At 58.2% G+C, this 57,043-nt stretch carries 49 protein-coding genes and 3 pseudogenes (1 of these 52 cut by a window edge); 27 read left to right on the top strand and 25 right to left on the bottom strand.

Annotated elements, in window-relative coordinates; genetic code table 11:
- Both G9Q84_RS16370 and G9Q84_RS16365 read left to right on the top strand, forming a co-directional pair.
- Positions 1–82 carry the final stretch of a hypothetical protein gene (locus tag G9Q84_RS16370; protein ID WP_145162344.1) on the top strand. 824 nt of this gene lie to the left of the window's left edge, so the window shows 82 of its 906 coding nt (coding positions 825–906); its start codon lies beyond the left edge, outside the window; it ends in the stop codon at positions 80–82.
- A gap of 613 nt (positions 83–695) precedes the next feature.
- Positions 696–1,493: an HNH endonuclease gene (locus G9Q84_RS16365; RefSeq protein WP_145162342.1), complete on the top strand. Its 798-nt coding sequence runs from the start codon at positions 696–698 to the stop codon at positions 1,491–1,493.
- Positions 1,494–1,787: 294 nt separating this feature from the next.
- Here the strand turns inward: G9Q84_RS16365 and G9Q84_RS16360 are convergent, their stop codons facing one another.
- From G9Q84_RS16360 to G9Q84_RS16315, 10 genes are all read right to left on the bottom strand, one after another.
- Positions 1,788–3,122, bottom strand: coding sequence for a hypothetical protein (locus G9Q84_RS16360; protein WP_178119697.1), 1,335 nt, complete (start codon positions 3,120–3,122; stop codon positions 1,788–1,790).
- A 446-nt stretch (positions 3,123–3,568) separates the two neighbouring features.
- Positions 3,569–5,032: a YecA family protein gene (locus G9Q84_RS16355; RefSeq protein WP_145162338.1), complete on the bottom strand. Its 1,464-nt coding sequence runs from the start codon at positions 5,030–5,032 to the stop codon at positions 3,569–3,571.
- Positions 5,033–5,072: 40 nt separating this feature from the next.
- Positions 5,073–5,282: a hypothetical protein gene (locus G9Q84_RS16350; protein WP_181643722.1), complete on the bottom strand. Its 210-nt coding sequence runs from the start codon at positions 5,280–5,282 to the stop codon at positions 5,073–5,075.
- 781 nt (positions 5,283–6,063) lie between these two features.
- Positions 6,064–6,870: a DUF4238 domain-containing protein gene (locus G9Q84_RS16345; RefSeq protein ID WP_181643721.1), complete on the bottom strand. Its 807-nt coding sequence runs from the start codon at positions 6,868–6,870 to the stop codon at positions 6,064–6,066.
- A gap of 59 nt (positions 6,871–6,929) precedes the next feature.
- Positions 6,930–8,327, bottom strand: a complete 1,398-nt coding sequence (locus tag G9Q84_RS16340; protein ID WP_145162335.1) for a hypothetical protein — start codon at positions 8,325–8,327, stop codon at positions 6,930–6,932.
- A gap of 19 nt (positions 8,328–8,346) precedes the next feature.
- On the bottom strand, positions 8,347–8,616 hold the full coding sequence (locus tag G9Q84_RS16335; protein WP_145162332.1) for a hypothetical protein: 270 nt from the start codon (positions 8,614–8,616) through the stop codon (positions 8,347–8,349).
- Between the two features lie 364 nt (positions 8,617–8,980).
- Complete coding sequence (locus tag G9Q84_RS29350) at positions 8,981–10,396, bottom strand: tyrosine-type recombinase/integrase (RefSeq protein ID WP_242461446.1); 1,416 nt, start codon at positions 10,394–10,396, stop codon at positions 8,981–8,983.
- A complete protein-coding gene (locus G9Q84_RS16325) occupies positions 10,393–10,998 on the bottom strand; it encodes a hypothetical protein (protein ID WP_145162328.1) in 606 nt (201 codons plus the stop codon). Before G9Q84_RS16325 ends, G9Q84_RS29350 begins: the two co-directional genes overlap by 4 nt.
- Positions 10,995–13,070, bottom strand: a complete 2,076-nt coding sequence (locus tag G9Q84_RS16320; protein WP_181643720.1) for a site-specific integrase — start codon at positions 13,068–13,070, stop codon at positions 10,995–10,997. The genes G9Q84_RS16325 and G9Q84_RS16320 overlap by 4 nt, the downstream gene beginning before the upstream one ends.
- Entirely contained in the window at positions 13,054–15,342 is a 2,289-nt protein-coding gene (locus tag G9Q84_RS16315) for a protein kinase family protein (protein WP_181643719.1), read from the bottom strand. Before G9Q84_RS16315 ends, G9Q84_RS16320 begins: the two co-directional genes overlap by 17 nt.
- 89 nt (positions 15,343–15,431) lie before the next feature.
- Between G9Q84_RS16315 and hrpB the strand changes: the two are divergent.
- A pseudogene (gene hrpB / locus G9Q84_RS16310) lies at positions 15,432–17,558 on the top strand (ATP-dependent helicase HrpB); the annotation flags it as partial.
- 124 nt (positions 17,559–17,682) lie between these two features.
- Here the strand turns inward: hrpB and G9Q84_RS16305 are convergent.
- Complete coding sequence (locus G9Q84_RS16305) at positions 17,683–18,771, bottom strand: endonuclease/exonuclease/phosphatase family protein (protein ID WP_032884623.1); 1,089 nt, start codon at positions 18,769–18,771, stop codon at positions 17,683–17,685.
- A gap of 40 nt (positions 18,772–18,811) precedes the next feature.
- Complete coding sequence (locus G9Q84_RS16300) at positions 18,812–19,471, bottom strand: YciC family protein (RefSeq protein WP_032884770.1); 660 nt, start codon at positions 19,469–19,471, stop codon at positions 18,812–18,814.
- 180 nt (positions 19,472–19,651) lie between these two features.
- Between G9Q84_RS16300 and G9Q84_RS16295 the strand changes: the two genes are divergently transcribed.
- The 3 genes from G9Q84_RS16295 (at position 19,652) to G9Q84_RS16285 (ending at position 21,649) form a co-directional block, all read left to right on the top strand.
- A complete protein-coding gene (locus tag G9Q84_RS16295) occupies positions 19,652–20,401 on the top strand; it encodes a DUF2076 domain-containing protein (protein WP_122681744.1) in 750 nt (249 codons plus the stop codon).
- Positions 20,402–20,518: 117 nt separating this feature from the next.
- A complete protein-coding gene (locus G9Q84_RS16290) occupies positions 20,519–20,995 on the top strand; it encodes a LabA-like NYN domain-containing protein (protein WP_032884625.1) in 477 nt (158 codons plus the stop codon).
- A 42-nt stretch (positions 20,996–21,037) separates the two neighbouring features.
- Positions 21,038–21,649: a 3'-5' exonuclease gene (locus G9Q84_RS16285; protein ID WP_032884626.1), complete on the top strand. Its 612-nt coding sequence runs from the start codon at positions 21,038–21,040 to the stop codon at positions 21,647–21,649.
- A gap of 154 nt (positions 21,650–21,803) precedes the next feature.
- On the opposite strand, the pseudogene G9Q84_RS29345 reads toward G9Q84_RS16285, so the two are convergent.
- Positions 21,804–22,045: pseudogene (locus tag G9Q84_RS29345) on the bottom strand (DUF3077 domain-containing protein).
- Positions 22,046–22,147: 102 nt separating this feature from the next.
- Here G9Q84_RS29345 and G9Q84_RS16280 point away from each other — a divergent pair.
- Together G9Q84_RS16280 and G9Q84_RS16275 are read left to right on the top strand one after the other, a co-directional pair.
- Entirely contained in the window at positions 22,148–22,714 is a 567-nt protein-coding gene (locus G9Q84_RS16280; protein WP_181643718.1) for a hypothetical protein, read from the top strand.
- Positions 22,692–22,976 (top strand): acyl carrier protein, encoded by a 285-nt coding sequence (locus tag G9Q84_RS16275; RefSeq protein WP_181643717.1) that lies wholly within the window; start codon positions 22,692–22,694, stop codon positions 22,974–22,976. Before G9Q84_RS16280 ends, G9Q84_RS16275 begins: the two co-directional genes overlap by 23 nt.
- An 86-nt stretch (positions 22,977–23,062) precedes the next feature.
- On the opposite strand, the gene G9Q84_RS16270 is transcribed toward G9Q84_RS16275, so the two are convergent.
- On the bottom strand, positions 23,063–23,524 hold the full coding sequence (locus tag G9Q84_RS16270; RefSeq protein WP_095186224.1) for an Lrp/AsnC family transcriptional regulator: 462 nt from the start codon (positions 23,522–23,524) through the stop codon (positions 23,063–23,065).
- 161 nt (positions 23,525–23,685) lie between these two features.
- Between G9Q84_RS16270 and yedA the strand changes: the two genes are divergently transcribed.
- Both yedA and G9Q84_RS16260 read left to right on the top strand, forming a co-directional pair.
- Positions 23,686–24,582, top strand: a complete 897-nt coding sequence (yedA, locus tag G9Q84_RS16265) for a drug/metabolite exporter YedA (protein ID WP_032884630.1) — start codon at positions 23,686–23,688, stop codon at positions 24,580–24,582.
- A 48-nt stretch (positions 24,583–24,630) separates the two neighbouring features.
- Positions 24,631–25,968 (top strand): RNA helicase RhlE1, encoded by a 1,338-nt coding sequence (locus G9Q84_RS16260; RefSeq protein WP_032884631.1) that lies wholly within the window; start codon positions 24,631–24,633, stop codon positions 25,966–25,968.
- A 119-nt stretch (positions 25,969–26,087) separates the two neighbouring features.
- Here the strand turns inward: G9Q84_RS16260 and G9Q84_RS16255 are convergent, their stop codons facing one another.
- A complete protein-coding gene (locus tag G9Q84_RS16255) occupies positions 26,088–27,314 on the bottom strand; it encodes a TIGR03862 family flavoprotein (protein WP_181643716.1) in 1,227 nt (408 codons plus the stop codon).
- 170 nt (positions 27,315–27,484) lie between these two features.
- Entirely contained in the window at positions 27,485–28,405 is a 921-nt protein-coding gene (locus tag G9Q84_RS16250) for a histone deacetylase family protein (protein WP_032884633.1), read from the bottom strand.
- A 76-nt stretch (positions 28,406–28,481) separates the two neighbouring features.
- Here G9Q84_RS16250 and G9Q84_RS16245 point away from each other — a divergent pair, with 76 nt between their 5' ends.
- Genes G9Q84_RS16245 through G9Q84_RS16235 form a run of 3 tightly spaced genes read left to right on the top strand, consistent with a single transcriptional unit; the run spans position 28,482 to position 30,542 of the window.
- Complete coding sequence (locus G9Q84_RS16245; RefSeq protein ID WP_032884634.1) at positions 28,482–29,051, top strand: GNAT family N-acetyltransferase; 570 nt, start codon at positions 28,482–28,484, stop codon at positions 29,049–29,051.
- A 37-nt stretch (positions 29,052–29,088) separates the two neighbouring features.
- On the top strand, positions 29,089–29,958 hold the full coding sequence (gene tesB / locus G9Q84_RS16240; protein ID WP_032884635.1) for an acyl-CoA thioesterase II: 870 nt from the start codon (positions 29,089–29,091) through the stop codon (positions 29,956–29,958).
- Positions 29,955–30,542 (top strand): HAD family hydrolase, encoded by a 588-nt coding sequence (locus G9Q84_RS16235; protein WP_099603258.1) that lies wholly within the window; start codon positions 29,955–29,957, stop codon positions 30,540–30,542. The genes tesB and G9Q84_RS16235 overlap by 4 nt, the downstream gene beginning before the upstream one ends.
- Before the next feature lie 132 nt (positions 30,543–30,674).
- On the opposite strand, the gene G9Q84_RS16230 is transcribed toward G9Q84_RS16235, so the two are convergent.
- The 3 genes from G9Q84_RS16230 to G9Q84_RS16220 are packed head-to-tail and all read right to left on the bottom strand — an operon-like array spanning position 30,675 to position 33,008.
- Positions 30,675–31,649: an alpha/beta hydrolase gene (locus G9Q84_RS16230; protein ID WP_122755991.1), complete on the bottom strand. Its 975-nt coding sequence runs from the start codon at positions 31,647–31,649 to the stop codon at positions 30,675–30,677.
- Positions 31,650–32,537: a KPN_02809 family neutral zinc metallopeptidase gene (gene ypfJ / locus G9Q84_RS16225; protein WP_032884638.1), complete on the bottom strand. Its 888-nt coding sequence runs from the start codon at positions 32,535–32,537 to the stop codon at positions 31,650–31,652.
- Between the two features lie 57 nt (positions 32,538–32,594).
- Complete coding sequence (locus tag G9Q84_RS16220) at positions 32,595–33,008, bottom strand: membrane lipoprotein lipid attachment site-containing protein (RefSeq protein WP_095186226.1); 414 nt, start codon at positions 33,006–33,008, stop codon at positions 32,595–32,597.
- 198 nt (positions 33,009–33,206) lie between these two features.
- Here G9Q84_RS16220 and G9Q84_RS16215 point away from each other — a divergent pair, with 198 nt between their 5' ends.
- Positions 33,207–34,085 carry a DMT family transporter gene (locus tag G9Q84_RS16215; RefSeq protein ID WP_032884640.1) on the top strand — a complete coding sequence of 293 codons (879 nt, stop codon included), beginning with the start codon at positions 33,207–33,209 and terminating at the stop codon, positions 34,083–34,085.
- Position 34,086: 1 nt separating this feature from the next.
- On the opposite strand, the gene G9Q84_RS16210 is transcribed toward G9Q84_RS16215, so the two are convergent.
- Entirely contained in the window at positions 34,087–35,421 is a 1,335-nt protein-coding gene (locus G9Q84_RS16210) for an MFS transporter (protein WP_032884641.1), read from the bottom strand.
- Between the two features lie 232 nt (positions 35,422–35,653).
- On the opposite strand from G9Q84_RS16210, the gene quiC reads away from it, so the two are divergent.
- Complete coding sequence (gene quiC / locus G9Q84_RS16205; protein WP_099603255.1) at positions 35,654–37,555, top strand: 3-dehydroshikimate dehydratase QuiC; 1,902 nt, start codon at positions 35,654–35,656, stop codon at positions 37,553–37,555.
- A gap of 80 nt (positions 37,556–37,635) precedes the next feature.
- Positions 37,636–38,301 (top strand): TetR/AcrR family transcriptional regulator, encoded by a 666-nt coding sequence (locus G9Q84_RS16200; RefSeq protein WP_032884643.1) that lies wholly within the window; start codon positions 37,636–37,638, stop codon positions 38,299–38,301.
- 47 nt (positions 38,302–38,348) lie between these two features.
- On the opposite strand, the gene G9Q84_RS16195 is transcribed toward G9Q84_RS16200, so the two are convergent.
- Positions 38,349–39,197 carry a shikimate dehydrogenase gene (locus tag G9Q84_RS16195; RefSeq protein ID WP_181643715.1) on the bottom strand — a complete coding sequence of 283 codons (849 nt, stop codon included), beginning with the start codon at positions 39,195–39,197 and terminating at the stop codon, positions 38,349–38,351.
- Complete coding sequence (gene aroQ, locus G9Q84_RS16190; RefSeq protein WP_095186229.1) at positions 39,194–39,643, bottom strand: type II 3-dehydroquinate dehydratase; 450 nt, start codon at positions 39,641–39,643, stop codon at positions 39,194–39,196. Before aroQ ends, G9Q84_RS16195 begins: the two co-directional genes overlap by 4 nt.
- A gap of 207 nt (positions 39,644–39,850) precedes the next feature.
- Here aroQ and G9Q84_RS16185 point away from each other — a divergent pair, with 207 nt between their 5' ends.
- The 7 genes from G9Q84_RS16185 to G9Q84_RS16155 all read left to right on the top strand — a co-directional run bounded on the left by G9Q84_RS16185 (position 39,851) and on the right by G9Q84_RS16155 (position 49,612).
- Entirely contained in the window at positions 39,851–40,372 is a 522-nt protein-coding gene (locus tag G9Q84_RS16185; RefSeq protein ID WP_095186230.1) for an RNA polymerase sigma factor, read from the top strand.
- A gap of 64 nt (positions 40,373–40,436) precedes the next feature.
- Entirely contained in the window at positions 40,437–41,435 is a 999-nt protein-coding gene (locus G9Q84_RS16180; protein ID WP_122755988.1) for a FecR domain-containing protein, read from the top strand.
- Between the two features lie 151 nt (positions 41,436–41,586).
- Positions 41,587–44,337 (top strand): TonB-dependent receptor, encoded by a 2,751-nt coding sequence (locus G9Q84_RS16175; RefSeq protein WP_181643714.1) that lies wholly within the window; start codon positions 41,587–41,589, stop codon positions 44,335–44,337.
- A gap of 103 nt (positions 44,338–44,440) precedes the next feature.
- The gene (locus G9Q84_RS16170) at positions 44,441–45,064 is read left to right on the top strand and encodes a heme acquisition protein HasA (RefSeq protein ID WP_122755986.1); all 624 of its coding nucleotides are present in this window, start codon (positions 44,441–44,443) and stop codon (positions 45,062–45,064) included.
- Positions 45,065–45,240: 176 nt separating this feature from the next.
- On the top strand, positions 45,241–46,977 hold the full coding sequence (locus tag G9Q84_RS16165) for a type I secretion system permease/ATPase (protein WP_122755985.1): 1,737 nt from the start codon (positions 45,241–45,243) through the stop codon (positions 46,975–46,977).
- Positions 46,974–48,299: an HlyD family type I secretion periplasmic adaptor subunit gene (locus G9Q84_RS16160; protein WP_420875421.1), complete on the top strand. Its 1,326-nt coding sequence runs from the start codon at positions 46,974–46,976 to the stop codon at positions 48,297–48,299. Before G9Q84_RS16165 ends, G9Q84_RS16160 begins: the two co-directional genes overlap by 4 nt.
- Positions 48,296–49,612 carry a TolC family outer membrane protein gene (locus G9Q84_RS16155; RefSeq protein ID WP_032884652.1) on the top strand — a complete coding sequence of 439 codons (1,317 nt, stop codon included), beginning with the start codon at positions 48,296–48,298 and terminating at the stop codon, positions 49,610–49,612. Before G9Q84_RS16160 ends, G9Q84_RS16155 begins: the two co-directional genes overlap by 4 nt.
- Positions 49,613–49,755: 143 nt before the next feature.
- Here the strand turns inward: G9Q84_RS16155 and trmA are convergent, their stop codons facing one another.
- Together trmA and G9Q84_RS16145 are read right to left on the bottom strand one after the other, a co-directional pair.
- The gene (gene trmA, locus G9Q84_RS16150; RefSeq protein WP_181643713.1) at positions 49,756–50,835 is read right to left on the bottom strand and encodes a tRNA (uridine(54)-C5)-methyltransferase TrmA; all 1,080 of its coding nucleotides are present in this window, start codon (positions 50,833–50,835) and stop codon (positions 49,756–49,758) included.
- The gene (locus tag G9Q84_RS16145) at positions 50,832–52,127 is read right to left on the bottom strand and encodes an NCS2 family permease (protein WP_032884654.1); all 1,296 of its coding nucleotides are present in this window, start codon (positions 52,125–52,127) and stop codon (positions 50,832–50,834) included. The genes trmA and G9Q84_RS16145 overlap by 4 nt, the downstream gene beginning before the upstream one ends.
- A 188-nt stretch (positions 52,128–52,315) precedes the next feature.
- Between G9Q84_RS16145 and G9Q84_RS16140 the strand changes: the two genes are divergently transcribed.
- The 4 genes from G9Q84_RS16140 to G9Q84_RS16125 all read left to right on the top strand — a co-directional run bounded on the left by G9Q84_RS16140 (position 52,316) and on the right by G9Q84_RS16125 (position 56,531).
- Positions 52,316–52,762 (top strand): DUF4879 domain-containing protein, encoded by a 447-nt coding sequence (locus G9Q84_RS16140; protein ID WP_181643758.1) that lies wholly within the window; start codon positions 52,316–52,318, stop codon positions 52,760–52,762.
- 96 nt (positions 52,763–52,858) lie between these two features.
- A complete protein-coding gene (locus G9Q84_RS16135) occupies positions 52,859–53,365 on the top strand; it encodes a (2Fe-2S)-binding protein (protein ID WP_095186235.1) in 507 nt (168 codons plus the stop codon).
- Positions 53,362–54,351, top strand: coding sequence for an FAD binding domain-containing protein (locus G9Q84_RS16130; protein ID WP_032884656.1), 990 nt, complete (start codon positions 53,362–53,364; stop codon positions 54,349–54,351). Before G9Q84_RS16135 ends, G9Q84_RS16130 begins: the two co-directional genes overlap by 4 nt.
- Positions 54,348–56,531, top strand: coding sequence for a xanthine dehydrogenase family protein molybdopterin-binding subunit (locus G9Q84_RS16125; protein WP_095186236.1), 2,184 nt, complete (start codon positions 54,348–54,350; stop codon positions 56,529–56,531). Before G9Q84_RS16130 ends, G9Q84_RS16125 begins: the two co-directional genes overlap by 4 nt.
- Positions 56,532–56,672: 141 nt before the next feature.
- Here G9Q84_RS16125 and G9Q84_RS16120 read toward each other — a convergent pair.
- Positions 56,673–56,861 (bottom strand): annotated as a pseudogene (locus G9Q84_RS16120) (MFS transporter); the annotation flags it as partial.
- Positions 56,862–57,043: the final 182 nt, after the last annotated feature.

Below are 57,043 nucleotides of genomic sequence, written 5' to 3'. Positions count from 1 at the left end.
AGCCGTATCAGCGGTATTCGCCCAATACGATCCTTACTATGAAGAGGATTATTTCGACGACTACTCGCACAACAACGACTAACTCAGCCATTGCCAGCTAGGAATCAATCTATATGTCAACGTATCACTATCAGTGCCAACATTGTTATTGCACCACCAGCATGTGGGAGGTGGAAGATGGCGAAGACGATTTCTATGGCGGTGCCGTTGAAGACTGTGGATGTACCTCGCACCATGGTAGTCAGGATGACGATGATGACTAACGCTTGACGCCTATAGGTCATGACCGCAAGCGGAGCGCGCCGGCCCTTTGGGCCAAAGGCCTGAGGATGGTAACCGTCCGGGGAACACACCTTCCTGAGGTCATCGCTTAAGGCGATGGTGTCCGTCTAAATTTGATTGGACGCCATTTCTAGCCTTTTTAAGCGGACGCCCATGCCACAAGAACGCCGTCCCTATAAAAAACCCACGTCATCGCCGAGTGCGCGCAGGCTGGCACCTCGATTGCCAATGTCGCCTTGACCCAAAACCTCAAATGCAAACCTTGTCCATAAATATATTCGCGGGCACAGGTTGCCTAGCAGCAAGCCTCGTTCCCGAAAAATATGTCAGCCCCAGACAGTGCTGAGTTGAATCTGTTAACACATTTCTGCGAAGATCCGCTACGAAGGACACCAATATGGAAGGAACCAGGCATGATCTGCGCATACTGTAAAAAAGACGCTCCAGCAACTCGTGAGCATGTAATTCCAGCGTTTATATATCGCTTTCAGAAAGAGCTGCAAGCTAAAGTGATTGGCTGGAATGAAGTCGCTAACAAAATGGTTGGCGGAGAGCACCAAGTGAAAGATGTCTGTGAAAAATGCAACGGCGGAGTGCTATCCAGCCTTGACGCTTACGGAAAAGAATTTCTTATCGCCAATGGGTTCTTGACCCAGAATTACATCCAGCGCCGCGCCGAGCTTTCATATGATTATGACAGGTTAGTACGCTGGCTTTTGAAGATATCCTTCAATTCAACTCGCACTGACCAAGGCCACGTCCATTTATTTGAAAAATTCATACCTTATATTTTGAATGGTTCTCCATCACCTCAAAAGATAGATTTTGCAGTGCTGGCAACTCTAGCAGCTCCAGTAACCACTGAAGAACTAAATGGCCAATACAAAGTGTTTGATGATCTTGCAAACGGATCCGGCGTGGTGAATCCATTTTTAATGAGAATCTCCTATGGGCCTAATCAGTACGAAACATTTACATTAAGGGTGATAATGTTCGGCCCATTGACATTTTTCATGCTTATGTATGTACCAGGCGTGTCGGCTGGCGAAGCGTCCATCGAAACCAAGCGGCTATTCAAAGAGTTTTCCAACCTCACTCAGCTGAAGCCTGGAACCACGAAAGCTTTTTTGACTGCTGGCTCCACAACTTGGCTTGATTACTACGCCCCGCAGGTCGACAGAGTCAACGCTCTCGGCACTTACGCGCCTTAATGGACATCGCTGCGGCGCCTTCTACCTAGCGCCCTAGTGTCTAAATTCGAGCTTGCATATTGATTCCAGCGTGCGTTCCCGGGTGGTAACAAAACGGTTTGCAATGAGTGCGCCCTTAGGAGGCGTGTAAGTTAACGACGTGACAAAGAATCGCCCTTGAGCCAGCTGGTGCTACTTGCTGGCAGCGATCAACCAGTGAAGCAAACCTGCAACGCCCCCCGCTGAAGCCATTCGCGCCCAATATCCCTTGCACGTGCAGTTGGCAACCGGGGGTAGCGACACAGCTCAGTTTCCCTAGTGGGCAATCTTGCGCAGCACAGAGTGCCTGACAGTGCAGTTGATACCGCTGGCTTTTATGGAGGCTCGAACCTCCTCTAATTCTACATCTGTAGCGCTAGGGTGCAGGCGCACTTCATGAATGATTTTTTCGAGTGGATAGGCAAGAACATAGCCCTTACCCTTGCGACGAATCACGTCGTGGCTACGAGCTAGTGACTCTGGGGACATGCACGAGGTAATCTCGTCGCTCTCGTGAGACAAAACTCCGCCAACACGTACTTCGTTACGAGCCTCAAACCCCGTCAAAACCGAATACTTTAAGAGATTGAATTCCAGTCTGTACTCATTCTCATGTTTATAGCTCTCATTTTTTACACGGAACGGCTGTTGGCTCGCTTGCGGCTTGAGCTGGTCGTCATAAGTGAGCGTATAGAATTCGGCGGCTTGATTCAGTGGGCGTGGCAAGGAAAGCTCTAGAGCATAGTCGCTGCTAAAGATCGCAACACCTCCTTCGCCATAGTTCTCCCACATTTCGAAAGACTCTTCCCCAGAGTTGTACCAGCAACTCAAATAGGTGCTTTTGCGTCCTACCTCTTTGCTTCCAAGCATCATCTCATCAACTTTCGACATCAGCTCTTGATCTTGGCTAGCTTGGCTTTTCAGGTGTTTGGTAAGAAACGTGTGATCATAATCACCCTCTAGTAAGTCCAATTGATCGCACGCAGCACTTACGTAGATGCCTTTGTCTTCTAGGAGATATTTGAACTTACCTAATGTCAGGTAGCGCATGATCGCTTTTGGTCTTGCCATGTCGTAATCCTCTAAGCGGTATGGGGAAAAGGAAATTGAGCTTCTGGGCACGCCATCCTCAGCAAGCAACCACTTACCTTCGCGACGAAGCAATTTGACCGTGGCAGTAAGGAAGCGCGCCGCACTTTGATACACTCGCTCTTGATCCTGCTGGCCCTTGTAGGGAAGCGTAACTCCTAGGATGAGCATTCCGGTTGAATCGGCGTATTCAGTGGTGTCGACCGTCAAAGCGTCTATCGTGAATTTGCTTGCGTTTGTCTCCGCAATCGCACCGGACAGCTGATTTCTCAGCTTTTGATCCAGCTCGGAGAACACTTCGTCCTCGTGGATCGCGTCCTTGAAGTCACGCACGCCGAAGGCGGCGAGCATCAAGCGCGGATCCGTGGGGCTTCGCTGGGCGACGACAATGAGCTCGTGGTACTCCTCGAACCCTGCCTGACGCGCAAGCGCTTCTTGGGCAGCGGAAAGCTTCATGCCATATTTGCGGGCATGCTGCTTGGCTAGCGATTTGAAAATGCTGAGAAGGGAAAAATCAGACATGGCTGTGCCACCAAAACTATCGACGCTTTGGTTACCGATTGCCTGTTCACCGGGCAGCGTCTAGTTAGGGACATGCCGATGTAAAACGAGGGATATATCTACGATGGGCTATTGCTTCGCGAAACAGGCGCCAGGCGACCATCACCGCCTGGCCGGATCATAGGTCAGTCAAATTCACTCTGCAATAGCCTACGGGAGGGGCGCATCAGGTTGGCTTCGCGAGGAGTGTCTTGGAGAGTTGCTCGGGTATCAGGCACAACCGCAAGCGGAGCGCGCCGGCCCACGATGGGCCAAAGGCGAGAAGATGGAAGCCCGATAGGGCCGTAACCTGGTGCAGCCAGGTTGCGGTTCACGACAGCTGCCCCCTAGCAGGGGGCGAGCCCATAACTCTCCGTTGTGCGATGGTTTCCGCCTACTGGAGGAACTCTCACCCATCCACAAAAAAGTTATGGCTCTGGGTTGAAGCAGCATTTCTTATACTTCTTATTAGAGCCACACGGGCACGGAGCATTTCGGCTAACTTTCTTGGCCGCCCCGTTCCCTGGTATTGCTCTCTGAGAAATGTTGTCTAGTATGTTGTAGGTTTTCATGATTTGTTGAGCAGTCGTTCGCTCATCGCCAGTAAGCGGAACAGATGCATCTATAGCAAAAATTGTCTCAGAGCCCCCTTGATGGCCTTTGGTGTCGGCTCCAAGAACTACGATTTCTTTTGCTTTCTGGAACTTGTACCGCGCTACACATGCGTATAGCTGCATGTAGGCAGTTCGCTCCTGTCTATATTCATCATAGGAGTTGAATCTATGACTCCACGGGAAAAATACGAAGACGTACACTCGGCCTGGATTACAGAGAGAGTAAGTCGTTCGTGCTGAGCGTGTTCCGCTGGGGACTGTATGGAATTTGTCAAATAGGGTAGTTGCAAGGAGGCTACTCGACAGAAGGTTTTCCGACGCCAACACCTGCACAGCATTTGCATGCGTTATGAACGGTAAGTCACTTGCTTCACCTACCTGTGCATCCACAATCCCGTCCGCGAAGCGGGAAATGATTTCATTCCATAGCTTTGCTTCTTTTCTTTGTTGATACCTCAAGGCATATATTACCGTTTTCCTGTAATGATTCCATTCTCCTTCGGGTATCATTAGGAAATTGCCATTGTTTTGAGGTGGGTTGGTAATTTTTCCGAACCCGTTGCCACCATTCTCTTGAAGATAGCATGCAAGTGTTTCCTCTTCTCCAGCGCTGATCAGGAGGTCTTTGTTGCGGATTGCATCCTCTTTAACCTCGAGGTATCGGATGAAGTCTGCAGGTGTGCAAAGCTCTTCTAGGAGAAGTTTTATACCCCCTTCATCTAGCACGTGAACGAAGGTTTTGCTTATGTCTACATCGCCGACGAAGAACGGTTTATCGAGCAACTGTTCTTCATTCGCTCCATAAAGGTAGCCGAGCGAACCACGGCTGCCGGGCCTTATGGCGTCGAAATGCTGCTTGGCATGTTTACCTATTCCTCGGGTTACCGCTATCAGGTGTATTTTGAGATCAGTCCTACTCAAGTCAAAAGGGAATGGCTCATCAAGTTTACTATTGAGGAAGATCTTGTCCGGGTGATTCCTAATGCAACTTTCTGCTCCATGCAGTTGTTTTGCAGATTCCTTGACTGCGGCTCTGTACCATCGGCTCCAAGCAAGTTTTGGGTCATTCTGCTCTTGGAACTTAACGTGCCCCTTGTCGGAAAATAGTATAACCGTGTTATTGAAGTACACGGTGAGGTCGGTAAGCTCTTTTCCTTTTCCTAACGACCGATACAGGCTGGGGTAGCACCACAGGCTAAAAAATGTATTTGAAGCAATCGTGGCAAGAATCTTCTCGCTTTCATTTACACTTGCTTCCTTGTTGATTGGCTTTAACAATCTGCATATCCTTTCTGCCAATATTAGCGGTTGTGAGTTGCTAGCTTTTATGGATATTCATAATTATCTTGGCCTTCGTCTCTGTTGCATATTCGAGGTAGTAGGCTGCATTGTTTTGCTGCTCTAAAAGTTGGCTATGCTTTTCCTGGTCACCTGCGTGTCTGGATTCTTGGATTTTAATTTGCAGGTATTTTATTTCTGCCTGGAGCATGGATATGTTTTTATTCATAAGTTCTAGCTGTACGTTCATTTCGACCCCTTTGTTTTGCCAAGTCACCTACGTCTCGATCTCGAGTGACCGCTGACGTGCTGCGATCTCACGCTTACCGGCCAATTTCGGGTGTAGCGTAGGTGACAGCTTCGAATGTGGCCGCTGACGTGCTGAAGCGTCAACCACTCGGCGATGAACGACATCGCCTGGGTATGGCGCCGATAAACCTTGGCATGTGCTGCTGCAGATAAACGGCAAGGGAGTCTTCTGCCACCTCGAAGTTGTAGACGCGCCAGTAGGCCTCGATGAGATCCTTGTTCCGGCGAAGGTAGTAGCGCCATAGCCAGCCAGGGTACGGCGTCTCGCACTGGAACTTGGCTAAGGCCGGGGCCTCATCCAGCGAAGCTTTAAACCCTTCTGTCTAGGCCAGGAGCAGTAGCAGGGCCACCCCAACGATGATCATGAATATCTTGTCGTAGATGAGCGAGTAGATCGCTGCCGGCGAGGCCCAGTCCCACATGATCCAGCCGAACAGAAAGGCAGGAAGAAGAGCGGAATCAGGAACAGGCCGATTGCCAAATTAATCCGGGCGCCAATAATCTCTGGCAACTTCGACCAAACGCTCGGCAGGAGTATCCTCCCAGGAGCCTGGCTGATCAGGTGTATCTCGATGGGAGTTCAGCGGCTCATGCTCAGGGAATGAACGTCGCATGGAGGTCTTCAGGAGGAATACGGAAGGCCAGAAGTAGGCCGGAGATGGAGCGAGTAGGCAGAGCGCATCTGTTCTGGCTGCGGGCAAAGCGCGGAGCGCCTGCAGGATTCACTTGGGGGAAACGTAGTAGCGAACCGATGACTCCAAGAAGCGCTTGTTGAGATACTCCGGCGTGAGCCTGCCGGCCTTTTGGAGTTTGGCAAGGAGCTTCTCGTCAAGAAGCACGAGTTCCGGGCTCACTGGCAGTGCTGGGAAACCTTGCTCGTAAAGTGCAACGTTTGAGTCGGGAAGAATGAATTTCTCCCCCATCGTCGTAAAAGGCACCCATGCAGTGTCCTTCAAGAGCTCGCGCCCCCTGATGAAAAACTGTGTGAGCGCCATACCTACAATCATGCGAGCTGTAGCATGTGGATCACCAGTTCCGTTGAAGATTCGGACGGTGTCATTCACCTGCTCAACCTCATCTTTTTCAAGCTGTGCTTGCGAGGGTATGCATGGCGGCGGCTCCATGATCGAGTCGTAGAGCGGCCTTTCTTTGGCTACGCAGTAAGCCCGTGCTGCCAACATGACGAAATACTCGGTGACGATGGGGGATCTCTCGATGCTCCCGTTCTTTCGGAAGCCATCTATCTGCTTTAGGTAATTGTCTTCAGTCGACTTGATCATCCCCTGTTCAGCCTGCTGATCCCATAGCCTGGCTACAACAAAGGCACTCTTGGGCGAGCGCTCTATGGGGGCGCCACCCTGCTTTCTGTGTATGGTGAGGAGATTGTCGTCCTTTAGCCATTCTTTCAGGTGTGCCTGGGGGATCACGTGCTGATTGACTGTGATCCTGTTCGGATTTTTGACGCGATTGCCGTTTTCATCAAGAGTTTCGCTGGGAGCTTCGTGAGGAGAGTGGTCTTTTTGGTACATGCTATGGGCCCATTATTTTTTCGGAGCCGGCGTGCAGCTATCCGCCCGCCGCATTGTGATTAAAGCGCGCCATGCTTCTGCAGCAGGGCATCGAGTACGTTCCATGCGTTGTTGGTAAGGCTTTTCCACTGCGCCAGGGAAAGGTTGTGTAGATTCGAGCGGATGAACTGCATTTGTTGACGTCGACCATCCCTGTTGCACTTGGTGTACGTCTCCAGCTTTTGTGGGTTGAGCTCGACGTGTTGGTAGCTCAAGAGCATCGTATTTAGCTGACGCTGTTGGTACATGATGCGAGTCAAAGGCACCTGCTCATCGGTCTCGATCTCGCGTCCATTCACAAGGTCGAGATCTTTGACGTCTGGAACTCTGAGGTCATGCTTTTCGCAGGTGCAGTAGCTCCAAGCAAAGTGCAGCGCGCACATGTTGAGAAGGGCATCCTCCTTCACGCTGTGCTCCACGCCGTTCAATTTTTCCCAATCGAGTACCCAGGTGGCTTGAAAGTAGAAGCGCTCCAGATGCTGTCGTTTCAAGGTGCGCCAGGCTTCTTCGCCGGGGAACCTGTTCTGGGAGAGCTGCATTAACAGCCAGTCTTTGAAGGCTGCTTTTTCAAGGTAAGCAGGAATGTGATGGTTCCCTTTCTGCTTAAGGCCACGGGTTAGCCTAGAAAGGCTCTGGGTGGCTATCTGCTCCAAACGTTCGTATTCGAGAAGCTCCCAGTGAGAGCGATTCACCATGCTGGCAAGCAGCAGCTCTGCAGAGAGCGAATCTTTTCTCGGGGTTGCTGCAGCCTCAAGCAGAGGCCGTAGGGCGCCGCTAGAAAGCTCGGTAATACGTTTATGTGCCTTGGTGGCGGCAGCTTCGATCCAGTTATCAGGAACGCCGTCCAGAGGCTTGATCAGAAGTTGTGATAGGAATTTCCACGCCAGAATGAGCCTTTGGTGTGTCTCATAAAGCTTGAGGTCTGGCATCGAGCAGAGCAGGGGATCACAGGCTTCCAGCAAGTCGCCATAGCTCTCCCTCTCGTCGTCACGCAAGTGTCCATATAGCTCGGTGAGGAACCGGCGTTTGGCGTCAGCCAGCCTCTCAATCTGGGCCGCTGCGTCACGAAGATGCTGCGGAAACGCTATGGCATTGCTCTTCTCCAGGGCGTTCAGCAGGACGGCGCCCATCGGAGCGATCAGGCTCGACTGGTAGCTACTTTCCGACTCCACGCCCTCTGGCGCGGCAAGCAGCAGTTGGCTCGACCACTGCAGGTATTCACCGGACATGATCGTGCATGTCTCGATGTACGCTTTGAGCTCAGTTTCGTAGGTCGCTCGCTCAGCTTCATTCAGGCTGTCGAGGTGCGCCTGGTAGGCGCCCTCATCAAGGCCAAGGATTTCTTTGAGGCTCTGGATAGCGCGGCTCTTTCGAGCCAGCTCTCCATCAGCGAGCTTCTGGGTTCCCTTGTCGTGCATTTGTCTTCACCATTTTTGGTTACAAGGCCGGAATCGCTTCAGGCTGCGCTTCGAGGATTTCCCGAGTACGCCTGCCCAGCTCCTGGCCGCCGAGTACGCCGACAGTGTAATCGTCGACGGTGATGGCTTGACGCATAGCGTCACGGAAACAAGTGCCCGGCTTCACGTCCTGGATCGCCTGGGCAAGCGCGTTCAGGTAGTCGGGCTCAGAGTGTTTCAGGCGAGCCTGCTGCAAGTGGTAGGAGTCTTTGCCTGCTTGCCAAGCGATGGATGTGGCTTTCTTTAACATGGAGTGCCTCTGCGTTTCGGTTGATTGGAGTTGCGAGGCCAGTGTCTTCGAACCGCCATTCACCTTCGAGCAAGGAATCCGATTTGATTTTTAGGGCCGGTGTCGAGCGCCGCATCAGCGCCTGTCCCCCCGGCCTTTACGGGGCCCCCTTTGCACTTCGAACCGCATGCTTCTCATTCGGTATCTTCAGAAGCGTCACTTAATATTTGTGGGCAAATGAGCAAGCGGAGCGCGCCGGCCCACGATGGGCCAGAGGCTTGAGGATGAAAGCCCGTAGGGCCAAAGCCTGGCGCAGCCCGGCTTTGGTTTACGACAGCCGTCCCCGAAGGGGCAAGCCCCGCAAGTCCGACAATCAGGGAGATATTTAGTTGGAGCTTACCCGCCTGCCAGCAATATCGAAGTCTTCATCTCTTAGCCGCTGAAGTTCTAACACCTCGGCTTCATATTCTTCAACGGCGAGACCGGCCTTGAGACGATTGAGTAATTCGCGCTGTTTACGGTCGAACAGCAGCATGGCTGATGCTAAGTGCACTGACGATACTGTCGCAGCGTAATTAGCGACCTTCTTGAATGCCAGGTGAATGTAGCGCTCAACAGCCTCTGCAGACTTGTGTCCCGTCCACATCATTACTTCGGTAATGAAGGTTTGGCTGCTCAGCAAGGACTGCCTGAATTGATCAGGATTTTCTAGCTCATGCTGTTTAATCAGCTGGACAAATTTATTCGTAATGAAGGCATGCCGGAACATATGCGGAGATATTTTTTCTTTAATACCTGCAGCCTTTTTCAGAAGAGAAATTTCCGAGGTGATTGTGTCCGGAGATATCCCCTTTGCAAAAGTTTGTGATATGAACAGGAAGCCATCGTCTACTTTTCCCTTGACGATCTTTCTGCGCATGAATTCGATGTGTTTTTTGATATCGCTGAGAACCATTTTGTGAACAGGAATGAACCGCTGGCTAGATACCCCTTGCTTCCAAGTCTCTAGCCTAAGCATTGGCTCATCCATCTCCAGTGCATTAAGGATGTCTTTAACCAATATTCTCGAGATTTCCCCCCTGCGTGCACCTGTGTGCTCCAACAGGAGAAGCATGATCTTTCTTCTGGAGTCAATAAATCGTGATTTGGAATCCCTGTCCACCGCGTCCACCAGGCGCTTTATGTTTTCGTCTGAAATCGGGAATATCGACCGAACCCGTCCGCCTAGGCTTAGCGAGTGATGATGTACAAACTCTTTTTTCAGCGTGCGGCCATTCCGATATTTAATCGTAAAGGCGTGCATAGTTATTCTGATTGTCCCGCCGACAGCGACAAAACTTGGATTCTCGTGAAGCCTACCAACAAACTCCAGAAAGGCTAGGCAAACTCTACCTATACCCAGGATTGTAGGCTCAGTCCGTTTATTCGCGGTTGGGTAAATTCGAGACTTTTCGTCTCTAAGGGAATCGATAAACTCTGTAAAACTGGAGTCAGTCAGGTGAATGAAGTCGATGTTGGCATGATAGCAATAACGAACCAAGTGGCTTATCTTGGAGGCGTACTCGCCGAAGGTTCCGCCTTTGGATCCGCGTGTAGATAGGTTGCGGTTGCCGTTGCGACCAGGCCGTTCCATCATCGACAGAATGTACTGATTCACCGGCACACAGGGCGCACCGTTCGGCCAGGTTACAAATGGGACATTGTTGAATGTCCTTGTCTCAATCGTTCCCAGCGCCATGTGGGAAAATAGTGTCGTCTCTTCCAAGACCGAGAACAGCTGGTTTTGGCTTTTCTTCGTCATCTTCTGTATTCATCAAGGTTTACAACAGAAGGGCCATTGGGCGCAGGAATCTTGTCGTAAGGTGGGGCGTTCAGCGATGCCATCGCGGTCAGCGCCTTTATGGCCTCCTGGGCCCGTAATGATCTGACACCTGCGTTCGGCGCATCCCTGACACTTTTGATGTGATCGCGAGCATTGCCGAGAGCGTGAAGCAATGTAAGGTTCGTTTTTTGGTGCAAGGCCAGTTTCTGCTCCAACTCTGCGACTCGCAGCGATAAACCTACCTTGGTTCGTTTGTTGGATCGCTCTTCGCGTCGTTCTGAGGCCTCCAGCGCTTCAAGGGCCGCCATTCGGAGATTGTTTAGCCCGTTGAAACCTGTAGGCAAGTTACTTTCTGCATAAGTCTTCAGAGTGTTCAGGCTGACCGGGGTTGTTGCCTTCGTGTCTCCGCCTACGGTGAAGCTGAGGCTCAGAGCTGCAGTTGAACCCTGGCTTTTCAGGGCCGCCACCAATTCTTTGTTGCCCCTAAAACTGTCGGGAGACCGATGGATTTGTTGCAGGCACTCAACCAGGGTGCAAAGCGCCAACGTGTTGCGTTCTACGCGAGCATCAGTCTTCTTCATGCTGCTGCCTTCATGACCCGAGCTACTACCTTGAAGCGTTTGCCTTCATCGTCCTGGATGAATTCCGGTTCAATTTCCACGGAGCCTTCTTCCATGAGATCCGAAAGGTAATCTTCGAGCTCCTCGGTATCGACAATGGTGAAATCTTCTGTGCCATAGCGGGTTTTCAACAGGGCCGCTAGGCTTTCAAAGCTGGCTTCATCGCCACTGTGGAGTGCTTCGGCCACAAATTGTGCTTTAGCCCCTCGGAGGGTGGCACCATCCACAGATTCGGTGATGTAGTGCCAGACGTGCTGTACATCTGTATGCCCAAGCATCCATTGCAAAGTCTCAAGTCCGCCAAAGCTGCTGGAGTAGAAGAACAGCATTGCGAAGAAGCGGCGAAGCTGATGCTGACGAATGTAGTACCGTTGGCCTTCGTCGTTGGTATCAGTTTCAAAGTAATCACAAAAGAAGTCGAGGTTTTGGTTAAAACCGTAAACAGCAACTTGAGAGAAATCAGCATTACCCTTTCCGGATGGGCTGGCAAACAGTCCCTTAAGTTCGCTTAAGAACCCGATACGCTTAAGGATTTTCTGCATCCTGATGAGGCTTTTAATCATCTTCACGGCAATTGGTTCAATTGGCCGTGCTTCAATCTGACGCGTGCCGAATAGCCGATAGGTACTTTTGCGATTAACAAAAACCAGCCATTGTTCCGTCACGTCCAAACAGTCTGTGACGTGCAGATCCAATAGCTCACCAATGCGCCTTCCCATCAGAGCACCAACAACGACTTGAGAACATCCAATAAGCACTTTTACCAGTTCAATCAGCCCTTGATTAGAGCGAAGCTTGGTAAAGTATTCGGATCTCATACCCTTAGTGGTACTGGCGTATTGTGTTCCTGCGCTACGCCGTGACAACCCAAGGCTTTCCACGCCTATTGAAGTTAGGCGATGACCAACCACCTTCTGGAGCTGTTGATCGGTTAAATCGTTTAGGGACATCTGCTGCTTTTTACAGAACAGTGCCGCTCGGCAATAGCCATCTACGATATCTGAACCATGTTTTAAGTAAAACTCAATAGAGTTTCGCACTGCGCTAAACACAACTTGAGATGGAAGCGTCCTGAATCTTCCTGCGGCCTCCGTTTCAATCGTGAAGTTTTTGGCGCTGATCAAGTCCTCCGTTGAAGGTGCGGGCAAACCAAGGTCGTGCAAATTTCCTAGGCTATAGAGAGTCCTTCTGTACTCGCTGAAATTCGAATCTCCCATCTTTTCCCGACTACCTGTCGCCACAGGAATTGGAAGCAATTCTCGTACAAAATCATCCCCGCTTTGTACGGACAGGATTCCGATAATGGGTTTGTCATCGAACCTACCTTTGAGCGTGTTTCGGTAGACTTCGTTTGATACCGTTACAGAGTTGGGGTTGTATCCCTTGTCACGAGATACTCGATACAACCCCTTCAGATACAGAGCTGCTCTGATTTTTGGTATCAAATTCATTGGGACTTCCAGCACGTTCTCGTCTATTTGCTGTGGAGTAATGATCGCGAGATCAGGCCAGTCTTTAAACGCAAGATCAATCTCAACCTGGCTGGTTTCAAGAACGAGCTTCAAGCAGTAAAGGGACATCCGCTTTGACCAGGCATAAACAGATTCTGCTGTGTCACTGCTAGAACCGATTTCTGAAAGGATCAACTTCAAATTGTCTCTGCCAAGACCGGCTAGGCCATGTTGGGCAAGTTTGAATTGCTCGCAATTAAGCAGCAAGAAGTCGACGATATGCAGTGCGCGTGCAAGCTCACTTGATCGCACACCGCTCGAATTTGAAGCTGAATTAGCCTGGGTTGAGCCTGTCAGAAAATATTTCAAGCCATCCAGAAGCTCTTTATTTTTTTTGTCGATCAAGCGACTGCCGTCGCTGAGCTCTACATCCCATTCGATCCTTTTCGGAGTCTTGAAGCCAAAGCTGTACATCCATACGTTTTCGTCGAAGTCGCTAAGGAGCCAGTCTGTAGACCTCAAAGATTGATAGGAGTCAACGAAGTACGGCTCAAGAAAATCTAATTCAGGCGGCAGCGACATAAATAATGTTCTCCATGCGAGACGGGTTGCAATGAGCTCTGGCTACGTTGAGGTGTTCTTTAAGCAGGGAATCGTTGCCTCGTACGATTTCGTCGCTGACGGCTTTAGATACATCTGCCCAATACTTAGCTTTGCCACATACCTCATGGGCTTTTTCAGAGCTAGCGACGGCGGCCTCCAAGGAAAGCAGGGCGGTCATGATTCCTACATCAATGGAAATGTAAACCTGGCTACTGCGAGACTCGATTTGCTCAGCGCTAGGCTTGTTTTCCGGGTTCCTTAGGTGACTCGGGATATCTTTCAACGCATGGTTTTTCAGGAATCCGTGAAGTTCATCCATGCTCGAAAAATCCGTTGCTTCGAGCAAATAAGGGCTGTCTTTCATCGCTTCGCAGATGAAGCTGCGCTGGAATATTCGGATCCAACGTGTTTGGAAGAAAGACAGGATTGCCTCTGGGAGATACCGGCGAAGCAGTACCGCATCGTAACGAACGTGACCCAGGGCTTTGGCCATTTCAGTAACGCTTTTTGTTCGTAGATAGACCATCACGCCACAGGATGACCGAATCGAAGTAAGCGTTACCCGTTCCAGAAACTGGCGCAGGTCACATTGCAGCATGTGCTGATAGGGGGCGAACTGGTTGAGAAGCACGTCGAGCGATTTGGGCATCGAATTGAATTTGGAGCGATTCCATGCGGGTTGAGTGACGCTACTCGGCGTCGAAAAACCGTATCCACAAGTGATAAACAGTTCCTTGAACGCAGGCTTTCCCGCTAGCCGCAGCGCTTCTCTCAACGGCTCGGTAATCTCGAGAATTTCTTCGATCCACTGCTGGGATTGAGCCGTCAACTGAATAACCTGCTCGCTTAGTTTCTTGCCCCTACGATCCTTAAACCCAATGAGTTTGGCCCCGCTGTCATCCTTGATGTAGCCAATCGAATCCCCGTTGTCATCAAGGAGCATGAGCTTATCAAGAAAGCCGTGGGTAATTTCCGGGTGCTCGGTTACCAGCAGGCATTGATATGGATAGAGCTTGTCGGCAGTCGGCAAGCCGAGTAAACCAGAAACCCTCACTAGGTTGCCGTTGCCAAAATGAGAGTTCAGATAGTTTCTCTCGGCTCGAAAACCATCAGCTTCAAAGGTCGCACAGATGTTTTCTATACCGAGCTGCTCAATCGATTTCAAGGAACCACCCCTGACGATAGGCCGGCCCATTTTGGCCATTGCCTTGCGCTCCCTAACCTTCGAGAGAAGCTGCCGACATTGCTCTGTCGCCCAAAGTTTAATAACCGAAACATCTGTCTCGATGTTATGGAAGATGATCTCAATCGCCTCTTCATCTGTAACGTGAAGTGGTACAGGCGTGATCAGCTTTTCATGCACAACCACACCGTCCTCACGAGTTTTTTTCCTTGTGCCCAAGCCTAGATCTGGCCTCTCCAGCGGCTTAGGAAGTCCACCTTGGTACGGCAAGGCCCAAACGCCGGTTTCGACGAAAATTTCCTCACAGTTGGCGATAAACCGCCTCCAGCTTTTGATCTGGCCATTAATGTTCTTTTTTTCTTCATGAGCCTTGAGGAAAAAATCCTTCATGAAAGCTAGGAAGAACGCCTTGATCATTTGAGGGTGCTGGAAGGTTACAGCGGGCCAATCCTCGCGATGCTCCGCAAGGAATTTCGCCATTTTGTTCACCTCTGTGTACGCAGGGCGGGCCTGCTTCTTAAAAAAAAGTACCCAATGGTTGTAGAAGTCCTCAGTGAAGTCTTTGCCGTGGCTCAACCACAGGCAGGGGAGGCTGAGAAAGTATTCTCGACCCTTCGGAGATGTGACTCCCCAGCCATTCCAATACCGGAGGCTTTCTTCATTCAGTTCCGAGCGGCATTCGTCCCACAGGGATACGTTATCCCGCATGCTTGCCGGATCAGCCCGCAGCTCTTCCATAGCCGGAACTTCTGCCCGCATGACGTTATGCATACCCGCGAACAAGCGAACAAACGATTGACGTGAAGTCGGATCGTTGTCGAGAAAGGAGGTGCTCCTCAGCGCCCCCAGGAAGCCTCTAGCCAGCTTAAAGTACGACGGGCTAGAAAGCGTGAGATACGAGACCTTTGCGCCCATGAGATCGCAATAGCACTCGAATAGCTTGATCGGAATCACTGACGGGATGCTTGGAAAATCCTTCGCCGCTCGCTCCATCAGCGCCACTACCTCGGGCGACAGCACTCTGAAAGGATAGTTGGCTAGAGGTGCGGTTTTTCTGATGATTGTCAAAATGATTTTCTCGGCTTGGTGTGCCTTAAGTGTCTGTTTTTAAGGCGTTTTGTAGATTTTGACAGGTATGTGCAATCGGTCAAGTGCCCCAACGCAGCCTCGACGCCGACCTGGCGCTGGCCTTGAGCCTCAACGGCCGCGAGTTGTTTCGCGACGAGCAACCGCTGAAAATCCTGCTGATGTCTGCGACCCTTGAAGGCGAGCGCCTGGCCAGCCTGCTGGATGACGCGCCGATTCTGCGCAGTGAAGGGCGCATGTTCCCGGTGCAGATGCGCTGGGGCCGGCCGTACCAGGCCGGTGAATTTATCGAGCCGCGTGTGGTGCAGACTATCCTCGAAGCCGTGCATGACGAGACCGGCAGCGTGTTGGTGTTTCTGCCGGGGCAAGCCGAGATTCGGCGGGTCCACCAGCAACTGGTCGACGCGCTGGGTGATCGCCCTGATGTGCTGTTGTGCCCCCTGCATGGCGAGCTGGACCTGAATGCCCAACGCGCCGCCATCGACCCGGCACCCGCTGGTAAACGCAAAGTCGTACTGGCTACCAACATCGCCGAGACCAGCCTGACCATCAACGGCGTACGCGTGGTGATCGACGCCGGGTTGGCGCGCGTGCCGCGTTTCGACCCCGGCAGCGGCATGACCCGCCTCGACACCCAGCGTATCTCCCGCGCCAGCGCCACCCAGCGCGCCGGTCGGGCAGGGCGCTTGGAACCGGGGGTGTGTTATCGGTTGTGGTCCGAAGACCAGCATGAAGGGCTGGCCGCGTATGGCAGTGCGGAAATCCTTGCGGCCGACCTCGCCGGCCTCGCCTTGCAGCTGGCGCGCTGGGGCGTCACTCCCACGCAACTGGTGTGGCTGGATCTGCCGCCGACCGCCGCGTATGCCCAGGCCCAGGATTTGTTGCAACGCCTCGGTGCATTGAACGAAGACACACTCACCGCCCACGGCCAGAAAATGGCCGAGCTGCCGGCCCATCCGCGCATTGCCCACTTGCTGTTGCGCGGGCAGGACTTGGGGTTGGCGGCCACCGCCTGTGATGTCGCCGCCTTGCTGGGTGAGCGCGATATCTTGCGCGGTGGCGGCGCGGATTTGCACAGTCGTCTGGCCCTGCTGTCCGGCGAAGAGCGGGCGCGCGGAACCCAAGGCGGTGTGCAGCGGGCCAAGCAATTGGCGCGGCAATATCGCAGCTATTTAAGAGGCCAGGCGACCCAACCGGTGCCCGACCCCGATCACCCGCGCTGGCTCGGTGCGTTGCTGGCGCTGGCCTACCCGGACCGTGTCGCCCAGCAACGTCGCCCCGGCGGTGCCGAATACCGCCTGGCCAACGGCCGCGCGGCGCTGTTCGCCGAAGCCGACAGCCTGATGAAACAACCCTGGCTGGTCATCGCCGACCTTGGCAGCCGCCAGGGCCAGCGCGAAGAACGCATCTACTTGGCGGCGGATTTTGATCCGGCACTGTTCGACTCGGTACTCGCCGAGCAAGTGCGCAACGTCGACCAGCTGGATTGGGACGAACGCGAAGGCGTGCTGCGTGCCGAGCGCCAGCGCAAAGTCGGCGAACTGGTGCTCAGCCGCGAACCTCTCACCGGTCTCGACGAAAACGCACGCAGCCAGGCGCTGGTCAATCTGGTGCGGCGCAAAGGCCTGGAGTTGTTGCCGTGGACGCCTGAGCTGCGCCAATGGCAGTCCCGCGTCATGCTGCTGCGCCAACTGGACGTCGGCAAAATCAGCCACTGGCCCGACATCAGCGACAGCGCCTTGCTCGCCGACCTGGAGCACTGGCTGATGCCCTACTTGGGCAAGGTCTCGCGCCTGAGCCATTTCGCCAACCTGGATATCTCCAGCTACCTGCACAACCTCTTACCCTGGCCGCTGCCCCAGCGCCTGGACGAGCTGGCGCCGCAGCATGTGAAGGTGCCATCGGGGTCATCGGTGCGGTTGGATTACAGCGAACAACCGCCGATCCTGGCGGTGCGCTTGCAGGAATTGTTCGGGCTGGCGGATACGCCAAGGATTGCGGGCGGGCGTCAGGTGGTGAAGTTGCACCTATTGTCCCCGGCGCGGCGGCCGGTGCAGGTGACGCAGGATCTGGCGAACTTCTGGCGCAGTACGTACGCCGAGGTGAAGAAGGATTTGAAAGGCAGGTATCCCAAGCACTATTGGCCAGATGATCCGTTGATCGCAGAGCCGACCGCGCGGATCAAACCCCGAAAGTAAGCGTGATAGAGATCCAAATGTGGGAGGGTGCTTGCCCTCGATGACTGTGGGCCAGTTACCGATAAGTTGACTGACACGCCGCTATCGGGGGCAAGCCCCCTCCCACATTAGTTTTGTGTGTCTGTTATTGCGCAGCGGGCAGCAGGAAGCGCGCAATCACCGGCAAATGGTTGGAAATACGCAACGTATCCTCCTGCCGCACCTTGGCCTCCACTCGCTTGATCCTTGGGCTGTAGAACAGGTAATCCAGGGTGCGATCCGGGCCATCGATGCTCGGGTCATTGGGAAAGTGCGTCAGCCATTTCTCACGATCAATCCCGCTGGATTGGCTGTTGCTCGGGATCATCGGGTACTTATCCCACAACAGATGCAGCTCACTGTCCGGCGAATACTGCCCGCGCTTACCCGCATCCAAACGCAGGAATTGCCCCAGTGGCAGCAGGTTGAAATCACCGCCGATCAGCCAGGGCGTGCCACGGCCTTCAAATTTATCCAGTAACTTTACCGTGGCTTGCACTTGCTCCTGTACGGCACTGCGCCCCGGCGCGTCGCCGTCCAGGCGGGTGTTGAGGACGGCCAGTTGGCCGCCGTCGCTCAGTGGCAGGTAGGTCAACAGCAACGCTGGCTTGGGCTGGAATTGGCGACTGATGAAGTTGGCGTCCGGCACCGGCAATTGCAGGCGCTCGGCGTGTTCGATCTGGTAGCGGCTGAGGGTCGCGAGTTTTCGACCGACGCTGCCGAAGATATGCAGGTCGGGCACAAAGTCGGCCTTCCAGTCGAAGGCCTGGGCGCTGCATGGATAGAGGTCGACCAGGCGCTCCTGCAACAAGGCAAGTTGGTCCTGGTAATGGGAGGGCTTGGCGTTTTCGTCGAGTTCCTGCAACAGCAGGATGTCGGGCTGTTCGTCGCGAATCACCCGCGCCACTTCATCCAGGCTCACAGCCATGTCTTCCACGGTGGGGCGGTCGTCCGGGCCGCTGCCGTCGGGGGTGTCGTACCAGAACACGTAGTTCTTGCCGGCCAGGTATTGCACGTTCCACGTCATAACCTTGAGCGCCTGCCCTGGCAGCAGCGTCGGCGCGCGGGGCGCAACGCAGCTCACCGGCAAGGTTTCCTTAGGCGCGGGGCGCCAGGTCAGGCTGTAGATCAGGGCGGTGAGCACGCCTGCGATGATCAGCAGGCCCAGCAAGGTGATGCGCAATAAACGGGTCATCGGCTCGGCTTATAGCGTTTCAGGAATGGCACGGAGCATATCACCGCGCGTCGGCATCGCCACCGATCAGCATGAATAAACGGAACAGCACCACGCTGGTGAACAACTGTAGGAAGCTGTGGGCACTGTCCATCAACAGCCCCAGCAGCGGCGCAGGGTTGGGATACGCCGCGAGGCTGGCGCCTTTGAGCAACCACAGCGGGGTCATGACGCACAGCAGGCACACCAGGATCCGCCAGAAATGCCCACGGGTCAGACGGAAACTTTCCTTCATCGCCTCCAGCGCCGGCATGCCGCGCAGCACCAGCAGGTACTCGGCAAACGCCAGCACCACCATCAGCCACAGGCCAGGCAGGAAATACAGCGACAGGCCCAGCAGGATCAACAGGGTGCTCATGGCCGTCAGCAGGGCGAAGCGCGGCCATAGAGCCAGCGACATGGCCCAGACATCCTTGGTGCGCGGGGACTCACCACGGGTGCGCGCGTCGAGGAACAGAATCAAGGCGCCGGTGTACAGCGGGTACACCAATAAGCCCACCACTACGCTGTAACCGGGAAACGCATCCGCGCCCAGCGTGTGGTCCAGTATCTGTTGCAGCAAGGCTTCGAGAATCACCAGCGGCAGGCATAACTGGACGATCGCGCCCAGGTTGCTGCGGGTAAAACGGAGGGAGTCGCGCAATACGTCTAACGGATTCATCAGGTTCATCGCAGGCCTGGAAACAAGGGCGACACTTTAACCGATCACGGTCAGAGGGTCACAAACGTAAACCTTGAGTAAAGACCATTGAAACAACTCGTAACACCCCCATAACTGGAAGGCACCTGACCTGATCACAGGCGGGACCAGAATTTCTACCGGCAATCTAACGAGGTCGCCATGAACAGCGAAGAGCAAACCCTGATCGATGGACTGTTTTCACGGTTGCAGCAAGCCGAAACGGACTCAGCCCCCCGCGACGCCCAGGCCGAAGCGCGGATCAAGGAGCACATGACTCGCCAACCGGCCGCCGGGTACTACATGACGCAGTCGATCCTGGTGCAGGAACACGCGCTCAAGAGTCTCGACGCGCAGAACAAGCAACAGGCGCAGCAGATCCAGCAATTGCAGGATGAGTTGCAGCGGGCCAAGTCCGCGCAACCGGCCCCGGCGAGCAGCGGTGGTTTCCTGTCGAGCATCTTTGGCGGCGGCGGTTCCCGTGACGCGCAACCGGCGTCGAGCGCTCCGGGCAATTCGGGCGGTGGCTGGCGCGAGCCAGCGCGGCCTTCGTTCGGCGGCCAGTCCGCGCCGCAGCAAAACTATCAACAACCACAACAACCACCCGCCGCCGCGCCCATGGGCAGCGGCTTTCTCGGTGGCGCGATGAAAACCGCCGCTGGCGTGGCCGGTGGTGTGTTGCTGGCAGAAGGCATCAGCAGCCTGTTCAATCACAATTCGCAACAGCCGCAGGTCGTGGAAGAAATAATCCGTGAAGAGCCGGCGCCCGCCAGTGACAACGGCAACTGGGGCAATGACGACCAGAAGTTCGCCGGCAATGACAACTGGGGCGGCAATAACTCGGACAGCTTCGCCGACAGCGATTATTCCGACGATTCCTCCTCCTTTGGCGACGACGACTCCTTCGTCTGACACTCCCGGTCCGGGGCGCTGCGGCGTCCCGGTCTGATTTTTTCCGGAAACTTTCTCGCGGCTGGCATACTGGCACCCTTTCCGGGCCCAGGCGCCTGGCTGTCATGAGGAAGTGCGGTGAAGAAAATTGCAGTGTTCGCCGATGTACAAAACCTCTACTACACCGTCCGCCAGGCGTATGGCTGCCACTTCAACTACGCCGCCCTGTGGGCAGACATCAGCTCCCGCGGGCAGATCGTCGAGGCGTACGCCTATGCCATCGACCGTGGCGACAGCAAGCAGCAGCAATTCCAGCAGATCCTGCGCAACCTGGGGTTTACGGTAAAACTCAAACCGTACATCCAACGCAGTGACGGCTCGGCCAAGGGCGACTGGGACGTGGGCATCACCCTCGACATCATGGACGCCGCCGACCACGTCGACGAAGTGGTACTGGCCTCCGGTGACGGGGATTTCGACATGCTGCTCGAACGCATCATTCAAAAGCATGGGGTTGAAGCCGTGGCCTACGGCGTGCCCGGGCTGACGGCCAACTCACTGATACGCGCCGCCAGCCGCTACGTGCCGATCGAAGGCGCGCTGCTGCTCAAATAAGCGCCGCGGCTCAATCAATTGTTAGACGGAGTTGGAACAGGTTTGGAACGTATAGCGGTCATCGACTTTGAAACCACCGGCATCACCCCGAGCAGCCACTGCCGGGCCACGGAAATCGCGGTGGTTATCCTCGAACGTGGCCAGATCGTGGACCGCTACCAGAGCCTGATGAACGCAGGTGTGCGCGTACCGGGCTTTATCGAGCAACTCACCGGCATCAGCAACGCCATGCTGCGCAGCGCCCCGCCGGCCGAGCGGGTGATGAATGAGGTCAACGAATTCGTCGGAACCACGCCCTTGATGGCGCATAACGCCGCGTTCGACCAGAAGTTCTGGGATTACGAGCTGGGGTTGATTCGCCGGACGCGTTTGCAGAAATTCGCCTGCTCGCTGTTGCTGGCACGTCGTCTGATGCCATCGGCACCAAACCACAAGCTCGGCACCCTCAACACCTACGCGAAACTGCCCCACACCGGCCAAGCTCACCGAGCGCTGGCGGATGCGGAAATGGCGGCCAACCTCACGGCGCACCTGGCCCAGGAACTGCGGCGTACCCACGGCTTGCGCGAACTGTCCCACGACCTGCTGTGCACTTTGCAGAAAGTGCCGGCGGCGAAGATCAATGAGCATTTGAAGAAGCATCGCGGGTTCTGACAGAACAACGCCGTTCAACATGTGGGAGGGGCGGTGCGACGGTTCGACTTGCTCCCGATTGCGGCGAGTCAGCCACACATAAGCTGACTGATCCACTGCTATCGGGAGCAAGTCGAACCGTCGCACCGCCCCTCCCACATTGGTTATCGGTCGTTCATCGAGGCTGCACACACTCCAACGCCCGATCCACCACCCCTTCGCCATCTGCACCAAATGCATCACCGCCCGCTGCTGCACATCCATCGCCTCACCCGACGAGTGCGCAGTGCCCACCGCGCAATGCAGCAAATCCGCCGCCTGGGCGAGGGCATCTTCGAGGCTCATGTTGTCGTTCAGGATGAAGGGCGAGGCATCTTGAGGGCGTTTATCTGCTTTCTGAATGGTCAGTAGGCTCAGCCCTAGTGTTTCGTCAGACCGTTCTGGATTTTCCTTCTCCCACCTATCGCTCTTCGCCGCAACCTAACATCCCACCTGTCATTTACGTAAAAGGACTACGTTATGCAGGAAAGCGATCTTCACACAGCAATCATGCGAAGCCAGCTCGAACTCCAACGGGACGGCATCGATTTCGGCTCAACTTCCAGCATGGCGTTTCATTTGGGTAATGCGATGACAAGCTGCCCGGCAGTCATAGTGTTGCCTCATTCACCAGGCTGGACCCATGGCGCCAGGTACCAGTTACTCAAGCCCATTCAGGCTGACTCCTCAGTGCCGAGCACCCCGTTTGACGAGCTCTGGACACCTACACAGCAACACCACGCCTTGACCGACGCGACGGTTCTGGCCGGTGCTGAGGGAATAGCTGTCAGCAAAATTGCCGTGGGCACCTGGGGCCGTGTCGGCGCCAGCAAAACGACTAGCCCGCTGAGTCTCACCGGGATGTGCTTTTTCCCTCGTACATTGATCAGGCAACCCACCTCGGCCAGAGTGGCAAAGGCAAATTTTGGCACCTTCCGGGTGTTTGGCATTGTTGGACGGGGTATTCCTTTCGTCGCTGGGGGGTTGGCTGTCTTTAATCTGGTCAGTGCCGGTAAGTGCGCCTATGAAACAAGCAACGGAAGGTAGCGCGACCAGAACCGAGATCAGCGAAAAGGTGATTCAGCTCTTCGTCGACATCATCGGTTTCATCGACCGAAGCCAGGTCACGGAGCAAACGGACTTCATCCATGACTTCACGATTATTGATGATGATTTGACCTGCTTTTTCATGCAGAACAAGTGGCAATTCAACTTGCAAGCGACCCAGGAAGATTGGGATCACATCACTACCGTCCAGCAGATAGTCGATTTGATTGTTGAACGCTCGAATTTGCAGTGCGGCCACTGACGCCATCGGGAGCAAGCCCCCTCCCACATTTTGAATGTATTCACAAATCAAACTGTGGGAGGGGGCTTGCTCCCGATGGCGGTAGATTAGCCACCATTTTTGCCATTGGTTTCCAACTGCCCCAACGGCACCCGCCGCTCTATCGCGCTCGACAAGATGATTGAGGTCTTGCTGAACCCGAACTTCGCCAGCCGATTGATCAAACGCTCCAACTCCGGCATCGACCCTACCGCCGCTTGCATGATCACGCACGGATCCCCTGTCACCCGATGGCATTCGGTCAGTTCGGGGATTTCGGCGAGTGCGTCATAAACCTTCTGGCTGCCATGGTTAGTCAGCCGCAGTTCGATCACGCACTGAATCGGCAAGCCCACCTTCGAAAAATCCACCTTGGCCTGGTATCCGGTGATCACCCCGCTGGCCTCCAGCTTGGCCACGCGCTCGGCTACGGCGGGGGCGGAAAGGTTTACCTTGCGGGCCAGTTGCGCGTAGGAGGCGCGGCCGTCTTCGAGCAGGGCGCTGAGGAGCATGCGGTCGTATTTGTCCATGATAAGGCTCCAATTGCACGTGGCTTTCGAAAGCACGGGTTATAGCCTTCATAACCATGATTTGAAAAGTGTATGGGCGGTTTAAACAGGTTTTGTAACTTATGTTTAACGACCTGCTTTTTTAGAATAAGCCTCTCTTATATCTGCCTTCGAGCCGCCCAATGCCTGGCACACGTCGCTTTCCCTTACCGTTGATCGCCGCTTTTTTTGCTTTGTATGTGATTTGGGGGTCTACCTACTTGGTGATCCGCATCGGCGTGGACTACTGGCCGCCGTTGTTGCTGGCGGGGATTCGATTCTGCACGGCGGGTGCACTGATGTATGGCTACCTCAGATGGCGCGGCGTGCCAGCGCCGACGTGGCCACAATGGAAGGCCGCCGGGATGATCGGCATTTTGCTGCTCACCTTCGGCAATGGCGGCGTCACGTTGGCCGAACATGCGGGCGTGTCGTCTGGCGTCGCTGCCCTGGCGGTAGCGACCGTGCCGCTGTTCACCTTGCTGTGCGGGTATTTCTGGGGCGCGCGCAATACGCGGCTGGAATGGGCCGGGGTGATCCTGGGGATTGTCGGCATCGCCATGCTCAACATGGGCAGCACGCTGCAATCGAGCCCGGTGGGCGCCGCCTTGTTGTTGTTCGCGGCGGCATCGTGGGCATTCGGGTCCGTGTGGAGTCGGCAGTTGTCGCTGCCCCAGGGCGCCATGGCCAGCGCTGCGGAGATGCTGGTGGCGGGCGTGGCATTGTTGATCGGCAGCGCGCTGTCCGGTGAGCACCTGCAGGCCATGCCGCCGCTGGAGGGTTGGCTGGCGTTGGCCTACCTGACGGTGTTCGGCTCAATCATCGCCTTCAACGCCTATATGTACCTGCTCAAGCACGTACGCCCGGCGGCGGCCACCAGCTATGCCTATGTGAACCCGGCGGTGGCGGTGTTGCTGGGGATTGTGTTCGTGGGTGAATCCATCGGCCTGGAAGAGGGCTTGGCCATGCTGGTGATTATCAGCGCCGTGCTGTTGATCAGTCTGCCCCAGTGGCGAAAGCCCAAGCCGGAAATAAGGTAAACTGCCGCGCAATTGCGACCTTGCGCTGAATTTTCCTACGGTAACTACATGACTTTCGCCACACTTGGCCTGATCGAACCCTTGCTGCGCGCCCTTGAGACGCTTGGCTACCAGACCCCGACGCCGGTGCAGGCGCAAGCCATTCCGGCGGTGCTGGCCGGTCGTGACCTCATGGCTGCGGCCCAGACTGGCACTGGCAAGACCGCAGGTTTTGCCTTGCCGTTGCTGCAACTGCTGACCATGGAAGGGCCGAAAGTCGCCGCCAACTCGGCGCGCGCGCTGATTCTGTGCCCGACCCGCGAACTGGCCGAGCAAGTTCATACCAGCGTTGCCGAATATGCCCAAAACCTGCCGCTGACCACCTACGCGGTCTATGGCGGCGTGAGCATCAACCCGCAGATGATGAAGCTGCGCAAGGGCGTCGACATCCTGGTTGCCACCCCTGGCCGCCTGATTGACCTGTTCCGCCAGAACGCGCTGAAGCTTAATCAGCTGCAGACCCTGGTGCTGGACGAAGCCGACCGCATGCTCGACTTGGGCTTCTCCGAGGAACTGGCGAATATCTATCGCATGCTGCCGAAAAAGCGCCAGACCCTGCTGTTCTCCGCGACCTTCTCCGATGAGATTCGCACGCTGGCCGGGCAGATGCTCAACGACCCGCTGAGCATCGAAGTCAGCCCGCGCAACGTGGCCGCCAACACCGTTAAGCAATGGGTGGTGCCGGTGGACAAGAAGCGCAAGGCGGAGCTGTTTGTGCACCTGATGCGCAAAGGCCGCTGGAAGCAGGTGCTGGTGTTCGCCAAGACCCGTAACGGCGTGGACGCGCTGGTGGATAAGTTGCAGGGCCTGGGCATCAATGCCGACGGCATCCATGGCGACAAACCCCAGGCAACCCGCCAGCGTGCGCTGGATCGCTTCAAGAGCAGCGAAGTGCAGATCCTGGTGGCCACCGACGTGGCGGCCCGTGGCCTGGATATCGAAGACCTGCCGATGGTCGTTAACTTCGACCTGCCGATCGTGGCCGAAGATTACATTCACCGTATCGGCCGTACCGGGCGTGCGGGCAACACCGGTGAGGCGATTTCCCTGGTGTGCGCCGATGAAGTGAACATGCTGTCGGCCATCGAGATGCTGACCCGTCAGACCTTGACCCGCAAAATGGAGCAGGACTTCGAACCGGAGCACCGCGTGCCGGACACCGATGCGAGTGGGCAAGTGGTGAAGAAACCGAAAAAGCCGAAGAAGCCTAAGGCGTCCGGTGGTGGCGGTGGTAAGCGCAACCTGGGTAAGTGGGTGGACAGTGGTGAAGTGGCACCGTCGGAACCGTCGATTAAGCCGGTGCGTAAGGTGCCGGTGTTTAACACTGGGCCGCGTAAGAAGAAGTGATTTTGCGGGGTTGCTGATTGCCTCATCGGGAGCAAGCCCCCTCCCACATTTGAAGGTGTTCACAATTCAAATGTGGGAGGGGGCTTGCCCCCGACAGCGGACTTGAGCTCACCGCAATCTCAAGCGTTCAACCACTCCAACACCCCCCGCCCAGCCGCTCTGCCACTGGCAAAACACCCCGTTAGCAAATACCCGCCGGTCGGCGCTTCCCAGTCCAGCATCTCCCCCGCACAAAACACCCCAGGCAATTGCTTGAGCATCAAGCGCTCATCCAACGCTTCAAACGGCACGCCGCCTGCCGTACTGATCGCCTCGTCCATTGGCCGCGTCTTCACCAGCGTCAACGGCAGGGCCTTGATATCCACCGCCAGTTGCGCCGGATCATTGAAGTGATCGGCTGGCGCCAACTCACGCAACAACGCCGCCTTGACCCCGTCCAGCCCCAACTGACTGTGCAGATGCTTGCTCATCGAGCGTGAACCGCGCGGTTTGGCCAGCGCAGCTTGCACCTTGTCCAGCGGCTTGCTCGGTAGCAAGTCGATATGCACGGTGGCCGCGCCGTCGCGGTTGATCGCCTCACGAATCGGTGCCGACAGCGCATAGATCAGGCTGCCCTCGATACCGGTGGCGGTGACCACACATTCGCCGAGCCGAGGTTTGTCGTCACACAAACCGATGGCGACATTTTTCAACGGAGCGCCGGCGAATTTGCTCACCATCAATTCGCTCCAGGCCGACACTTCGAAGCCGCAGTTACTCGGTTGCAGTGCCACGTAAGGCACGCCTTTGTCCTCCAGCAGCTTGAGCCACGCACCATCTGAGCCCAGCCGTGACCAACTGCCGCCGCCCAGTGCCAGCAGCACGGCATCGCTGCGCACGGCTTTCTCGCCTTCAGGGCTGTGGATAAGTAAATCACCTTCGGTATTCCAGCCGGTCCAACGATGCCGGGTGTGGATAACCACGCCTTGGTCACGCAGGCGCTTGAGCCAGGCGCGCAGCAGCGGGGCGGCTTTCATGTCCGTAGGAAACACTCGGCCGGAGGTGCCGACAAAGGTCTCGATACCCAACCCATGTATCCATTCGCACAACGCTTCGGCACCAAACCCACGCAGCAACGGCGCCATCTGCGGCGCGCGCTCGGCGTAGCGCGAGAGGAAGGCCGGGTAAGCCTCGGAGTGGGTGATGTTCATGCCGCCCACACCCGCCAGCAGGAATTTTCGCCCCACTGATGGCATGCCGTCATACAGATCTACGCGCACCCCGGCCTGGCTCAAGACTTCGGCGGCCATCAGCCCGGTAGGGCCGCCGCCGATAATAGTGACGTGGTGAGTTGCGGTCTGAGGCATGGGTAGGGCTACGGTGGCGTGAATAGGCCGAGCATTCTACCCGACGTCAGCCAGGCTGCCTGATCAAAAAACGTACACTTTCCTACAGGTCCTATGCCTGCTGGCTTTCAGCCGCTTACGCTCAAGTTATCCACAGGCCGTTCCACAGCCATTGTGGGTAAGCGCACAACTCAATGACAACCTGATGACGTCCACACTCGTTGCGCACTGTGGTGCAGGATGCCGTGGCGACGGGCCAAGGCTGGACGGTCTTTGCTGTAGCCGCCGCCAATCACGCCCATCACCGGAATGTCGCGGCCCAGACAGTGGCGCATGACGCTCTCATCGCGGGCGGCCACGCCTTCGTCTGTCAGCTTGAGGTACCCGAGGGCGTCGTCTTTATGCACATCCACGCCTGCGTCGTACAGCACCAGGTCGGGTTGGTAGAGCGGCAGCAGGTAGTTGAGGGCGTCATCGACCACTCGCAGGTAATCGGCATCGCCCATGCCCATGGGCAGTGGGATGTCCCAATCGCTTTGGGCCTTGCGCGCCGGGAAGTTCTTTTCGCAGTGCAGCGACACGGTGATGGCATCCGGCGTGTCGTGGAGGATGCGCGCGGTGCCATCGCCCTGATGCACGTCGCAGTCGAAGATCAGCACGCGGCTGACCCGGCCGCTGGCCAGCAGGTAATGGCTGATCACCGCCAGGTCATTGAAGATGCAAAAGCCCGCCGGGTAATCGTAATGCGCGTGATGCGTGCCGCCCGCCAGGTGACAGGCCAGACCGTGCTCAAGCGCTTGCTCCGCCGCCAGGATCGAGCCGCCGACCGCGCGCACGGTGCGCCGGGCCAGGGCTTCGCTCCAGGGCAGGCCAAGGCGGCGCTGGTCCTCGCGGGACAACTCGCCGCTCATGTAGCGTTCGATATACCCAGGCTCGTGGGCCAGGGCCAGGATGTCGGCAGGGCACAGCTGCGGGCGCAGCAGTTGGCTGTCTTCGGTCAGGCCGGTGGCCACCAAGTGGTCGCGCAACAGGCGGAACTTGTCCATGGGGAATCGGTGGTCCGCCGGGAACTCGGGGCTGTAGTCATCGTGGTAGATCAATGGCAAAGGCATGGGATTTTCTGACGGGAACCTGCGAAGGATCTTACCAGCGCTGTACACTCACGCACATGGCAAGGGGAGGGGACCCGTGGAGTCGATACTCGAATTGGAAAGTGCTCGCCTGGTGCTGCGCCAATGGCGCGACAGCGACCTGACGGCCTTCGCAAGCATGTGCGCCGACCCACACGTGATGCGTTATTTCCCGGCCAAGCTGAGCCACCTGGAAAGCGCCGCACTGATCGGGCGGATACGCGGCCACTTCGCCGAATATGGCTTTGGCCTCTGGGCGCTGCAGCGCAAGGACAGCGGCGAGTTCATCGGCCTGACCGGGTTGCAGCATGTCAGCTTTGACGCGGACTTTACCCCAGCAGTAGAAATTGGCTGGCGCCTGGCCCGCGAGCATTGGGGACTGGGCTATGCCAGCGAGGCGGCGTGGACTGCACTGCGCTGTGGTTTCGACCGTTTGCAGCTGGATGAAATCGTTGCCTTCACCACCGAAGCCAATCTGCCATCACAAAAAGTCATGCAGGCCATAGGTATGCATTACGATCCCCTGGCAGATTTTGAACACCCCAAGGTCGCAGCCGATGACCCGCTGCGCCCACATGTTTTGTACCGCATCACCCGCGCCCAATGGTTGGACACGCTGCACGGATAGCAGCCCGGAATGCCCCATAGATTGTAGGAGTTGCTCTATGAGCCAAGTATTGGAAGATCTGGTGGACCTGCTGACCCTGGAGCCGATCGAGGAAAACCTCTTTCGCGGCCGCAGCCAGGACCTGGGTTTTCGCCAACTGTTCGGCGGTCAGGTGCTCGGCCAGTCGCTGTCGGCGGCCAGCCAGACCGTTGAAGAAGCGCGCCATGTGCATTCCCTGCACGGTTATTTCCTGCGCCCCGGCGATGCCGCGTTGCCGGTGGTTTATTCGGTTGACCGTGTTCGTGATGGCGGCAGTTTCAGCACGCGCCGCGTGACCGCGATTCAGAAGGGCCACCCGATCTTCACCTGCACCACGTCGTTCCAGTACGACGAAGAAGGCTTCGAGCACCAGACCACCATGCCCGTGGTGGTCGGCCCGGAAAACCTGCCGTCGGAGCTGGAATTGACCCAGCAGCGCGCGCACCTGATCCCCGAGCACATGCGTGACAAGCTGCTGTGCCCGAAGCCGATTGAAGTGCGACCGGTCACCGAAAAAGACCCGTTCAACCCGCAGCCGTCCGACCCGGTCAAGTACGTGTGGTTTCGTGCCGACGGCGCGTTGGCCGACACACCAGCGCTGCATAAATACTTGCTGGCCTACGCTTCGGACTTTGGCCTGCTGACCACCTCGTTGCTGCCCCACGGCAAGACCGTTTGGCAGAAAGACATGCAGGTCGCCAGCCTCGACCACGCGTTGTGGTTCCACGCGGATCTGCGTGCCGATGACTGGTTGCTCTACGCCATGGACAGTCCGTGGGCCGGCAATTCCCGTGGGTTCTCCCGTGGCAGCGTGTACAACCGCGCCGGGCAACTGGTGGCCTCGGTCACCCAGGAAGGCTTGATTCGCCATCGCAAGGATTGGGCATGAGCCTGAGGGAGGTTAAGCACTGGGTGTTCGACATGGACGGCACCCTCACGGTGGCCGTGCATGACTTCGCGGCGATTCGCGTGGCGTTGGACATTCCCCCCGAGGACGACATCCTCACTCACCTCAGCGCATTGCCGGCGGACATCGCGGCGGCCAAGCATGCTTGGTTGTTGGAGCACGAGCGCGAGTTGGCACTCGGTTCTGTTGCGGCTGAAGGCGCGGTGCAATTGGTACGCGAATTGGCCGGGCGCGGTTATCGCCTGGGCATCCTGACTCGCAATGCGCGGGAGCTGGCCCACGTGACGCTGGAAGCGATTGGCCTGGCTGACTGCTTTGCGGTCGAGGATGTGCTGGGCCGAGATGACGCGCCACCCAAGCCCGATCCGGGTGGGTTATTGAAATTGGCGGCGGCGTGGGATGTATCGCCGAGCGAGATGGTGATGGTCGGCGATTACCGTTTTGACCTGGACTGCGGCCGGGCGGCGGGGGCCAGGACGGTGTTGGTCAACCTGCCGGAGAATCCGTGGCCGGAGCTGGCGGATTGGCATGCTGAAGATTGTGCTGCATTGCGCCGGATGATTTAACCCAAGCAACAGAGATCAAATGTGGGAGGGGGCTTGCCCCCGATAGCGGTCTGTCAGTTAAAAAATTGCTGACTGACACACTGCTATCGGGGGCAAGCCCCCTCCCACATGTTGAGACTGTTTCTTCAGGTATTACTGAGTGAACAGCACCTTCTGCCCTTCGGGCGAAGTAAACATTTCATCCCCGTTATGCCCCACCCCTGGCACCTCAACCAGCGTCTGGCTCAACTGCGGATGCCGGTGTTTGAGGTAGTCAAAATAGTTATGCCCACGCATCAGCCGATAGGCGCCCTGTGTCTCTGCCTCACAGCTTTTATCCAACGCAGGATGGTTCGGATCAGTGTCTTGCTGGCCCAGCAGGTAGGTGATGTCCCGTGACACGTAGGCCTGCTCCAACTGCTCGGCGCTTTGGCCTTTGGCGTAGGCCGGCAGGTGTTGCAGGCCGTACTTCCAATCGTTGAAGCCTGGGCAACTGGCGGTATCGAACTGCACCGGTCGCTGTCGGCTGAAGTAGGCATAGGACGACGGGTTGGCCACCACATAGCGCAGGCGGATGCCTTCGTTTTTCAGGGTTGGGTGATCATGGCCGGTGAGGGCGAAGCGCTGCACTACCTGGCCACCGCCGGAATGGCCGGCGACGACGATTTCCTTTAAAGCTGGAAACAGCGTGCGGTTGCCCAGGTGCTTGATGATCTGGTCAAGGGCGCCGTAGGAGCTGATTTGGCCTGGGCCGGTGGAAGGCTCGCCGGCCATCCAGTCGTTGCCGTTCCAGCGCAGTACTTGGCCGTCCAGATGGTTGCGCTTGATGTCGGACGCATTCAGAAACTGCGGCGCGATGACTAGCGTATTCGCGCTAACGCCTGCGTGCTCGGCGGCATCGATACCGCTTTGCAGGTAGGTCTGCGCATTGCGTAGGCGACCATGCACAAGAATCAGGGCGCGGGTGACGTTAGGCAGCGGCTGGCGCCAGTCCTGGCTCACGCCGAGGCTGAGGTCGCCGGCGTCCAGGTGAAAACGATCGGGGCTGACGACTTTGACGCCGTGTTCAGCCGCCAGGGTTGAGCACGACACTAATAAAGTCAGCAGCAAGCCCCATCGCTTATTCATTTAAAGACTCTTGGCCGTGAAGGTGTCGCATTGGGTGATCTGGCCCTGGGCGAAACCGGTCTTGAACCAGCGAACCCGCTGTGCCGAGGTGCCGTGGGTAAACGAGTCCGGCACCACGCGCCCTTGACCCTGTTGCTGCAAGCGATCATCGCCGATGGCGTTGGCTGCGTTCAGGGCTTCTTCAATGTCGCCGGCTTCCAGCCAGTTCAGGCGTTTTTGCGCACGGTTGGCCCACACGCCGGCAAAACAGTCGGCTTGCAGCTCCTGGCGTACCAGTAGACCGCCGTCGCCTTGCATCTGCCGACCCTGTTGGCGCGCATTCTGGATCTTCGAGGAAATACCGAGCAACGTCTGCACATGGTGCCCAACTTCGTGGGCGATCACGTAGGCCTGGGCGAAATCGCCGGAGGCCTGGAAGCGTTGGGACATTTCCCGGAAGAAATCCAGGTCCAGGTAGACCTGTTGGTCAGCCGGGCAATAGAACGGACCGCTGGCCGAGGTGGCGCCACCACAGGCGGAATTGACCCGGCCACGGAACAGGATCAGTTTCGGGTTCTTGTATGTCAGGCCGTTTTCCTGAAACACCTGAGCCCAGGTGTCTTCGGTATCGCCGAGCACTGCGCGGACGAAATCGGCGTGTTCATCATTGGCCGGCGGCGCCTGGCGCGACTGCGTGCTGACGGACGGCGCCTGTTCCATTTGGCCGGTCAATTGGCCGAGGATCTGCATCGGGTCCTGGCCGGTCAGCCAGCCAATACCGACGATCAGCACAATCGCGGTCAGGCTCAAACCCTTGCCACCGCCAAAACGCATGCCGCCACCGCCGCCGCCACTGTCCTCGCGGGCATCCACCACGTTGTCGCTGCGTCGGCCTTTTTTCCATAGCATGGGGGCAATCCTCTTGATGAACGGTCCTACAAAAATGTGGTTTGAGTATGGCCGGTATTAGCGGCAATACCCTTCTCCGGTGGCGACGATCAGGCAGTCTTTTTTATCGGCCAGCCATTTCAGCCCAGTGGCTTCGCCGTCGCCGGCACGCAGCAATTGCGGGCCGTCCGGGCGGGTGAAGGCGATACCGTCTTCAGCTGCTTCGCCCTTGAAGGTGCCGGAATCGTCCGCATCAAGGCCGTATTGCATGGTGAGAACGTAGTGGCCACGGCCGATGGTGTCGTCCTTGGCGATAGTCAGGTTCAGGCCTTCGACGCCGATCCACTTGCCGACCCATTTATCGGTGGGTGGGGTCTCGGGCACCAGGGTGGCCTGCACAGAGGCTGGCGCGGGTTTGGGCGTTTCCTTGGCCTCCTGGTTGCAGGCGCTGAGCAGGGCAAGGGTAGACAGAACAAAGAGGGTTTTTTTCATAGCAACAGGCCTTGGTTAAAAAGTGTGCAGCACGGGGGCGAACGTGCAGGGTTGGACTCGGTTCCCGTGATTTAGTGCGCTGTTCGCCCGGTGTTTGGTTATGCTCTTTGGGCAGACTTCGGCCCGGCTGCTAGATTACCGGGTTGAGTGCTTCTTCGTTCAGCGCTCAGCGTTCCGCTCGCCACGCAAGAGAATTCAATGACCCTTAGTACCCCGTTGTCCGGCATCAACCATCCCTTCAAAGGCATTTTGCTGATTGTGGCGGCGACGTTCCTGTTCTCCAGCCACGACGCCTTGTCCAAATACTTGGCCGGTTTTTACCCGATTGTGATGGTGGTATGGGCGCGCTACCTGGTGCACACCTTGTTGATGGCCGGTATTTTCCTGCCGCAATCAGGCTTGCGCGTGCTGCGCAGCAAACGGCCAGGCATGCAGGTGGTGCGGGCGTTGTGCCTGTTGGGCACCAGCCTGTTTTTTACCTCGGCCCTGCATTACATCCCGCTGGCGGAAGCCACGGCGGTGAACTTCCTGGCGCCGATCCTGGTGACCGCGCTGTCGGTGCCGCTGCTGGGTGAGCACGTCACGCGTGGCCAATGGCTGGCGGTGATCTGCGGGTTTGTCGGCGTGCTGGTGATCATCCATCCCGGCGGTGAACTCTTCACCCCGGCGGTGTTGCTGCCGCTGTGCTCGGCGCTGTTCTTCTGCTTCTACCAGTTGCTCACACGCATCCTCAGCCAGTACGACACGCCTACCACGAGCAATTTCTTCGCCGGGTTGTGCAATACCCTGGTGATGAGCGCGATGGTGCCGTTCTTCTGGCAGATCCCCACGCTGTGGCATGGGGTGATGATGCTGGCGCTGGGCACGTGCGGGATGACCGCGCACTTGATGCTGACCCAGGCGTTCCGCTTTGCGGCGCCGGCCTTGCTGGCGCCGTTCGGCTATTGCCAGATTGTGTTCGCGGGGTTGTTGGGTTGGCTGGTGTTCAGCCATACCCCCGATATGACCACGGTGGTGGGTATCGGGGTGATCTGCATGAGCGGGTTGGCCGCTGCCTGGCAGCAGCGGCGTCGGTAAATCAGGCGTCGACGGTAGGAATCTTGCGCGGCGCCATGAAGTACATCCACGTCAGCGCTATGAAGTACATCGCCGGGATCAGGGTGAACAACACGGTGTAGTTGTTGTTGGTCACGGTGAGGATATGGCCGACGATCTGGGTCATGAACATGCCGCCGATGGCTGCGCACATGCCGCCGAAGCCGAACACGGTGCTCATCATGTGCTTGGGCGTGTAGTCCATCACCAGGCTCCAGATGTTGGCGGTCCAGGCCTGATGCGCGCCGATGGCCAGGGAGATGGCAAATACCGCGACCCACAGTTGGCTGGAACCGGCCGCCATGATCACGCCGACGATGCAGCAGGCAAACAGCAGCATCGACAACAGCCGCGCCTTGATCGAGTTCATCCCACGGCCGATCAGGAATGACGACAGGATGCCCCCACCCACGCTGCCGAAGTCGGCGGTCAGGTAGATGATGATCAATGGGATGCCCATCTGGGTCACGTTGATGCCCAGGTTGTATTGCTGGTTCAGGAACGGCGGCAGCCAATACAGGTAAAACCAGAACACCGGCGCGGTCAGTGCGTAGGCAATCGCAAAGGCCCAAGTGCCGCGCATACGCAGGATTCGGCTGAACGGCACGCCAGGCTGTTCCGGCTCGACTTCCCGTTGCACGTAATCCAATTCTGATTGTTTAACGTTCGGATGATCTTCCGGGTTGTAGTACTTCAACCCCCAGAACACCAGCCAGATCGCGCCCAGCGATGCCATGCACAGGAAGGCAGCCTGCCAGCCCCACACATGCAGGATCAGCGGCAGCAGCATTGGCGTCATCATCGCGCCAACGTTGGTACCGGCGTTGAAAATCCCGGTTGCCACGGCGCGCTCACCAGCGGGGAACCACAGGCGCGTGGTCTTGACGCAGGCCGGGTAGTTGGCGGCTTCGGTCAGCCCAAGGATAAAGCGACAGACCATAAAGCCGACGGCCGAGGTGGCCAGGCCGTGGGCGCCGGTGGCCAGGCTCCACAGCAGCACCGCGCAGAAGAACACGCGTTTCACGCCGACCTTGTCGATCAATCGGCCTTGCAGCACAAAGCCAATCGCGTAGCCCACCTGGAACCAGAAGTTGATGTTGGCGTAGTCCATCGCCGTCCAGCTCATCTCTTTGGCGAGGATCGGTTGCATCACGCCCAAGGCAGCGCGGTCGATGTAGTTGAGGGTGGTGGCGAAGAACACCAGGGCCAACATGCCCCAGCGAGTTTTACCGACGGCCATGGCGCCGCGGATCTTGTCGCCGATGCCGGCGTGCGGGGTGCCGGGGCGCGAAGCCAGGGCGGAGTTTTGCGAAGGCATGTGGTTGTACCCGTTTTTTGAAATTTTTATGGTGTGTTCTGGGTCTTTTCTAAACGTTGGTGCGGGATCGATGGTGCGCAGCGGCTAAAAAATCGTCAATTCGCCAAAGAGGCTTAGTGTTCGATAATCGCACCAAAAACTAACCGGTTCGTACATTTTAATTGCTGTGAGTAGTTTAGCGGCCAATAATTTGCCGTAAATAAGACGAGCCTTAAATGCCGGGAGTCGCGCTATGCAACGTTCCATTGCCACTGTTTCCTTGAGCGGCACCCTGCCGGAAAAGCTTGAAGCCATCGCCGCCGCCGGGTTTGACGGGGTTGAGATCTTCGAGAACGACCTGTTGTATTACGACGGCAGCCCACGGGAAGTTAGGCAGATGTGCGCCGACCTCGGCATCGCCATTACCTTGTTCCAGCCATTTCGCGACTTTGAAGGCTGCCGACGCGACCGTCTGGCGCGCAACTTGGAACGGGCCGAGCGCAAATTCGACCTGATGCAGGAACTGGGCACGGACCTGGTGCTGGTGTGCAGCAACGCCTCGGCCGATTGCGTCGGCGATGAACGTATTCTCCTCGATGACTTGAGCCTGCTGGCCGAACATGCCGGGCGCCGCGGCTTGCGCATCGGTTATGAAGCGCTGGCCTGGGGCAAGCACGTGAACACCTGGCAACAGGTGTGGAATCTGGTGCGTCAGGTTGATCACCCAAGCCTCGGCGTGCTGCTCGACAGCTTCCATACCCTGTCGCTCAAGGGCGACCCAACTGCCATCGCCGAGATCCCAGGCGACAAGATCTTCTTTGTGCAAATGGCCGACGCGCCGATCCTGGCCATGGATGTGCTGGAGTGGAGCCGCCATTTCCGCTGCTTCCCCGGTCAGGGCGAATTCGATCTGGCGGGCTTTTTGGCGCCGATCATCAAGAGCGGCTACACCGGGCCGTTGTCCCTGGAAATTTTCAACGATGGTTTCCGTGCGGCGCCGACTCGGGCCAATGCCGCCGATGGCCTGCGTTCTTTGCTGTACCTGGAGGAGAAAACCCGCCAGCGTCTGGCCGAGGAGGCGCCTGCCACGCCGGTCGATATCCTGTTTGAAACCCCGGCGGCCAGCGAATACGACGGCATTGAATTCCTTGAGTTTGCGGTCGATGAAAACCTCGGTGCCAAGCTGACGAACTGGCTGGAACGCCTGGGTTTCGTCAAGGCCGGGCAGCACCGCTCCAAGAGCGTGAGCCTACTGCGCCAGGGCGATATCAACCTGATCCTCAACTGCGAACCCTATTCCTTCGCCCATAACTTTTTCGAAGCCCATGGACCGTCTTTGTGCGCCACGGCGATCCGGGTCAAGGACAGCGCCAAGGCTCTGGAGCGAGCGGTCGCCTATAAAGGCCAACCCTATCGCGGACTGGTCGGGCCTAACGAGCTGGAGTTGGCGGCCGTGCGCGCGCCGGACGGCAGCTTGATTTACCTGGTGGACCAGAGCGAGGGTGGTTTGTACGACACCGATTTCAATCTGCAATCCGCTGCGACCGACGCCGGTGGTTTGCTGCGTATCGACCACATGGCCATGGCCTTGCCGGCCGACAGCCTCGACAGTTGGGTGCTGTTCTATAAGAGCCTGCTGGACTTTGAAGCTGATGACGAAGTGGTGTTGCCCGACCCCTACGGCCTGGTCAAAAGCCGCGCATTGCGCAGCCGTTGCAGCTCGATTCGCCTGCCGCTGAACATCTCCGAAAACCGCAACACTGCCATTTCCCACGCGCTATCGAGCTATCGCGGTTCGGGCGTGCACCACATTGCCTTCGATTGCGCGGACATTTTCGCCGAGGTGCGCCGCGCGAAAGAGGCCGGCGTGCCGCTGTTGGATATCCCGCTCAACTATTACGACGACCTGGCTGCACGCTTTGATTTTGACGATGAGTTCCTCAGCGAGTTGGCGTACTACAACGTGTTGTACGACCGCGACGCCCAGGGCGGTGAGTTGTTTCATGTGTACACCGAACCGTTTGAAGGGCGGTTCTTCTTCGAGATCATCCAGCGCAAGAACGGTTACGCCGGCTACGGCGCGGCCAACGTGGCGGTGCGTCTGGCGGCGATGGCCAAATCCCGCAGCGGTGCAGTGCGTCAGGCACGTTTATAAGAGGGTGTCGGGTGCTTCCTTCGGGGAGCACCGGGCCCCATAATCGCGGCCTGCAAAATAAAAATGGCCGTGAGCGCACCATGACCTCAAGTCCCGAACTCCCCGAGGTGCCAGACGCACCGCGCAAGAGTCGTAAGAACAATCCGGAAAAGACCCGCGAGAACATCCTCCAGGAAGCCATTGTGGAGTTTGTCCAACAAGGCCTGTCCGGCGCTCGCGTGGACGCCATTGCCGAGCGCATCCACACCTCCAAACGCATGATCTATTACTACTTCGGCAGTAAAGAGCAGTTGTACGTTGAGGTTTTGGAGAAACTCTACGGCGATATCCGCAACACCGAAGCACGCATGAACCTTACGGCGCTGGAGCCGCGTGAGGCGATTCGGCGGCTGGTGGAATTCACCTTTGATCACCACGATCAGAACGTGGATTTTGTGCGGATCGTCAGCATCGAAAATATCCACAATGCCGAGTACGTGAAACGCACCGACACGATCAAGGCGATGAACAGCAAGATCCTTGAAGGGCTGGGCGCGACATTGCGCCGAGGCGCCGAGATGGGGGTGTTCCGTGAAGGGCTGGAGCCGCTGGATGTGCACTTGCTGATCAACTCATTCAGCTTTTACCGCGTGTCCAACCGCCATACGTTCAGTGAGCTTTTTCAGATCGAGCTGTCGGATGAAGTGGTTAAACAGCGGCATCGCGAGATGATCTGCGAGTCGGTGTTGCGTTACCTGCAGGCCTGAATACAGCGCCTAACCCAATGTGGGAGGGGGCTTGCCCCCTCCACATTTCAGGCATTCATACTCTTGAAGTGCGCCAACATCCGCTGCGCATCCGCCACTTGACCACTAAACAACTCAAACGCCTTTACCGCCTGAAACACCGCCATATTGCCGCCATCCAACGTGCGGCAACCCAAGGCGCGGGCGTTGCGCAGCAGTTCGGTTTCCAGCGGGAAATACACGATTTCCGCGACCCACAATTGCGCCCGCAACAGAGTCGCCGGCATCGGCATACCCGGCAGTTTGGCCATGCCCATTGGCGTGGTGTTGACCAGACCATCGGCCTCGGCCATCGCGTTGTCTAAATCAAGACCCACTTGCGCACGACCGCTGCCGAAGCGCTGGGCGAGGTTATCCACAAGGGCGCGGGCGCGGCTGGCGTCCACGTCGAAAATGCTCAAGTGCTCCACACCCTCAGCCAACAGCGCATGGGCCACCGCCGCGCCCGCACCACCGGCGCCCATCTGCACCACGCGCTGACGTGGCACATCATTAAGGTTGCGCCGGAAACCTTCGGCGAACCCCAGGCAATCGGTGTTGTGGCCGATGCGTTTGCCGTCTTTGAACACCACCGTATTCACCGCGCCGATACCCCGTGCTTCATCGGACAGTTCATCGAGCAGCGGTAGGATGGCCTGTTTGCACGGGTAGGTAATGTTCAGTCCGGTGAAGTGCATCTGCTCGGCTGCACGCAGGAGGTCGGGCAGGGCGTTGGTGTCCAGGTGCAGCGGCTCCAGATCAATCAGGCGATACAGGTAACGCAAACCTTGGGCGTCGCCTTCCTGTTCATGCAGAGCGGGGGTACGGGAAGCCTGGATACCGGCGCCGATCAGGCCGGCGAGGATGCGCTGTTTCATTGAACCGATCCCTTCAGCAATTGGCTGAAGTGTTCCAGGGCCAGGTGGTAGCCGTGGCTGCCAAAACCGGCGAGCACCGCTTTGGCGATGGGCGATACAAAGGAGTGATGACGAAATGCTTCGCGGGCATGCACGTTGGATAAATGCACTTCGATCACCGGCACTTCACTGGCCACCAGAGCGTCACGAATCGCCACCGAGGTGTGCGTCCAGGCCGCAGGATTGATCACGATACCGGCGCAACGGCCACGGGCGCCGTGGATCCAGTCCAGCAGTTCGCCTTCGTGATTGGTCTGGCGAAATTCGATTTTCAGCCCGAGCTTATCGGCACTGCGCCCGCACAGGGCGGCGACGTCGGCCAGGGTTTCATGGCCGTAGGTGGCGGGCTCGCGGGTGCCGAGCAGGTTGAGGTTGGGGCCGTTGAGCACCAGCACGATAGGCGGCATTGGGGGGTATCTCCACAGTTCTTGTTCGTTGTGCAGATAAAATGTACTGGTTAGTTAATTTGGTCAATTGATGGCGGCGGATGTGTTCGATTACCGAACTTTTAATCAGGTGTGCCCCTATCTGAATCGGATTAGATATCAATTGAAAATAATTCTCGACAACGCTTAATATGCCCGCCTGTTTCCTTTTCATTCCAGGGAGTCGGTTTGTCGGACGTGGATCTCAAGGGCCTGTTTCTCAAGCACGCCGATACCCTGCGCGGGTATCTGGCTCGCAAGGTACGGGACCCGCAGTTGGCGGCCGACCTGGTTCAGGAGAGCTTCCTGCGCCTGGCGGAAAAACCACCCGGCGAGCGCATCGACAATTCCCAGGGCTATCTCTATCGAACGGCGAGCAATCTGCTGATCGACCATATCCGCCAGGAAGCACGGCGCAAGACCGATTCCGTGCCTAATGAGGCGCTGGCCGAGATTGAAGATGAAGTGGCCGGGTTGGAGGCTCAGGCAATGGCGCAGCAACAGCGGCAGGCATTGAAGCAGGCATTGGCGGAGTTGCCGGAACGAACCCAGCAGATCTTCCGTCTGAATCGGATAGAGGGCATGACTCATGCCCAGGTTGCGCGGCACTTGGATATATCAGACAGCTCCGTACAAAAGCACCTGGCCAAGGCGTTGGCGTATGTCATGCAGCGCTTGCAGGACGGTCAGGTGGCGCCATCCGACGAATGAGTTACGGAAAAACCTCCGCTCAGACGTCACAGCGTTACATAACGAAAAAATTCGAGATTCACACGTGAATAGCCAGGGTCCACAACAGCACAGCATTACCGAGGCGGCCGCCGATTGGGCGGTGCGCCTGCACGCCGGTGCCCTGACCGACCAGGAGCAGGCCGAGCTGCGCCAATGGATTGCCTGCGACAGCCGCCATGAAGCGGCGCTGCGCTTTGCCGAGCAGACCTGGGCAGCGTTGGGCGAAGTGCATAAGGACGAGCCAGTGCACCGTCAGCGTACGGCAGCGGCGACGCTGCCGCTGCGCCGAACCCCGCGACGCAGGCCGTGGCAACGTGCGGCGGCGGTGGCGCTGGTGGTGGTGGTCGCTGGCGTGGGGTGGGTGCGCGGGCCGGAGGCCTGGCTGCGCATGCAGGCCGATTACGTGACCCAGAAGGGCGAAGTGCGCACCGTGCACTTGGCCGATGGCAGCACGGTAGAACTGGATTCCGCCAGCGCCATCCGGCTGGACTACGACGGCGTGCAGCGGCGCATCAGCCTGATCCAGGGCTCGGCGATTTTTGACGTGGCGCCGATGGTGGGTAAGGAAACCCGGCCATTCGTGGTGCAGAGCGCCGGCGGGCAGACGCGGGCGCTGGGCACGCGGTTTGTGGTGCAGCGTGAGGACGACCGCCAGGGCTGGGTCGGCGTGTTGCAGCACAGCGTCGAAGTCTCCCTGCACGCTACACCGAAAAAAGGCCCGAGCGACCACGTGCTCAAGGAAGGCCAGGCCGCCCGCTACAGCCCCGCGCAGGGCATCGAGCCCTTGGATCAGTTTGATGTAGAGCGTGCCACCAGTTGGCGGCGTGGCGTGTTGATTTTTGATCGTCAGCCCTTGGCCAAAGTGATTGAGCAGCTCAACCGCTATCGTCCCGGTCAGGTGGTGTTGACCCATTCCGACCTGGGTGAACGTGAAGTCAGCGGCGTGTTCCGCCTAGACATGCTCGACACGGCGCTCGGCACCCTGACTCAGGAACTCCAGGTGCAACGCTTGGACCTGGCAGGCCTCAGCCTGATCTATTAATGACCTGGCGGGAGGTCTGCTCCCGCCCGCTTAAAACCCCCCGCACGAAAAACTTTTAAAAAGTCTTACTGACTTCCTGCGCCTCGTACGTCTTGCTAGGTGAGAAGCATTCGCATAAACAAAAATACGATCAGCGCAGGGAAAACCAGAAATGTCAGCACTCACCAAGGGGCGTATCACCGGTAGCCGGTTAGCCTTGGCCATTCACTTGGGCCTGTTCGCCGCAGCGGCTCCCGTGTACGCGGCGCAGCCTCAAGCGGGAACGGCCCAGCCCGTCGTGCTGACGTTCGATATCCCTGCGCAATCCTTGGGCAGTGCCGTGTTGGCGTTCGCCGACCAAGCCGGTTTGCAAGTGTTGTTTGACAGCCAGCGCCTGCAAGGCTTGAACAGCACCGCGCTCAAAGGCAGCTTCAGCGTGCAGGAAGGCCTGGGCCGTTTGCTCGGCGCTGCGCCGGTGGAGTATCGCTTCACCAGTGAACGCCAAGTGACCCTCAACCGCGTCAGCGATGATCACGCGGGCGCCATGACCGTAGGCACCACCACCATCACCGCCAACACCAATGGCCAGGCCAGTGATTGGGTGTACCAGACCCCAAAGTCCGTGGCGGTGATCAGCCGTGACATGATCGATAAACGCCCGCCCCGTCACGCCGCCGACATGCTCGAAGAAACCGCAGGCGTCTACACCGCCGTCAACCAGCGCGATCCTGGTTTGTCGGTGAACATTCGCGGGGTGCAAGACTACGGCCGCGTGAACATGAACATCGACGGCATGCGCCAGAACTTCAACGTCAACGGCCACCAGCAACGCAACGGCACCCTGCTGATCGACCCGGAGTTCATCTCCAGTATCGAGATCGACAAGGGCAGTCAGTCGGGGCAGGGCGGCGCAGCAGTGTTGGGCGGGATTGCCTCGTTCAAGACGTTGGATGCCAGTGAGTTCTTGAAAGACGGCAAGGAATACGGCGGACGCATCCGCGCAGGCCACGGCATTGGTGAGCTGGGTAATGGCACCAATTTTAATGGCAGCGGTGTGTTTGCCTTTGGTGATGAGCGCGGCGATGTGTTGGTGGGGTACAGCGAACGGCATTTCGGCGATTACCGCTCGGGTAACCACAACGACCAGAAATTGGGCACCAACCTGCGCGCCCGCAAGGCCATGCCGGGTGCGTTCGATGATTGGTTGAACAGCGAAGTCGGTGACATGGGCAGCGTGACCCGATCACAGATCGTCAAGCTGGGCCTTAACTTGCCCAATGACCAGCGCGTGCAACTGAGCTACCTGGAAAGTGACAGCGACAGCAACGATGCCTGGGCTTACACCAGCGACGATAACCAGAGTGTGTTTTACCAACGAGTCAGCAAAAACAACCTCAACGCCAAGAATTTTGCGTTGGACTACAGCTATACCCCGGACAACCCACTGATCGATCTGAAGGCCAAGGCTTACTACGTCACCACCCAGCTTGATCGCACCAATGCGCCGAACGGCGCGACGGTAGGCACCGGAAACTACGTGGGGACCTACACTGACCACTTCCAGACGGACACCTGGGGACTACAAGGCGACAACACCTCGCGCTTTGATTTCGGTCAGTTGGGCCATGTGAGCTGGAACTACGGTGGGGAGCTGTACCAGGACGAGTTCAAACCACGCACCAACAAAGTCGAAGCCACCAACGACCTCGCTTTGCTGCCCTACGCCGAGGGTGGAACGCCGGGCGGCAAACGCACCATCGCGAGCCTGTTTAATAACCTGCAATACGAGTATGGCGATTGGCTGACTCTGGATGGCGGTTTGCGTTACGACCGTTATCGGCTCGAAGGCGAAACGGGCATGACGCTGTACCGCCGTGATCGCTTCTACAGCAGCCTGGTGGGGGCCAAGCGGGTCGTGGAAGTCTACGATGTCGATCGCGAGGAGGGGCAGTTCTCCCCCACCTTCGGCATCGCCGTCAAACCTGGCCTGGACTGGCTGCAGCTTTATACGCGCTGGGGCAAAGGCTGGCGCCCGCCGGCAGTGACCGAAACCTTCATGACCGGCCGCCCCCATGGCGGCGGCTCGGGTGAGCGCGTGTTCCCCAACCCCTATCTCAAGCCCGAGGAGTCGAAGGATTGGGAGGTGGGCGTGAACGTGTTCAAGGAAGGGCTGTTGTTCGGTGATGATCGCTTGGGCATCAAGGTGGCCTACTTTGATACCAAGATCGAAAACTTCTCCTTTCTCAACACCAGCGTCAGCCTTCCGGAAACCACATCGGGTGGTTTTCTCGGGACCATGGCCTACGTCAACAACACCAACCCCACGCGTTTCCGTGGGCTTGAGTACCAGCTCAACTACGACATGGGCCGCGTCTACGCCAACCTGAGCTTCACCCACATGATCGGCAGTAACGAGTTCTGTTCGAAGAACTATTACATGGGCGGCGCGAAGAAAAACGGCCCAAGCACAACGCGTATCGAGCGCTATGTGGATGCAAACGGCGTTTCACGAATCCGCCTCGTGACCCGCTATGAAGTGCTCGACGATGACGTCGCCAACAATCGGGAAAGCTGTGGCCGGATCATGGGCAACGCCACCTACATGCCCGCCGACCGTGGCTCCTTGACCCTGGGTGCGCGCTTCCTGGACAAGCGCCTGGATACCGGTGTGCGTGTGCGCTACAGCGCGGGCAATGGGGAAAACCTCAATCAGCAGGGTTACGACCTGATCGACCAGGCGCTCTGGCCTCAATACACCCTGTATGACCTGTACGGCAGTTACTGGATGACTGACCACCTGAACATTTCGCTGGCATTGGAAAACGCCACCAATGAAGCCTATTTCGTCGCCATGGGCGACGCCAACAACTTGAGCCTGGCGCGCGGCCGGACGTTGAGCGGGATGTTGGAATACAAGTTCTGATCTACGTGCAGCGGCACGTGATCAATGGTTTTACCCAACAGTGGGTAAAAAAGTGCGCCGCTTGTGCGTACTCATCAATAGCGTTGTTTAACGAGGTTTAGTGATGACTATTTCTGTTAGCTACGATTCGATCCTGAGTGATGTAACCGTCTCGGAATACCTGAGCGCTTGGGCCCTGGGCTTCAACACAGCCGGTCACGGCAACAGCAACACCGGTGGCTTCAGCAACGGCTCACTCGCCGGTGACCAGTACGCTACCCACGGCGCCAACAGCTCCGACTACGCCTTCATTGCCGACAGCGACACCAGCAATGGCCTGCACTATGTATTCAATCCACTGCTGCCAGCGAGCAGCAACCAAAACCACTTCCTGTGGGGTGAGCTGGATAACGTTCAACTGGGCACCGGCCTGGGCGGCGGCAGCGGCAGCGACTTCAGCCTGACCGACTTCAAGGTCGCCTTCAACGGCCTCGACCTGAGCGCACCGTCGGATGCCGGTCGCGTCGGTAACGAGGTCCAGAGCGTGATCTACGGCCTGATGCAGGGCAACACGTCCGCGTTGGAAACCGTTCTCGCTGACCTGCTGGGCGCAATCGGCGAAGACCTCAACAGCACCTTCGACGAGATCAGCGCCGCTGTCGCCAGCCATGCCGCATCCTCGGCCACCACCGACGTTGCGCTGGTGGGTGTGCAAGACGTGGCACAGGACTGGGCACTCGCCGCCTAACGCCTTTGCTGCATGAAAAAAGCGAATGGAAGATCGCTCTCCCATTCGCCGCATGACACACCGCCGTCGCCCAAGCCTTCTAACTCTTCCGGCGACGGCGGTGCCAAATTCTGCGCAGCGTCGTATCGCCTGTCAACGCGGCGACGTTGCACGCTTAACCCCACGAGAACCTCCAGATGCGCCACGCTGGCAACGAAACCCTGGCCGCCCTCACGGCCTATAAAAGTGGCTTCTTCAACATCGGCCTGTTCTCGGCGGTGATCAACCTGCTGATGCTGGCCCCGGCACTTTACATGTTGCAGGTGTACGACCGAGTGCTGGCTTCGGGCAATCAGATGACCCTGTTGATGCTGACGCTGATGATCCTCGGCCTGTTCGGCCTGATGGGCGCATTGGAGTGGGTGCGCAGCCAAGTGGTGATCCGCCTCGGCACGCAGATGGACATGCGCCTGAACCAGCGGGTGTACGACGCCGCGTTCGAGGCACAACTCAAGGGCGGCACCCAGGCGGCGGGGCAGGCACTGAATGACCTGACGACGCTGCGCCAGTTCGCTACCGGACAGGCGTTGTTCGCGTTCTTTGATGCGCCGTGGTTTCCGGTGTACCTACTGGTGATCTTCCTCTTCCATCCCTGGCTCGGAATCCTGGCGTTGGGCGGCGCGGTGATTTTGATCGCGCTGGCGTGGATCAACCATCATGTGAGCCAGGCGCCGATGGCCCAGGCCAGCCAACTGTCTATCAGCGCGAGCCAGCAAGCCACCGCCAACCTGCGCAATGCCGACACCATCGAAGCCATGGGCATGCTTGCCACGTTGCGCGGGCGTTGGTTCAACCAGCACCAGGCATTTCTCGCGCAGCAGAACCTAGCGAGTGAAAAGACCGCCGCTGTCAGTGCCTGGTCCAAGGGCGTGCGCCTGGCGTTGCAGTCGCTGGTGCTGGGCCTGGGCGCGTTGCTGGCGGTGCAGGGCGACATCACGCCGGGGATGATGATTGCCGGTTCCATTCTGATGGGCCGGGTGCTCACCCCCATCGACCAACTGATCGGCGTGTGGAAGCAATGGGGCTCGGCGCGCCTGGCCTTTGATCGGCTATCGAAGATGTTGGCGGACAACCCCGCGCGCCCGGCGCGCATGAGCCTGCCGGCGCCCAAGGGGCAATTGAGCGTCGAGCAACTCAGCGCCTGCGCCCCCGGCAGCCGTCGGCCGGCGTTGGCTAATCTGGGCTTCAACCTGCCTGCGGGTGACGTGCTGGGGGTGATCGGGCCGTCAGGCTGCGGCAAGTCAACCCTGGCGCGGGTGCTGGTGGGCGCCTGGGCTCCACTGGCCGGCAAGGTGCGCCTGGACGGCGCTGATCTGACCCAATGGGACAAGCAGCAACTCGGCCCGCACATCGGCTATCTGCCCCAAGACATCCAACTGTTTGCCGGCAGCATCGCCGACAACATCGCGAGGTTTACCGAGCTGGATGCAGACAAGGTCCTCGCCGCCGCGCAGATGGCCGGCGTACACGACCTGATCCTGCAACTGCCCCAAGGCTATGACACGCAGTTGGGGGAGGGCGGCGCAGGCCTGTCCGGCGGCCAGAAACAACGGGTGGCCCTGGCGCGTGCGCTGTACGGTTTGCCCGTGCTGATCGTGCTGGATGAACCCAACGCCAACCTCGATGAAGTGGGCGAGCAGGCCCTGCTCCAGGCCATCGCCCAGCTCAAGCAGCAGCGTCGCACCGTGATCCTGATTACCCACAAAGCCAATGTGCTGAGCCTCACTGACCAATTGCTGATCCTCAAGGACGGCCAGTTGCAGGCCTTCGGTCCAACGGCGCGGGTGTTGGAGGCGCGGCAGAAACCGGCAGTCAGCAAACCGGTGTCGACCATGAGCATGAGTTACCGCCTCGGCGAAGGAAAGCAGGCATGAGCATGAGCAAACCGATGCTGGTCAGCGACGCGTCCCATAACGTGCTGGCGCTGGATGACAAAAAATATTCACGCCTGGGCTGGCTGCTGGTGCTCAGCGGATTTGTCGGGTTTATCGGCTGGGCTGCGCTGGCCCCCCTGGACAAGGGCGTCGCGGTGTCGGGCAAGGTGATGGTTTCGGGCCATCGAAAAACCGTTCAGCACCCTACCGGCGGCATCGTCGAGCGTATCGAAGTGCGCGACGGTGAGGTGGTCAACGCCGGCCAAGTGTTGCTGCGCTTGAAAGAAACCCCGTTGCGCGGGCAGATGCAGTCGCTGCGCAGCCAGTACCTGGCGTCCTTGGCCACCGAGGCGCGGTTGAATGCCGAAAGCGAAGGGTTGCCTGCGATCACCTTCGGCCCTGAACTGCTGAATGAGCCGCAGGCGACCAACACCCTGAATCTGCAACGGCAACTGTTCAACAGCCGCGCCCAGTCGCTGGCCACCGAGCAACAAGGCCTGCGCGAAACCATCGCCGGGGCCGAAGCGCAGTTGCGTGGCACGCGGGATTCCCAAGCAAGCAAACTGCAGCAACGGGCGGCGCTCAATGAGCAACTGCAAGGCCTGCGCGAACTGGCGCGGGACGGTTATATCCCGCGCAATCGCCTGCTCGACAGCGAGCGCCTTTACTCGCAGATCGACGGCACCATCGCCGAGGACTATGGCCGCATCGGCCAGTTGCAGCGTCAGGTTTTGGAGCTGCGCCTGCGTATCCGCCAGCTCGGCGAAGACTTCCAGAAAGACCTGCGCAGCCAGTTGGCGGAAACCCGCACCCGCAGCGACGACCTGCGTAATCGCCTGGCGTCGGCCGAGTTCGAACTGGCCAACAGCCTGGTCCGCGCCCCGGCGTCCGGCGTGGTGGTGGGGTTGGACGTGTACACCGAAGGCGGCGTGATCAAGCCCGGTCAGGCGCTGATGGACATCGTGCCCCAGGGCGAGCCGCTGTTGGTGGAAGCGCGGGTGCCGGTGCAGATGGTCGACAAAGTGCACCCCGGTTTATCGGTGGAACTGCTGTTCTCGGCCTTCAACCAGGCCACCACGCCGCGGGTGGCGGGTGAGGTGACATTGGTATCCGCCGACCGCCAGGTCGATGAACGCACCGATGAGCCTTATTACACGTTGCGTGCCCAAGTCAGCACGGCGGGTATGCAGCAACTCGCCGGCGCACAGATCCGCCCCGGCATGCCGGTGGAAACGTTCATAAAGACCGGTGAGCGGTCGATGCTCAACTACCTGTTCAAACCTTTGCTGGACCGCACCCATATGGCCTTGGTGGAAGAATGAAGGCGCTGCTGTTTACCTTGTGCGTGAGCTTTACACCGGCTGCGCAAGCCCTGGGGTTGTTGGATGCGTACGACCTGGCGCTGCGCAATGACCCGACTTTTCAGGCCGCCATCCAGGCGCGTGAGGCCGGTGAAGAGAATCGCGTGATAGGTCGGGCGGCGTTGCTGCCGAATCTGTCGTGGAGCTACAACAATTCGCGCAACGAGTCGCAGGTGACCGCAGGAGATGTCACCAGCGACCGCGACTACCGCAGCTATGCCTCGACCCTGACCTTGCAGCAACCACTGCTGGACTACGAAGCCTACGCGCGGTTTCGCCAAGGCACGGCCCAGGCGCTGATGGCCGATGAGCGCTTTCGCGGCAAAAGCCAGGAACTTGCGGTGCGGGTACTCAGCGCTTACAGCCAGGCGTTGCTGGCCCAGGAACGCATCGAGTTGAGCCGCGCGCAGAAACGCGCATTTGCCGAACGCCTGCAACTCAACGATCGCCTGCTCAAAGGTGGCGAGGGGACACGTACCGATGTGCTGGAAACCCAAGCGCGCCTAAGCCTGGCCCAGGCTGAAGAAATCGAATCCCTGGATGCCCAGGACAGCGCGCTGCGAGAGTTGGAAGCCATCGTCGGCCAACCGCTGCAGATCGAAGAACTGGCGCCGCTGACCCGTCAATTCGATATCCCGCCCCTGGAGCCGAACCGTTTCGAGACCTGGCGGGAAATGGCCATGGCCAACAATCCGGAGCTTAAATCCCAGCATCACGCGTTGGACGTGGCGTCCTACGAAGTGGAGCGCAAACGCGCCGGGCACATGCCCAAGGTCAGCCTGTACGCCAGCAGCCGCCAGACCCGTTCCGATTCGGAAAGCAGCTACAACCAGCAGTACGACACCAACAGCGTCGGCATTCAGGTCAGCTTGCCATTGTTTGCCGGCGGTTCGGTGTCGGCTTCTACTCGTCAGGCGGGCAATCAATTGAGCCAGGCCCAGTACGAACTGGACGCGCAAACCTCGGCCACGCTGGTGGAGTTGCGCAAGCAGTTCAACCTCAATACCAGCGGCGCGGCAAAAGTGCGGGCTTATGAAATGGCCGTCAGCTCCGCCACGGCACTGGTCACCGCGACGAAGAAAAGCGTCAGCGGAGGCGAGCGCGTTAACCTCGACGTGCTCGACGCCGAACAGCAACTGTTCACCGCCCGCCGCGACCTGGCGAACGCTCGACATGCGTATTTGCTGGCCAGGATTCAGTTGAAGTATTACGCGGGACTGCTCAGCGAGCAGGACTTGCGGGCGTTGGCGGGGTATTTCCAACCGTCGGCCTGACAACGCTATTTGCCAATACACCAAGCCAATGTGGGAGGGGGCTTGCCCCCGATAGCAGTGCGTCAATCAGCAAACCTTCAACTGACCCACCGCCATCGGGAGCAAGCCCCCTCCCACATGTTGAACTGCTACCAGCCTTGGAATTACCGACGAGTCAGCAACACCCCGGATTCCATATGGTGCGTCCACGGGAACTGGTCAAACATCGCGCATTGCGTAATGCGGTGCGTGTCATGCAACTGCGCAATGTTCGCCGCCAACGTCTCCGGGTTGCAGGAGATGTACAGAATGTTGTCGAAGCGACGGGTCAATTCGCAAGTGTCCGGGTCCATGCCGGCGCGGGGCGGGTCGACGAAGACGCTGCCGAATTCGTAGCTCTTCAGATCGATGCCCTGCAGGCGACGGAACGGGCGCACTTCATTCAGCGCTTGGGTGAGTTCTTCGGCAGATAGTCGCACCAGCGTGACGTTATCCACCGCGTTTTCATCGAGGTTGCTCAGGGCCGCACTCACCGAGGTCTTGCTGATTTCGGTGGCCAGCACTTTGCGTACGCGGGTGGCGAGCGGCAGGGTGAAGTTGCCGTTGCCGCAGTACAGCTCCAGCAAGTCATCCGGGCGATCGCCCAAGGCTTCGTATGCCCAGTTGAGCATCTTCTGGTTCACCGTGCCGTTGGGCTGGGTGAACGCGCCTTCGGGTTGGCGGTAGCTGAAGGTGCGCCCGCCCACATCGAGTTTTTCCACCACGTAGTCGTGGCCGATCACATCGCGCTTGCCCTTGGAGCGGCCGATGATGCTGACATTCAAATCAGCTGCCAGCTTGTTCGCCGCCGTGTGCCAATGCTCGTCCAGCGGGCGGTGATAACACAGGGTAATCATCGCATCGCCGGCCAGGGTGGTGAGGAACTCCACCTGGAACAGCTTGTGGCTCAGGGCGGCGCTGGCTTGCCAGGCGGCCTTGAGTTGGGGCATCAACTGATTGATGCGTTGGCTGGCAATCGGGAATTCTTCGATCAGGATCGGCGTGCGCTTGTCGTCCTGGGAGAACATGGCGTAGTGGCGATCTCCGCCTTCGCGCCACAGGCGGAACTCCGCCCGCAGGCGGAAGTTCTGCAGCGGTGAGTCGAATACCTGTGGCTCGGGCGCGTCGAACGGCGCCAGCAGGTCACGCAAGCGCGTGACCTTGTCCTGCAGTTGAACGGTGTAGCCTGCGGCGTCAAAAGTCATGCGTTGAACCAGCCCAGCTTGATCACGAACAGAATCGACAGAATCACCAACGCTGGGTTCAGCTCACGGTAGCGGCCCGAAAGCAGCTTGATGGCGGTCCAGGCGATGAAACCGAAGGCGATGCCGTTGGCAATGGAGTATGTGAAGGGCATCGCCAGGGCGGTGACCACCACCGGGGCTGCAACAGTAATGTCATCCCAGTCGATTTCTGCCAGGCCCTGGGTCATCAGCACCGCCACGAACAGCAGTGCCGGCGCCGTGGCAAACGCCGGTACGCTGGCGGCCAGTGGCGAGAAGAACAGCGCCAACAGGAACAGGATCGCCACCACGATGGCGGTCAAACCGGTTCGGCCACCGGCGCTCACGCCCGCGGCGGATTCGATGTAGCTGGTGGTGGTCGACGTGCCCAGCAGCGAACCGGCCATGGCGGCGGTGCTGTCGGCGATCAGGGCGCGGCCCATTTTCGGCATGTGGCCGTCCTTGCTCATCAGGCCGGCGCGCTTGGCGACGCCGATCAGGGTGCCGGAGTTGTCGAACAGGTCAACGAACAGGAACGCGAAGATCACGCTGACCAGGCCGATGTCCAGTGCGCCTTTGATATCCAGCTGCAGGAAGGTCGGGGCCAGCGAAGGGGGCATCGAGGTCACGCCGCCAAACGGGGTCACGCCCAGGACGATGGACGCGATAGTGACCGCAAGAATGCCGATCAGCACCGCGCCACGCACGGCCAGGGCTTCCAGTGCGACGATCAGCACAAAACCGAGGGTGGCGAGGATCGGGGCCGCTTTTGTCAGGTCGCCCAGGCCTACCATGGTGGCCGGGTTGCTCACCACGATTCCGGCGTTGTGCAGGGCGATCAACGCCAGGAACAGGCCGATACCGGCGGCAATCGCCGAACGCAGAGGAAGCGGGATGGCGTTGATGATCCACTCACGGATGCGGAAGATCGACAGCAGGAAGAACAGCACCGCCGAAATAAACACCGCACCCAGCGCCACTTGCCAGGTGTGGCCCATGTGCAGGACCACGGTATAGGTAAAGAAGGCGTTGAGGCCCATGCCCGGCGCGAGTGCGATCGGGTAGTTGGCGATCAGGCCCATCACGGTCGAGCCGATGGCCGCTGCCAGGCAGGTCGCGACAAATACCGCGCCCTTATCCATGCCGGTTTCGCCGAGGATGCTCGGGTTCACGAACAGGATGTAGGCCATGGCCAGGAATGTCGTGATGCCCGCGAGAATCTCGGTGCGCACGTTCGTGTTGTGTGCCTTGAGTTGAAACAGCTTTTCCAGCATGCCTGCTCCCTGTGACGCTATCTTGCGTCGTGATTTGTTGACCTCTAAGTCAAAGCACAAACTGCGCCAAACGCCTGTGGTTTCAGAGAGGATCGGAAAAAGCGGCGCATCATACCAGCAGCCGAGGCTGTATGGCGCATGGCCTTGAGGCATACTGCGCCGACGTTCAATACCGGGTCATCGACAGCATGAAAAAAGCCAACGCGTGGAGTCTAGCCCTGATCCCTTGTCTCGGCCTGTGGCTGGGTGCGGCACCGGTCTGGGGCGCGACTGCACCGGCCTTGAGCGAAGTGCGCGTGTTCAAGGTCGAATCGGCCAAGTGCACCGAAACCATTCCAGAGCGCACCAGCACCACGCAGATGTGCACGCACCGAGGGCCGACCAAGGTGTCGGTGATGGAAGTGGGCCTGGGTAACAACCCGGTCGGCCTCTTCAACGGCGCGCAGCTCAACGGCCAGCGCACGCCGGTGTGCCAGGTCGGCAACGTCAGCCAGGCCTGCGCTGGCGGGGGCACCTTGATGGGCTACATCTATGTGTTTGACCTGAATGTGGAAGCCCAAGGCTGGTTCGAATACAGCAACTCATCGATCAATCCCCCGCGAAACACCTTGAAGATCCTGCTCAATATCCGCTGATCAATCATCTTGAACGCTCAAAACCCCGGGAAGTCGTACCCCTGAGACGGCGACTTTCCTGAACGCCGCGGATGTACACCAACCCGTGAGGTGTTTATGAGCGCGACCCCCAATGGCGCGGCGGCCCAACCGTTCGTCGCCCACTCCATACGCTTGACCCTCAATGGCCAGGATCGTCAGTTGGACGTATTGCCCTGGACCACGTTGTTGGACTTGCTACGGGAACAACTCGACCTGGTCGGCAGTAAAAAAGGCTGCGACCACGGCCAATGTGGTGCCTGCACCGTCCTGCGCGATGGCAAGCGCATAAACGCCTGCCTGACCCTGGCCGTGATGTGCGATGGCGCCGAGCTGACCACCATCGAAGGCTTGGCCAGCGGCGATCAGTTGCACCCCATGCAGCAAGCCTTCATCAAACATGATGCATTCCAGTGCGGCTACTGCACCCCCGGGCAGATTTGCTCCGCCGTCGGCCTGGCCAATGAAGGCCGTGCCCACGACACTGCACAAATCCAGGAATTGATGAGCGGCAACCTGTGCCGCTGCGGTGCCTATACCAATATCCGCGATGCCATCAAAGACGGCCTGGGAGGTGAGCAATGAATCCCTTCCACTACAGCAAACCTGTCGACGTACAGGAGGCCGTGCACCTGACCAGCGGCGCATCGCGTTTTATTGCCGGTGGTACGAACCTGTTGGACCTGATGAAAGAAAACATCAGCCGTCCCGAACACCTGATCGATATCACCGGCCTGCCACTGCATGGTATTGAAGAAACCGCCGATGGCGGCCTGCGGATCGGCGCGCTGGTGAGCAACGCCGACCTGGCCTGGCACCCGTTGATTGAAGAGCGTTACCCGCTGCTGTCCCAAGCCATCCTCGCAGGTGCTTCGCCGCAACTGCGCAACATGGCCAGTACCGGCGGTAACTTGCTGCAGCGCACCCGTTGCTACTACTTCTACGACGCCACGGTGCCGTGCAATAAACGCGAACCCGGCAGTGGTTGCCCGGCCCGCAGCGGGTTGAACCGTATCCATGCGATTCTTGGCGCCAGCGCGCAGTGCGTGGCCACTCATCCGTCGGACATGTGCGTCGCCTTGGCTGCGTTGGAGGCGCGGGTGCATGTGGAGGGACGTGGCGGCGCACGGGTCATCGAGTTCGCCGACTTCCATCGTCTTCCTGGCGATACGCCGCAGCGCGACAACCTGCTGGCTGACGATGAGCTGATCACTGCAATTGAATTGCCCGCCGACCATCTGGCACGTCACAGCCACTATTTGAAGATTCGCGATCGCGCGTCTTACGCGTTTGCCTTGGTCTCAGTCGCCGCCGCCCTTGAACTGGACGGCGACACTATTGTTGACGCTCGCCTGGCCCTCGGCGGCGTGGCCCACAAACCTTGGCGTGACCGCGCGGTAGAAGCCGCGCTGATCGGTCAGACCGTCAGCCGCGAAACCTTCAGCAACGCCGCCGACGTGCTGCTGCAAGACGCCGAGCCGCTGGAACATAACGGCTTCAAGATCAAGCTCGCGCGCCGCGCAATTATCCGCGCGCTGAGCGATGCCGCCGTTGCAGGAGAACAGCCATGACCGCTATCGGTAAACCCTTGAACCGTGTCGACGGTCTGCTCAAGGTCACAGGCCAGGCGCGGTACGCCGGTGAGTTTCCTGAGGCTGGCCTGCTTCATGGCAGCGTGGTGTCCAGCACCATCGCCAAAGGCCGTGTTATCAACATCGACGCGTCCAAAGCGTTAGCGCTGCCGGGTGTGGTGGATGTTATCCATCATCTCAACCGCCCGAAAATCGCCAGCTATGACGACGCCTTCGCCGATGACGATGCGGCGGATGGCTCGCCGTTTCGCCCGCTGTACAACGACCGCGTGCTCTACAGCGGCCAGCCCCTGGCATTGGTCATCGCCGATAACCTGGAGTTGGCGCGACACGCCGGCTCGCTGGTGCATATCGACTATGAGTGCGAGGACTTCGAGACCGATCTGCTCGCCCAGCAGGAACTGGCCTATCCCTCGCCGCAAACCCCGCCCAAGCCGCGCGGTAACTTCCAGGCTGAATGGTCCGGCGCGGCCATCAGCCTCGATCTGCACTACAGCACGCCCATCGAACACCACAACCCCATGGAACCCCACGCCAGCACCGTGCTGTATCAGCCGGATGGCACCCTGCACATCCACGACAAGACTCAGGGCCCGCAGAACTGCCAGGCCTATGTGCAAAAAGTCTTCGGCCTGGATAAAAGTCAGGTGCGCATCTTTGCTGCGTTCGTCGGAGGCGCCTTCGGCTCTGGTCTGCGCCCGCAGTACCAATTGCCGTTGGCGGTGATGGCGTCTCTGGCGCTCAAGCGTTCGGTGCGGGTCACCCTGACGCGCCAGCAGATGTTCACCTTTGGCTACCGCCCGCGCACCCTGCAGCGTTTGCAGATGGGCGCCGCCGCCAACGGCCGTTTGCTGGCGCTGGGGCATACCGCGATTGGCCAGACCTCGCGCTTCGAGGACTTCAGTGAACACGTGGTGGAATGGAGCGGCATGCTCTATCACTGCGACAACGTGCAGCTTACTTATAAGTTGGTGCCGCTGGATGTCTTCACGCCCCTGGACATGCGCGCGCCAGGCGCCGCGTTGGGCGTGATTGGCCTGGAATGCGCCATGGATGAACTGGCCTGCGCCCTGGGCATGGACCCGGTGCAACTGCGGCTGATCAACTACGCCGAACGCAACCAGAACGAAGATAAACCCTGGTCGAGCAAAGCCCTGCGCGAGTGTTACCGCGAAGGCGCCGAGCGTTTCGGCTGGAAGCAGCGCAACCCGGAGCCGCGCAGCATGCGCGACGGCCGCCAGTTGATCGGTTGGGGCATGGCCGGCGGGGTGTGGGAGGCCATGCAAATGAAGGCCAGCGCCAAGGCGCGTATCGATTCGCTGGGCAAATTGACGGTCAGTAGCGCCACCACCGACATCGGCACCGGTACGTACACGGTGATGACCCAGATCGCGGCCCAGGCCAGTGGCGTGGCTGTCGACGATGTCAATTTTCTACTCGGTGACTCGTCTTTACCCACCGCGCCGTTGCAGGGTGGATCGTTTACCGTGTCTTCAGTGGGCACTGCCGTGCAGCAAGCCTGCGAAGCGTTGACGGCCAAACTGCTGAGCATTGCCCGCCAGACTTACCCGGTGTTCAAGGACGCCGAGTCCGTTCGCTTTGAAGACGGCCAACTGCACACCGGTGACGTGAGTGTGTCGCTGGCGCAGTTGGTCAAGGACAGTGGCGAAGACGCATTGGAAGTGCAGGTCGACAGCGAGCCGGACAAAAAACGCGAGGGTTACGCCACCGCCACCCACTCGGCGGTGTTCGTCGAGGTCCAGGTGGACGAAGACCTGGGAACAATCAAAGTGCGGCGTGTGGTCAGCGCGATTGCGGCAGGGCGCGTGGTCAATCCGAAGATGGCCCGCAGCCAGATTCTCGGCGGGGTGGTGTGGGGAATCGGCATGGCATTGCACGAAGAAACCCAGATCGACCATCAACTGGGGCGCTACATGAACCACAGCCTGGCCGAGTACCACATCCCGGTGAATGCCGATATCGGCGAGATTGACGTGGTATTTGTCGAAGAGCACGACGAGATCGTCAATGCACTGGGTTCCAAGGGTGTTGGCGAGATCGGCATTGTCGGGGTAGCGGCGGCGGTAGCCAACGCGATTTACCATGCCACCGGCAAGCGGGTGCGGGAGTTTCCGATCACCCTGGATAAGGTGCTCTGACGCGGTCCAGCAAACATTGAAGATCCAAACGTGGGAGGGGGCTTGCTCCCGATGGCGGAGTTTCAGTCCAAGCATAAGTTGGCTGATCCACCGCTATCGGGAGCAAGCCCCCTCCCACATTGACCTTATTGCCACATTGAATCACGCAGCGGGCTTAATGCTTTCCTCCACCGGCACATGCATACGATCCCGATTCGCCAGTGTCGGGAACAGTTTTATCCACACTCCGGTTACCACCAGCGTACCGATTCCGCCCATGACCACGGCGGGCACGGTGCCGAACCAGTGCGCAGTGATACCGGACTCGAACTCGCCTAACCACCGGCAAGCGGGTGCGGGAGTTTCCGATCACCCTGGATAAGGTGCTCTGACGCGGTCCAGTAAGCATTGAAGATCCAAACGTGGGAGGGGGCTTGCTCCCGATGGCGGAGTTTCAGTCCAAGCATAAGTTGGCTGATCCACCGCTATCGGGAGCAAGCCCCCTCCCACATTGACCTTATTGCCACATTGAA

This window comes from Pseudomonas sivasensis (assembly GCF_013778505.1).
GTDB classification, from domain to species: Bacteria; Pseudomonadota; Gammaproteobacteria; order Pseudomonadales; family Pseudomonadaceae; genus Aquipseudomonas; species Aquipseudomonas sivasensis.
This window is presented reverse-complemented; position numbering and strand designations above follow the sequence as displayed.

What these genes read in the sequence shown, in the direction of transcription:
- G9Q84_RS16360 (WP_178119697.1), bottom strand. Translation starts at nt 3,122, where the DNA reads ATGTCTGATTTTTCCCTTCTCAGCATTTTCAAATCGCTAGCCAAGCAG.
- quiC (WP_099603255.1), top strand. Translation starts at nt 35,654, where the DNA reads ATGCAACGTTCCATTGCCACTGTTTCCTTGAGCGGCACCCTGCCGGAA.
- G9Q84_RS16345 (WP_181643721.1), bottom strand. Translation starts at nt 6,870, where the DNA reads ATGTACCAAAAAGACCACTCTCCTCACGAAGCTCCCAGCGAAACTCTT.
- G9Q84_RS16235 (WP_099603258.1), top strand. Translation starts at nt 29,955, where the DNA reads ATGAGCCTGAGGGAGGTTAAGCACTGGGTGTTCGACATGGACGGCACC.
- G9Q84_RS16230 (WP_122755991.1), bottom strand. Translation starts at nt 31,649, where the DNA reads ATGAATAAGCGATGGGGCTTGCTGCTGACTTTATTAGTGTCGTGCTCA.
- G9Q84_RS16145 (WP_032884654.1), bottom strand. Translation starts at nt 52,127, where the DNA reads ATGCTGGAAAAGCTGTTTCAACTCAAGGCACACAACACGAACGTGCGC.
- G9Q84_RS16295 (WP_122681744.1), top strand. Translation starts at nt 19,652, where the DNA reads ATGAACAGCGAAGAGCAAACCCTGATCGATGGACTGTTTTCACGGTTG.
- G9Q84_RS16175 (WP_181643714.1), top strand. Translation starts at nt 41,587, where the DNA reads ATGTCAGCACTCACCAAGGGGCGTATCACCGGTAGCCGGTTAGCCTTG.
- yedA (WP_032884630.1), top strand. Translation starts at nt 23,686, where the DNA reads ATGCCTGGCACACGTCGCTTTCCCTTACCGTTGATCGCCGCTTTTTTT.
- G9Q84_RS16255 (WP_181643716.1), bottom strand. Translation starts at nt 27,314, where the DNA reads ATGCCTCAGACCGCAACTCACCACGTCACTATTATCGGCGGCGGCCCT.
- G9Q84_RS16335 (WP_145162332.1), bottom strand. Translation starts at nt 8,616, where the DNA reads ATGTTAAAGAAAGCCACATCCATCGCTTGGCAAGCAGGCAAAGACTCC.
- G9Q84_RS16350 (WP_181643722.1), bottom strand. Translation starts at nt 5,282, where the DNA reads ATGAACGTACAGCTAGAACTTATGAATAAAAACATATCCATGCTCCAG.
- G9Q84_RS16215 (WP_032884640.1), top strand. Translation starts at nt 33,207, where the DNA reads ATGACCCTTAGTACCCCGTTGTCCGGCATCAACCATCCCTTCAAAGGC.
- G9Q84_RS16140 (WP_181643758.1), top strand. Translation starts at nt 52,316, where the DNA reads ATGAAAAAAGCCAACGCGTGGAGTCTAGCCCTGATCCCTTGTCTCGGC.
- G9Q84_RS16250 (WP_032884633.1), bottom strand. Translation starts at nt 28,405, where the DNA reads ATGCCTTTGCCATTGATCTACCACGATGACTACAGCCCCGAGTTCCCG.
- G9Q84_RS16195 (WP_181643715.1), bottom strand. Translation starts at nt 39,197, where the DNA reads ATGAAACAGCGCATCCTCGCCGGCCTGATCGGCGCCGGTATCCAGGCT.
- G9Q84_RS16300 (WP_032884770.1), bottom strand. Translation starts at nt 19,471, where the DNA reads ATGAATCCGTTAGACGTATTGCGCGACTCCCTCCGTTTTACCCGCAGC.
- G9Q84_RS16325 (WP_145162328.1), bottom strand. Translation starts at nt 10,998, where the DNA reads ATGAAGAAGACTGATGCTCGCGTAGAACGCAACACGTTGGCGCTTTGC.
- trmA (WP_181643713.1), bottom strand. Translation starts at nt 50,835, where the DNA reads ATGACTTTTGACGCCGCAGGCTACACCGTTCAACTGCAGGACAAGGTC.
- G9Q84_RS16275 (WP_181643717.1), top strand. Translation starts at nt 22,692, where the DNA reads ATGAAACAAGCAACGGAAGGTAGCGCGACCAGAACCGAGATCAGCGAA.
- G9Q84_RS16170 (WP_122755986.1), top strand. Translation starts at nt 44,441, where the DNA reads ATGACTATTTCTGTTAGCTACGATTCGATCCTGAGTGATGTAACCGTC.
- G9Q84_RS16220 (WP_095186226.1), bottom strand. Translation starts at nt 33,008, where the DNA reads ATGAAAAAAACCCTCTTTGTTCTGTCTACCCTTGCCCTGCTCAGCGCC.
- ypfJ (WP_032884638.1), bottom strand. Translation starts at nt 32,537, where the DNA reads ATGCTATGGAAAAAAGGCCGACGCAGCGACAACGTGGTGGATGCCCGC.
- G9Q84_RS16165 (WP_122755985.1), top strand. Translation starts at nt 45,241, where the DNA reads ATGCGCCACGCTGGCAACGAAACCCTGGCCGCCCTCACGGCCTATAAA.
- G9Q84_RS16125 (WP_095186236.1), top strand. Translation starts at nt 54,348, where the DNA reads ATGACCGCTATCGGTAAACCCTTGAACCGTGTCGACGGTCTGCTCAAG.
- G9Q84_RS16320 (WP_181643720.1), bottom strand. Translation starts at nt 13,070, where the DNA reads ATGTCGCTGCCGCCTGAATTAGATTTTCTTGAGCCGTACTTCGTTGAC.
- G9Q84_RS16210 (WP_032884641.1), bottom strand. Translation starts at nt 35,421, where the DNA reads ATGCCTTCGCAAAACTCCGCCCTGGCTTCGCGCCCCGGCACCCCGCAC.
- aroQ (WP_095186229.1), bottom strand. Translation starts at nt 39,643, where the DNA reads ATGCCGCCTATCGTGCTGGTGCTCAACGGCCCCAACCTCAACCTGCTC.
- G9Q84_RS16135 (WP_095186235.1), top strand. Translation starts at nt 52,859, where the DNA reads ATGAGCGCGACCCCCAATGGCGCGGCGGCCCAACCGTTCGTCGCCCAC.
- G9Q84_RS16130 (WP_032884656.1), top strand. Translation starts at nt 53,362, where the DNA reads ATGAATCCCTTCCACTACAGCAAACCTGTCGACGTACAGGAGGCCGTG.
- G9Q84_RS16270 (WP_095186224.1), bottom strand. Translation starts at nt 23,524, where the DNA reads ATGGACAAATACGACCGCATGCTCCTCAGCGCCCTGCTCGAAGACGGC.
- G9Q84_RS16340 (WP_145162335.1), bottom strand. Translation starts at nt 8,327, where the DNA reads ATGCACGACAAGGGAACCCAGAAGCTCGCTGATGGAGAGCTGGCTCGA.
- G9Q84_RS16155 (WP_032884652.1), top strand. Translation starts at nt 48,296, where the DNA reads ATGAAGGCGCTGCTGTTTACCTTGTGCGTGAGCTTTACACCGGCTGCG.
- G9Q84_RS16365 (WP_145162342.1), top strand. Translation starts at nt 696, where the DNA reads ATGATCTGCGCATACTGTAAAAAAGACGCTCCAGCAACTCGTGAGCAT.
- G9Q84_RS16200 (WP_032884643.1), top strand. Translation starts at nt 37,636, where the DNA reads ATGACCTCAAGTCCCGAACTCCCCGAGGTGCCAGACGCACCGCGCAAG.
- G9Q84_RS16280 (WP_181643718.1), top strand. Translation starts at nt 22,148, where the DNA reads ATGCAGGAAAGCGATCTTCACACAGCAATCATGCGAAGCCAGCTCGAA.
- G9Q84_RS29350 (WP_242461446.1), bottom strand. Translation starts at nt 10,396, where the DNA reads ATGACGAAGAAAAGCCAAAACCAGCTGTTCTCGGTCTTGGAAGAGACG.
- tesB (WP_032884635.1), top strand. Translation starts at nt 29,089, where the DNA reads ATGAGCCAAGTATTGGAAGATCTGGTGGACCTGCTGACCCTGGAGCCG.
- G9Q84_RS16260 (WP_032884631.1), top strand. Translation starts at nt 24,631, where the DNA reads ATGACTTTCGCCACACTTGGCCTGATCGAACCCTTGCTGCGCGCCCTT.
- G9Q84_RS16305 (WP_032884623.1), bottom strand. Translation starts at nt 18,771, where the DNA reads ATGACCCGTTTATTGCGCATCACCTTGCTGGGCCTGCTGATCATCGCA.
- G9Q84_RS16160 (WP_420875421.1), top strand. Translation starts at nt 46,974, where the DNA reads ATGAGCATGAGCAAACCGATGCTGGTCAGCGACGCGTCCCATAACGTG.